The organism is Cryobacterium cryoconiti (assembly GCF_004403065.1).
Classification (GTDB): domain Bacteria; phylum Actinomycetota; class Actinomycetes; order Actinomycetales; family Microbacteriaceae; genus Cryobacterium; species Cryobacterium cryoconiti.
Genome location: NZ_SOHA01000038.1, coordinates 1 through 50,032, shown reverse-complemented (window position 1 = coordinate 50,032; position 50,032 = coordinate 1). Strand labels below are relative to the sequence as shown.

Below are 50,032 nucleotides of genomic sequence, written 5' to 3'. Positions count from 1 at the left end.
GTATGGGCCGATCGACCCGGACACGGCCCGGCAGATCGCGGCCGGGGCGCCGAGCTTCACCCGCATCCTGGTGCACCCGGAAACAGGCGCCGTGCTCTCCGTCGGGCGGGACCGCTACAAGGTGCCGAAAGACCTGAAACGGTTACTGCGGGTGCGGGACAAAACGTGTCGGTTCCCGGGCTGCAACAAATCGGCCGCGCACTGCGACTTAGACCATTCCGTGGATTGGCAGTTCGACGGTGTGACCGCGCACGACAATCTCGCGCACCTGTGCCGGGCGTGTCATGCGCTCAAGAGCGAGACCGGCTGGCGGGTGGTGCATCTCGGTGACGGGCTGCTGGAGTGGACGTCGCCGACCGGGCGCACGTTCGTGAGCGAGCCGGCCACGGTCATCCACTCGGCGTCGACGGCCGCGAAACCGGCCACGCCCCCTGCGGAGCCGGCACCGAACCCTGCGGAGCCGGAGCCCGAGCCGGGGTCCGACTCAGAGGAAATGCCCGAGCCTGCGCCATTCTGACCGATACAGTCTGAGTGGTTCACACGACCAGCGAGTCGGCTCCATCGATGACGGAACTTGCGACCGCGGCGTGTTCGTCGGGCTTCTGTCGAAGATCCGGGTGATCCTCAAGGTATGACGTACAGACGATGGATGACGGCGTGGGGGTCCGTCGTGCTGGTGGTTTCCCTCAGCGCGTGTTCCGTCATCTCGCCGGACTCCTGGCGCGTGGCACCGATCGAGTTCGACAATGCACTGGACGACGATGCGTTGGACGGAGGTATCGAAAACCTAATCGATGTCACCTATTCCATGGCGAACATCACCGCAGATACCGCAGGAGGGTTCTGGACCGAGTCCGGTGGTTCCTGGCTGCACCTGGATCAGAGCGGTGACACCCTGAGCCGATTCAACGACGATGACTTCAGCACCGTGCACGGGATCTCGGCCGTCTCCCCCACAGACCTCGTCGTCTCTCGAACCGATCGAACGGATGCCCTCGGCAGCGGCACCGGGATCTTCCGGTTCGATACGCAGGCGGGCACCTGGACACGGATCGGAGTCGATGCAACGGCGATCGGCGACGTCGCCGCTGGGGCAGACGGGCGAATCGTGTTCGTCGATTTTCTGGGCGAGACGGTGCCCGATGTCTATGCCGGTCCGTCCGGTAGCGTGCAGCCGAAGCCGTTCGCCGTCCGGGCCATCGACGCGACAGGGCGGGAAACCACGGTGCTGGGCGCAGACTCAGGTCTGACCGCAACGGCTGTCGCGATCGAGACCGATTCCACCGGCGCTGTCTACGTGAGCACGAACCGGGAGACGTTCGCGATCGACGTCGACGGAACAGTCACGTCTCTCGGCGCGCACTCGAATCGGATGCCGGTGTTGGCCGTGAGTCCCGCCGGGAACGTGCTGGCGGGGAACTCGACCGCGGATGAAGCCACTGACCTGGACTGGTCGCTGGTGCGCGGTTCGTCGAAGGCGCAGGACGTCATGGCGAACAAGGGGGACTGCTCGCGTTCAGCGACCGGGGGACTGGCCATCCTGCAGGCCGGGAAGCCGACGGGGTTGCCGTTCTCCTGCGGCGCGAAGGCGGCAGTCTGGGTTACCGACACCGCTTTTGTGCTCTCCATCGGGGACGAGGCTGGAACAATCCTCGTCCGGGTGACTCCGCCAGAATCCGACCCCGACCGCTAAGGCCGCACCAGCAACGCTGGCTCGAAATCAGCCACTTGGGCGCGGCCCGCGGGCGTGTCACGATTGGCCCAGCAGAACAGGAGCCCGCAATGATCGAGGCGTTCGGTAGTGCACTTCCCGTCGCTGTGGCGGTCGCATTGAGTCCGTTTCCGATCATCGCGGTGGTCCTCGTGCTTCTGTCGCCGACGGGCCGGTCCGCCGGTCTGGCATTCCTGGCCGGACGCGTCGTCGGTGTGGCCGCCATCGTCGGGGTGTTTGCCACGATGTCAGATCTCGTCGAGCAATCCGATGATGTTTCACTCCTGGGCGCGGTGGCGCGTGTTCTCGTGGGGGTGTCGCTCGTGGTGCTGGCGGTGTGGAAATGGCCGGGATGGCCGCGAGAGGAGAAGGAGCCGAAACTCCCCGGCTGGATGTCCGCGATCGAAGGCAGTTCACCCTGGCGGGCTGCGCGCACGGCTCTCCTGTTGTCGGTGGCCAACCCGAAGGAAGTGCTTCTCGGTGTGGGAGCGGGCATCATTATCGGCAGCGTCGGCCTTCCTCTGGGTCCGACGCTCGTCGTGGCGGCTGCGTATACGGTGATCGCCTGCCTGAGCGTTGCCGTGCCTGTGCTGGCGTTTGTCGTGGCCCCTGAACGGATGCGAGATCGCCTCGAACACGTACGGGTGATCCTGGTGCGCCACAACGCCGCGATCATGAGCGTGGTGCTGTTGGTGATCGGCGCGGCCCTCATCGGAGGGGGGCTGTCCGATCTGTGACGCGAACGATGTGGTCGGCCGTCACCGACCGGACTTCACACCAGTTCATCAACCGTCGCGCGGAGGCATCAGGACGTGGGGTCGGACACGGGGCCCGAGCGCAGATCGCTCGGCTGAGCCGTGGCAGGCTGACTCTTCGGCCACACGGTGTACCCGAGGGCCCACAAGACTTCTGCGCCGAAGATCACGGCAAGAATTCTGTACAGGTCGGTCAGCGCCTGAGTTTTTTCGGGGTCATCCACAACGAGGGTCAACAACCAGAGGGTTCCGGCAGCAATGAGCACGGCGAGTGCGGTGCGTGCCACGTCTTTCCAGCACTCGGCCGCGTACGCCCAGGCGTACCGTTTGACCGGCGCCGGACCGTCGGCGAAACGATGGGCGAATCGCGAGTCTGCCCAGGTGATCATCTTGTGCCCATAGGCGACGGAGAATCCCAGATAGATCGCCGCTATGCCGTGGAAAACCGTCGCCGTGGCCCCGTTCATCAGGTCTGCCGCAGTCGCCGTGAGAAGAACGATGTCCACAACCGGAGTCAGAGCCAGCAGCACCAGTCCCGTTCGCCTGAGCCGGAAGAGGTACCGAGCGCACAGGCCCAGCACGATCAGAACCCAGAATCCGACCTCGCAGCCGACAATGATGGCTAGAATCACGGGTTTCCTTTCCTCGAGGGGTGCTTTTCAGGGTGGCCCTGCCATTCACCTGCTCGTGGGGTCCCGCAAGCGACCCTAGCGGGGTGACAGCGGTCCCGGGTAAGACACTGAACTTCACGACACGAATCGACTCACGGCCACGCAGGCAACCGGTTCAGGGTTCGACGTCGACCCATTCGTGGCCGAGGGCTTCCAGTTCCGCGCTTCCGGCCGTGACGTGGGCAACGATTGCGGCGAGCCGCGCGGCGTCGTCATCGGCAATGTGCAGCACCGCGTCCTGCCCGTAGTCGGTACCCAGGATGAGCACTCCGCGCTGGCGCAACTCGGCCTCGATGCGACCGGCGTCCGCGTGGGACAGCGCAAGCGTGAACAGTTCACGGCGTTCGCGCGCCACGACCAGCCCCAGAGACTGGGCCTCGTCGATCGTGGTCAGCACGGCGTCTGAGTAGGCGCGCACGAGACCGCCGGCGCCGAGGAGTGTGCCACCGAAATATCGGCTGACGACGGCCACGCAGTCGACGAAACCGCGCCCGGACAGTGCCTCGAGCATCGGGCGGCCCGCGGTTCCTGACGGTTCACCGTCGTCGTTTGAGCGACGCACCTGGTCGGGGGCATCGCTCGGCCCGAGCACGAATGCCGAGCAGTGGTGGCGGGCACTCCAATGTTCCGTGCGTGCGCCCTCGATGGCTGCCCGTGCGGCATCCTCGGTCTCGGCTCTCACCAGACGGCAAAGGAATCTGGAGTGTTTCACTTCGATCTCGGCGTCAAGACGGCTGCCGACGCCGCCGTGCAGAGTGAGATCGGGCATACCCCCAGTCTCTCGCGCATTAGCCCGTTGCCAGCACACCTGCCGAGGCTTTCCGATGTTACGAGTGGTACGGCGCTCCGTCAGTCCGATGGGAAGAACCGCACCCGGCCCCAGAACTCATGGTGCGAAGACCAGCATCTTGTGAACGATGTGACGTTCGCCAGCATCAACGGCGCCGCTCAGCCCTTCCCCAGGGTCAGGGCGAGAACCGCTTGCTGGACAGGCAGTAGTGATGCTTTGAAGCCGTAGCCCACGAAGGCGGCGCTGTCGATAGCGTCCGCCGAAACCTCCCGGCCCCGCTGGAAGGGTGGGCACGGCGCGAGTTGCACGCCGTCCGGGGCTTGTTTGAGCAACGAGGCCGTGATTCGAAACGGTGCGAGCTCGTGCGCGTGGTCGCCAGGGGTATCCGTGATGATGACGTCGGCTGAGGCAACCGCCGCGTCGAGATCATCGGTCCATCGTGCACCCGGTGTCGCCAGCGTTTGGGGACAGCATTGAACCAGGTCCAAACCGAACGACCGGGCCGCCTCGCACCATGCCCTCGCGATGTTGCCGTCGGCACCGACGAAAAGGAAGCGGAGCTCGTGGGGCTCCCGGGTGCGAGAGATCGCGTAGAGGTCGGAGAGGACTTCGCAGGGATGGTTCTCTGCCGTCATGGCGTTGACGACCGGAAGGGCATTCGATGCGGCAAGCCCGTCGAGCACACCGATGTTCTGGTGCCTGACAACGAGCACATCGACCCACGACGCCAGGTGGCCGGCGACATCGTCGAGGGCCTCTGGCTTATCCAGCGTCTCGGGCGGAAACAGGATCGGCTGAAGCCCCATGAGCGTGGCGCCTCGTTCGAACGACACCCGCGTGCGGAGGCTCGAAGCAGGGAAGAAGAGCGCTGCGCAACCGGTGACGTGGGGTCCGTCTCCGGCGCTGTAGGCATCCGCCAGGCGGAAGACATCGCGAAGCTCGGCGGATGTCCAGTCGTCGAGTCGCAGGAGGTGGCGCATCCCTACACGATAGGGCTACCGCTGCACTTGGGCTGTCGCGCGGGTAGTCAGAGGTCGGCGAGCATGCTCACCGGGGACTCGATGCAGCGCGCGACATAGGTGAGGAATCCCGCGGCCGTGCCGCCGTCGCAGACCCGGTGGTCGAAGACCAGGGACAACTCCACGACCGTGCGCACTGCGAGGGCGTGGTTGACCACCCAGGGGCGTTCAATCATCCGTCCGATGCCCAGAATGGCGGCCTCCGGGTGATTGATGATGGCAGCGGACCCGTCGACGCCCAACGCTCCGAAGTTGTTCAGGGTGAAGGTGCCGCCGGTGAGTCGGGCCGGCGGGAACGAGCCGTCCGCGGCCTGGGCCACGACGCCGGCGATCGAATCCCGCAATTCGCGGGTGGTCATCGCGTGGGCTCCATGCACCACCGGCACCATCAACCCCCGTGGGGTCTGGGCGGCCAGCCCGAGGTTGATCGCTCCGCGCTGGAGGATCTCCTGGCTCGCCGTGTCCACCGAGGAGTTCAGCAGCGGGAACTTGCGCAGCCCGGCCACCGTGAACCGGGCGATCAGTGCGGTCACGCTGAACCGCTCACCGGTGGCGTCGAAGAGGCGGTCCCGGGCGGCGAAGAGTTCGGTTGCGTCGACGTCGAGCCAGACGGTCGCCTCGGGGATCTCCCGTCGCGAGGTGGTCATTCGCTCCGACACCACCTTGCGCAGGCCGGTGATCGGGATGCGGATGTCGGGGGTGGGTGCGGCCCGGGTCTCGACAGGCTCGACCACCGGTGCGGCCCGGGTCTCGACAGGCTCGACCACCGGTGCAGGCCGGGTCTCGACAGGCTCGACCACCGGTGCAGGCCGGGTCTCGACAGGCTCGACCACCGGTGCAGGCTGGGTCTCGACAGGCTCGACCACCGGTGCGGGCACGGCCACCGCTGCCCGCTGCCGGATCACTTCCTCGACGTCACGGCGCAGCACGAGCGCGTTGCTCCCGGTGCCGACGAGCAGGGTCGCGTCGAGGCCGTTCTCGCGCGCCAGACGCCGCACGAGCGGCGAGACCACGGGGGAACGGCCGGCCGGGCTGGCCGGAGTGGTGGAAGCCGCGACCGGCGCCACCGTGGCGACGGGTACGACGATTGGTGCGTCGACCGGCGCGGCGACCGGAGCCGCGGAACCGGGCCGCACGCCGAAGCGCGCGGCCGCCGGGCGCCGCACCGGACGCGTGCTCTCGGTCGTGCCGTAACCGATCAGCACGGCACCGGATGCCGACCCGCCGACCTCCGCATCGGGAAACGCTGCGGGCGCTGCGACAGGCAGGGCGGCGAGCGGTGCCGCGTCCTCGGCAGCCGGGGAAACCGGCCCATCCGCGGCATCCGTCACCGTCAACAGCACCTGGCCGGCGTGCACGATCTGGCCGGCGACCCCGTTGAGGGCCACGACCACGCCGCCGTAGGGCGAGGGCAGTTCCACAACCGATTTGGCCGATTCCACCTCGACCACGGGCTGGTCGATGGCGATGGTGTCTCCCACGGCAACCAGCCAGGAGACGATTTCGGCCTCGGTGAGTCCCTCGCCGAGGTCGGGCAGGATGAAGTTCTGTCCCATCAGTTCCACTCCCACGTTCCGAGAGCGGCGAGGATGCGATCGGGGGAGGGCAGGAAGTACTCCTCGAGCTTGGGGGAGGGATAGGGGATGTCGAAGCCCGTGATCCGCAGGATCGGTGCGGCCAGGTGGAAGAAGTTGCGCTCGGTGAGCCGGGCGGCCACCTCGGCTCCGTAGCCGCCGAACTGAGCCGCCTCGTGCAGCACGGCGGCACGGGAGGTCTTCCGCACGGATGCGCCCACGGTCTCGTCGTCGAACGGGGAGAGGCTGCGCAGGTCGATCACCTCGACGGAGAGGCCCTCGGCCACGGCGAGCTCCGCTGTGGCGAGCGCCGTTTTCACGGTCGGTCCGTAGGCGATCAGGGTGACGTCGGTGCCTTCCCGCAGCACGACCGCGGTGTTCATCGGCGCGGTGCGCACGGGCAGGCTGAGTTCGGCCTTGGACCAGTACCGGCTCTTGGGCTCGAGGAAGATGACCGGGTCGTCACTGTTGATGGCCTCACGGAGCATCGAGTAGGCATCCGCCGGGTTCGACGGCGAGACCACGGTGAGGCCGGGAGTCGCCGCCCAGTAGGCCTCGGAGGAGTCCGAGTGGTGTTCCACCCCGCCGATGTCACCGGCGTAGGGGATGCGGATCACGAGCGGCAGTTGCACGCGGCCGCGGGTGCGGTTGCGCATTTTGGCCACGTGCGACACGATCTGCTCGAACGCCGGGTAGCTGAACGCGTCGAACTGCATCTCCACGACCGGGCGCAGGCCGTACATCGCCATGCCGATCGCGGTGCCCACGATCCCGGACTCGGCCAGCGGCGAATCGCTCACCCGGCTTTCCCCGAATTCGGCGTACAACCCGTCGGTCACCCGGAAGACGCCGCCGAGCGGGCCGACATCCTCGCCGAACAGGACGACCGTCGGGTCGTCGCGCATCGCGTCCTGGATCGCCGCATTGAGCGCCGCCGCCATGGTCAGGGTGACCGGCGCGCGCGTCACGGTGGTGTCGTGGAGAGTCATCGGGTTCCCCCTGCTTCGGCGGTGCTGGATGTGGAGGAAGCGGATGCGGCGGCGTGCTCGGCGAGTTCGGCCGCCAGGAAGGCGCGCTGCTCCATCAGGGCGGCGCGCGGGGTCGCATAGACGTGGTCGAAGAGTTCAAGCGGATCCACCGGGGCGGACCGGGTCATGCATTCCCGGGTGTCCGTGGCCAGATCCTCGGCCTCGGCACGGATGTCCGCCCGCTCCGCGTCGCTCAACGCCCCGACCTCGCCGAGGTAGGTGTCCAGGCGGGTGATCGGGTCGCGGCGTCGCCAGATCTCCAGATCTCCGGCATCGCGGTAGCGGCTCGGGTCGTCGGAGTTCGTGTGTGCCTCCATCCGGTAGGTCAGACCCTCGATCAGGGTCGGTCCGTGGCCGGCGCGGGCGTTCTCCACCGCCGCCGAGGTCACCGCGTACATGGCGGCGACGTCGTTGCCGTCGACGAAATAGCCGGGCATCCCGTAGCCGATGGCCTTGTCGGCGATCGTGCGGCAGCGCATCTGCTTGTCGAGCGGCACACTGATCGCGAACTGGTTGTTCTGCACCACGAAGACGACCGGGGCCTGCCAGACGGCGGCGAAGTTGAAGGCCTCGTGCGCGTCGCCCTCGCTGGTGGCACCGTCGCCGAGCAGGGTCAGCGCCACAGTGCTGTCCCGTTTGAGCTTGGACGCGGTCGCCAGCCCCACGGCGTGCAGCGCCTGGGTGGCCAGCGGGGTGGCCTGCGCGGCGATCCGGTGGGCGTTCTGGTCGTAGCCGCTGTGCCAATCGCCGCGGAACGAGGCCAGGATCTGCTCGGGAGGCACGCCGCGGGTGAGCAGGGCGATGCTGTCGCGGTAGGTCGGAAAGAGCCAGTCCCCAGTGTCGAGGGCGGCGACCGCGGCAATCTCGCAGGCCTCCTGGCCGAGGGCCGACGGGTACGTCGCCAGGCGTCCCTGCCGGGTCAGGGCGGTGACCTGCACGTCGAACCGGCGGGCGACGACCATGCGCCGGTACAGGCTGAGGAGCGTCGCCGGGTCCGGCAGGACGAACCCGGCTGCGTCGTCCGGCGGCGCGGCGCGGCCGGTGTCATCGATCAGACGGAGGGGGCGCGGCGCGGTGAGGGGGCTCTCGACCAGGCTCTCGACATTGAGGCTCATGACGCAATGCTGCGGCATCTCCTCGCCGTCGACGATGCCGGGGAGACGGATGCGAACGATTGGCCCGAAGCTGCGTCGCGCCGAGCCATTCGTCCGTCAGAACAGCTCTGTCAGCTCCAGCTGTCCGTCGTGCGGGCCGGCGGCAGTCCGGTGATTTCCTCGAGAATGAGGTGGGATCGAGTGGAGATCACGCCGGGCATGCTGTGAATGTCGCGCAGGATGGCCTGGCTCAGCTGCTCGTGGTCCGGGGCGCTGACGGTGAGGATGATGTCGATGTCGCCGCTCACGGCCTGCGCCTTCTCGACGAAGGGCAGTTCGCTCAGCCGACGTGCCATCTCGGCCCAGGACACGTCGCCGATCTTCACGATCACCAGGGCGGAGACCCTCAGCCCGAGCGCTCTGCGGTCGATCTGGGCGCCGAACCCGGTCACCACACCCTGCCGCACAAGATTCTGCACGCGACTGTGCGCGGTCGTCCGGGAAATGTGCACGAGCGTGGCCAGCTGCCGCATCGAGAGCCGACCGTCGCGGCTGAGTTCGGCGACGAGCTTGCGGTCGATCGCATCGAGATCGTCGGGGGTGCCCGGAGCGGCGGGTGTCGAGTGTTGCGTCATTGGAATCCTCAGACTCTGGAAAGTCTCAGACTACTGCCAGCTCCCGCGACTGCCGCATCGCGCGCAGGTAATGGTTCTTGGGCCAATGGCGCAGCCGGCGCGGCAGCCGCGGGTACACGGCGGCGATCAGCCGGACCAGCCGGTCGAAGCGGCGCTGCTCGCCGGCCGACCAGGGCAGGCCGAACAGCGGCCGTACCGACGCCGGCAGAAGACCGATGGTGACGAACCGGCCGACCGGCATCATCAGCCGCAGCCAGAGCGGCCCGGTGCGCGGGTGCATCAGCTGCCGGGCCACGGCGCGCGTGGCGGCATCCGTCTGAAGCTCACTAAGTCGCCGATCCCAGTACGCGGCGAAGGCGGCCCGATCACGTGGCCACAGTTCCGGAGGCATCTGCAGGGCAGTGCCCAGGACCCCGTACTCCTGGTACAGCGCGTCGGCCGTGGCGTCGGCGAGGGGACCGTAGACCAGCTCCCGCATCGTGAGGGCAGAGTCGTACAGGGTTGCGGCGACCCAGAGCTGCAGCTCCGGAGTGAAGGCGTTGTAGGCGGGGCTCTGCGCCGTCGCCGGGCCCGAGACCGGGCCATGGGCGGCATTGACCCGGCGTCGCGCCTGGGCAATTTCCTCGGGTGATCCGAACACGACGGCGTACACATAGGTCAGGGTGCCGCGCAGCCGATCCAGCGGGCGGGAGGCGAAATCGCTGTGGTGTGCCACCCCGTGGCCGATCGCCGGGTCGGCGATCTGGAGCAGGATGGAACGCCCGCCGGCGGCGATCAGCACGGCCTCGCCGGCCATGTCTTTCATCAGCATGCGTGCCTCCCCGCTCGATTCCCGAGTGTAACGCTGCCACCCGGGAAGCCGGTGGGTGAGGAGCCACACGTACGGAAGCATCCCAGGACTGATCCGCGGGTCTACATTGAGCAGCGAGCAGCGAGCAGCGAGCAGCGAGCAGCGAGCCGCGAGCCGCATCTCCCCGCGGCCCGAAACGATGGGCACCTGATCTCGGGTCTGATCTCGGCGGATGCCGCCTGGGCGGTCAGCCCCCGGCCGTGCCCACGTAGTAGGCCGTGACGACTTCCTGGGTGCGCACAGGCTCGGTGCCCGAGATGGGGGCGATGTTCACAGTCCAGCGCGGAGCGGTCCGATCGATGCCGTCGCCGCTTCCGGCCCAGAGCGCTCGGTCGTCCGAGCACGAGTACGTGCCGTACCAACCGGGATGTTGGTCGAGGTCGTTCCAGACCCCACCGCTGCGGATCAGGCAGCGCTCGCCATCCCCGAGCAGCAGGCCGAGGGGGCGAGCCTCGGCGAAGGCAACGGATGCCGGAAGCTCGGCGGTCGTGGGCAGGCGCACCACCTCCGTGCTCCAGGGATCGCGGTAGCAGGCCGCGAAACCGGGCGTCGGGCCCGGCCAGCACGCCACGGTGAAGGCGCTCGAGGGAGAGCAGATCAGGATGTTGTCATCGACGGCGACGGGGGAGGGCCGTGCGTCGAGTGCTGTGGTGCCGCAGTCCAGGGTCACGGTCGTGTCGTCGGTCGCCGTGAAGCCCGCGGCGGGCAGGCCGCCCGCGGTGACGGGGCGCACCACCACGCGCTCGGTGGCCGGTGCCGAGGGCGTCGCGGTGGGAGCGGGCGAGGAGGCGCAGCCGGACAGGAGTGCGACCAGGCTCAGGATGATCAGGAGCCGTGGGTGCATCTCGGCCTCCGTTCCACAGTCGCACGCTGTACCGGCACTGTGCGTACCGAACCTGTGCGTACCGGACCTCTGCGCACCGGACCTCTGCGCAGGTGACGGTACGCGCCGCCCCGTGCACCGTCAAGGGAATCCGGCGGGTGCGGGGGTGGCGCCGCCCAAACAAATTCTCCGGTCCGGAATAAAGACGAGTCCTATGCGCTTGCATGAAACCGAGGGCGAGAATCCACCGTCCCGCGAATTGAGGAGAACCCATGACTGAGACCACCGCAGTGAGCATCCCCGGCTACAAGGCCGGAACCTGGACCATCGACCCGACCCACAGCGAGGTCGGTTTCAGCATCCGTCACATCATGATCAGCAAGGTCAAGGGCACGTTCGAGAAGTTCGATGCGACCTTCGTCACCGGCGAGAACCCGCTTGATTCCTCCGTCACCGCCTCGGCTCAGGTCGCTTCGATCAACACGAACCAGGCCGACCGCGACGGTCACCTGCGCACCGGCGACTTCTTCGACGCCGAGACGTACCCGACCATCGACTTCGTCTCCACCGGCGTACGCCAGGTCAAGGGCGACTTCCTCGTCGACGGCAACCTCACCATCAAGGGCGTCACGAAGCCCGCCACATTCGACTTTGAGTTCGGTGGCTTCGGCACGGACCCGTACGGCAACTACAAGGCCGGTGCCACCGCGAAGACCGAGGTCGCGCGCGCCGACTTCGGACTCACCTACAACGCGGCCCTCGAGACCGGTGGCATGCTGCTCGGCGACAAGGTCACCATCACCATCGAGCTGCAGGCCGCGCTCAACCAGGCGTAGCCGCCGGGCGCACGACCTGCGCCGGAGCACGAAACACGCATCCCCGAGACGAGGGCCCCACAGGTGTGGGGCCCTCGTTTGGTTCAAGTGAGAGTGCGGTTGTGGTTGCCGCTACCGGGGCGGCGAAGACGCGATGTCCCGGTCGTGCCACACACCTGGATGCGGCGACACCGCTCGCCGCGCTACGCGCCCTTGATCTCCTCGCGCACCCGACGCAGGTCCTCCATGAGCGATCCGATCAGGATCCAGTGCTGCGGATGCGGCGTGGCAATGGTCAGGGGAGCGGTCAGGGTAGGCGGTTCCAACGACAGGCTGACCTGCTGGGCACCCGGGTGGTCGACCTGTTCGGCGAGCAGCCGCAGATCGTGGGCGGCCCGGCTCAACTCCACCGTGATCGCGAGCACCGTGGGCTCGAGATGCAGCGAGTGGTCGTAGTGGTCGCGGAGGGACCGGGTCATGCCGATGGTGCGCGCTACGAGCGAGGTCAGCCTGACGAAGAGTTCCTCGTCGACATCGAGAAGGCGACGGTTGACCGCATGCCGGGGGTTGAGCGTGAGACTCTCCTCGGCCTGCTTGAGGGCCTGGTCCGCCTTGGCGAGCATGGGGCGCAACAGCCGCACCTTGATCATCATCTCTTCGATCTGGCTGGCTTTCTGTGGAAAGCGCAGGGCGTCGACGATGCGGTCCAGGGTGTCCGCGACCTCGTAGGCCAGTCGCACGACGGCCTCGTGGGCCGGAGCGAGCAGCACGGGCGGCACGATCAGCGCGTTGACAAGGAGCGCGGCGGCCGCTCCGATCATGGTCTCGACGATGCGATCCCGGGCGTATTCCGCCGTGGCCGTGCTGATCGTGAGCAGGAGCATGGCGCTGATCGGAATCTGGCTCGCTGAGCTGGGGGCCAGCCGGAGCGCCCAGGCCAGCATGATGCAGAACACGATGGCCAGGAGCACCACCCAGCTCGACTGCCCGAAGAAGACGCCGACGCCGTAGGCGATGATGACGCCGCCGATGACGCCCAGACTGCGCTCGACCGCGCGGCCAAGAGTCTGATTGATGTTCGGCTGCACGACGAGCAGAGCCGCGATCGCTGCGAAAACGGGCAACTGCTGAGTTTCCAGAAGAAGCTGCGACAGGGTCCAGCCCAGGGCGACCGCGGCGGATGTCTTCGCGGCCTGGAGCAGTGGAATCCGGCTCGCCGACCGCACACGGGTGTTGATTCTCACGTGTTCAGGGTAGTCGAACGGGGACTGGTGCCGGTGAACTCCCGCGGTTAGGGCAGGTCGTCGTCGGTGCGGGCGCCGAACACGATCTCGTCCCAGCTGGGCATCGAGGCGCGGCCACGCTTGCCGTGGTTGCTTGCCGGGCGCGGCGTCACGGACGGCGTCTGCGATGCGGCTGCCTGAGCGGACCAGGCATTGCGGGGTGTTTCCGACGTTGCCGCCGACACCTCGGCGCCGGGGGCGCCAGCAGGCTCGACGGCCGCCACGGGCTGGTCCACGAGACGGATGCCCGGTCCCTCCGAATGCAGGCCGGTGTTGCCGGTGAGGCCCGTTCGGTGACTCTCGGACTGATTGCTCTCGAACGCGGCCGCCTCGCGCTCCCCGCGGCGACGGCGGAGGGATGCGAGCAGGTCCGCGGTCTCGCTCAGGCTCTGCGGCGGTTCGTCGGCGCGCTTGATGGCTGCCCGGGACACCGCCTCCGTCGTGCCGGCCGAACGCGAGTACGGCACCGGGTCCAGGAGCGGAGCGGTGTCGTTCTGCAGGTCCTCCGCCAGGGATTCCCTGAACGTGAAGGCGCCGCTGTCGAATCTGGATACGTCGGCTGGGCTCGTCTCGGCGCCGACGGCGCGCAAGCGCGGGATCAGGGCACCCTTGAGCTCGCCCTGCTGGGAGAGCGCGATGGCTTCGCTGCCGACCGGCGTGAGGGAGTTCTTCTTCGGTTCGAAGCCCCAGCGGGCGTCGTGGTCGATGTCGTCAGCGGTGAAGGAGAGCTTGACGATCCACCCGGCGCCGGGTTCCTTCCAACTGGCCCAGCGCTCGTTGGTGGCGCCGAGGGACGCCAGACGCTCCCGGATGACGGTGCCGAAGTTGGCTCCGCCCTCAATCGGGTCAGGGTCGATGGCGGTGTGCACGGGCACGCTCAGCGCGCAGGACACCATGTAATCGCGTTCCGCGACGACCGGGCCTTCGAAACGACGCACGAAATCGATGGATGCGCCCGTGACGGCGGCCACGTCCTCGGCGGACATGCCGGCACGGATGTGGGCCTGCACTTCCTTGGGGCTGAGCTTCGGCCCCGACGTGGGATCCGCCTGGGTTTGGCGAAGCCGGGACTGGAGAACCTCATCGATGGGGATCCGGAACCGGTCACCCTCCTCTGACGCTGCGAGCAGCGCACCGTTCTCGACTCCAATAACTTTCAATTCCTGCATGTTGAAAGCCCTCTCGCGATCACTAGTGCAGCCAAGACTGCCATGTAAAAGCCGAATCGCTGGGGAATACGCCGGGCGTGCCGCAAGTTGATGACTGTGCCGAACAGATACGGCGACGTGTAGTTTGCTATTCCGCCCGGATTGTTGGAAACTATGGCCGCCGAAATCGTTTCTCGGCGTAACTGAATGGATGGGCATGGCAACCGATTACGACGCACCACGGAAGACCGAAGACGACTCGGAGTCGATTGAGGCCCTCAAGGAGCGCGTACCCGACAAGATGTCCGGTGTCGTAGATGTCGACGACTCGGACAACCCCGGTGGTTTCGACCTTCCCGGCGCCGATCTGTCCGACCTCGACCTCGATGTCGTCGTCCTGCCTCCGCAGGCCGACGAGTTCACCTGCGTGGAATGCTTCCTGGTGAAGCACCGTTCGCAGATGTCGCACGAGACCAAGCTCGGCCCGGTTTGCCTGGAGTGCGACTCCTAAACGCGCTTAATCATCTGACGCTGGCCGTCGCGATCCGTTGATCGCGGCGGCCAATTTCTGTGGGTGCCGCGTCGATATGAGCCAGTACGGCGCCGGGTCGGTCTCATCGTCGATCGGTATTTTCACGACCGGTCGGATCCACCCACGGATGAGCAGCCACGCCCTGGCGTCGAGCCGGCGCCCGCGCTCCAGTGCCGCCTCTTCCCCGTCGAAGGGCTGAACCTCGCCGACGAGGTCGGCCGAGATGCTCGCTCGCCCGGCGATGATCTCGCCGTTCCGCACGTGGATCAGTGGAGCCGACAGGATCAGCGTCAGAACGCACGCCGCATACAACCCCGCGGCGATCAGGATCCCGGCGAACATCGAGATCGGTGCGAACACGAGGATGCTGGCCGGGATGATCAGTGCGGTGGCGACATACGGTGCGGGTGAGGCCCAGAGTTTTTCGCGATATTCAGGCATGGCTCTATTCGATCAGACTTCTGCACTAGCCTCGACACGTGGCAGAAAGCGTCGAAGTCCTGATTACCGCGTCCATCCTCCCGAGCTACGCGCATCCGGGCGACGCGGGAGCGGATCTTCATTCCTCCCAGGATCTGGTCCTGGCCCCCGGCGAGCGCGCCCTGGTCGGCACCGGAGTCTCCATCGCCCTACCCGACGGGTTCGCAGCGTTCGTCGTTCCCCGCAGCGGGCTTGCCGTCAAGCACGGCATCACGATCGTGAACTCCCCGGGAACCGTTGACGCCGGGTACCGCGGCGAGATCAAGGTCGCCCTGCTGAACACCGACCAGAACGCGTCGTTCGCGATCGCGGTCGGCGACCGCATCGCCCAGATCATCATCATGCCGGTCGCTCGAGCGGCGTTCATTCCCGTCGACAGGTTGCCGGGCAGCCAGCGCGGTGAAGGCGGGTTCGGGTCAACGGGCCGAACCCAGCAGAGCAGCACGGGCACCGAAACGTCAGGAGACAACCAGTGAGCGACACCGCGAACACGGACGAGACCATGGACGTGTCGGCCAAATCCGCACCCGAGGACCGCGCAACCGAGGGACCCCTCGATGAAGTCGAGGCCAACCCGGTGCGACCCTACGTCGACCTCGGCGGGGTGAAGATCCTTCCCCGTGAAGGCCTGCACCTTCGGCTCGAAATCGAAGAAGGCAGCAAGCGGGTCGTCGCCATCGGGCTCGACTACGCCGGGTCGACCCTGCAGGTGCAGCCCTTCGCCGCGCCCCGATCCAGTGGTCTCTGGCACGAGATCCGCGCGCAGATCGCCGACCAGATCGGCAAGCAGGGTGGCACCACCACTCTGCGCGAGGGTCCGTTCGGCCCTGAACTCGTTGCCGAGATCCCCGTTGCGGCCGGCCAGGGTGCCGACGGATCCAGCCGGCTGGCTCGCTTCATCGGCGTCGACGGGCCGCGCTGGTTCCTCCGCGGTGTCATCGCCGGAGAGGGTGCCGTCAACCCCGATGCGGCGAGTGAGATCGAAGACCTGTTCCGCAGCATCGTGGTGGTGCGCGGTTCGGCGCCGATGCCGCCGCGTGACCTCATCCCGCTCCGGATGCCGGCCACCCCGGCCGCTGCGGCCGGACCGGGCCAGTCCTGAGGAACGCCGGATGACGGAAACCCCGCCGCCCGACGAGGCCCCCGGCCCCGGCGCATCACCGCATGAGCCTGGGTCATCCGGGCCCGCTGCCGAACCGGGAGCCGGCGCCTTCGCCGAGGGCATGGCCGCCGCAGCCCGGCGGGCAGGCTTCTCGTCGGCCGCCGAGGGCGAGCCGATCAGTGGACGCGCCCTGCTGGCGGCGATGGGCGGCATCCGGGGTCTGGTCGAGGCCGTCCTGCCCGGCCTGGTCTTTCTGATCACCTACACCTTCACCCGGCAGCTTCTGCCGGAGTACTCGCTCCTGGTCTCGCTGGTCGTACCGGTTCTGATCGGCGTCGTCTTCATCGGGCTGCGCCGGGTCAGCCGCCAGACGGTGACGCCGGCCGTCGGCGGGCTGGTGGCACTGGTCTTCAGCGCTGTGCTGGCGCTGTTCACCGGCCGGGCCGAGGACTTCTTCCTGCCTGGGTTCTGGACCAATGGGCTGTACGGCGGTGCACTTCTGATCTCGGCGGTGGTCGGCTGGCCGTTGATCGGCCTGGCCGTGGGGTTCCTGATGGGGGACGGAATCGACTGGCGGGCGGACCCGTCCAAACGACGTGTGTTGACCATCCTCACCCTGTGCTGGGCCGGACTGTTCGCGCTGCGGCTGGCCGTGCAACTGCCGCTGTACTACTCCGGCAACGTGGAGTGGCTGGGAGCTGTGAAGCTCCTGATGGGCATCCCGCTCTACGCGCCGCTCCTGGTGATCTCGTGGCTGATGGTCAGGACGGTCTACCGGGCGGCCGGCGACAACGCGGAGCGGCGGCCCGAGTAATCTCGCGACACCCTGATTTTTCGACACCCTGATTTCGCGACACTGACCGAAAAGGCGTGCGAATCGGCGGGGCACCGCTAGAGTTATCTCTACGTCAAGATAGTTTGACGAGGACATCGTCCGCACGTCGCATCCGCCGGTTAGGTAACCCTTGCTGGCAGGCGCAGGCGTCCGGTCGTCAGGATTGAGGATTGCGGACGGTTACCCGTCGGTTTCCACGAAGGAGAGGGCATCGTGTCGGCACTTAATAATGCGGTCGTAAACAGTTTTGGAGCCAAGGACACCCTGCGGGTCGGGTCGACGGACTATGAGGTCTTTCGTCTCGACGCCGTCAAGGGTTACGAGTTGCTCCCGTTCAGCCTGAAGGTGCTGCTGGAGAACCTCCTCCGCACCGAGGACGGCGCGAACATCACCGCGGCGCACATCCGCGCCCTGGGGGAGTGGGTTCCAACGGCGGAACCCGACACCGAGATCCAGTTCACGCCTGCGCGCGTGGTCATGCAGGACTTCACCGGTGTTCCTTGCATCGTCGACCTCGCGACCATGCGTGAGGCCGTCGCCGAACTCGGCGGAGACCCGAAGAAGATCAACCCGCTGGCACCGGCCGAACTCGTCATCGACCACTCCGTGATCGCCGACCTGTTCGGCACCGCGGACGCGCTCGAGCGCAACGTGGAGATCGAGTACGAGCGCAACGGCGAGCGCTACCAGTTCCTGCGCTGGGGCCAGACGGCGTTCAACGACTTCAAGGTGGTTCCGCCGGGAACCGGTATCGTGCACCAGGTCAACCTCGAGTACCTGGCTCGCGTCACGATGACGCGTGAGGTCAACGGTGTGCTCCAGGCGTACCCCGACACCTGCGTCGGAACCGACTCCCACACGACCATGGTCAACGGCCTCGGCGTGCTCGCCTGGGGCGTCGGCGGCATCGAAGCCGAAGCGGCCATGCTCGGCCAGTCCATTTCGATGCTCATCCCCAAGGTGGTCGGCTTCAAGCTCAACGGCTCCATCCCGGCCGGCGTCACCGCGACGGATGTGGTGCTCACCATCACCGAGATCCTCCGCAAGCACGGCGTGGTCGGCAAGTTCGTCGAGTTCTACGGTGCGGGCGTCGCCCAGGTGCCGCTGGCCAACCGCGCCACCATCGGCAACATGAGCCCCGAGTTCGGTTCGACGGCCGCCATGTTCCCCATCGATGACGTCACCCTGGGCTACCTGCGCCTCACCGGCCGCAGCGAAGAGCAGGTCGCACTCGTCGAGGCCTACGCCAAGCTGCAGGGCCTCTGGCACGACGCGGACAAGGAACCCGTCTTCAGCGAGTACCTCGAGCTCGACCTCGGCACGGTCGTCCCCTCGATCGCCGGCCCGAAGCGCCCGCAGGACCGCGTCATCCTCACGGAGGCGAAGTCCCAGTTCGAGCTGGACCTGCAGAGCTATGCGACGCAGGACCTCACCGTGGTCGACGCCGCCGTCGATGCCTCTTTCCCGGCATCGGACCCGCCCGGCTTCACCGCCGAAGACGAGAACCTCGACCACGTGATCTCGCACAGCCACGTGAGCCACGCCCCGATCAGCGTGTCCAGGCCCGTCGAGATCACCACGCAGGCCGGGGCGAACTACACCCTCGACCACGGAGCGGTCGCCGTCGCGGCCATCACGTCGTGCACGAACACGTCCAACCCGTCCGTCATGCTCGCCGCGGGCCTGCTGGCGCGTAACGCCGTGAAGAAGGGACTCACCAGCAAGCCCTGGGTCAAGACCACCCTGGCGCCGGGCTCGAAGGTCGTCACCGACTACTACGAGAAGGCCGGCCTCACCTCGGACCTGGAGGCCCTCGGCTTCTACACCGTCGGCTACGGCTGCACCGTCTGCATCGGCAACACCGGCCCGCTCATCGACGAGGTCACCGCCGCGATCAACGACAACGACCTGGCCGTCACCGCGGTGCTCTCGGGCAACCGCAACTTCGAGGGCCGGATCAGCCCCGACGTCAAGATGAACTACCTGGCCAGCCCGCCGCTGGTCATCGCCTACGCCCTCGCCGGGTCGATGAACTTCGACTTCGAGACGGATGCGCTCGGCATCGGCAGCGACGGCAACGAGGTGTTCCTGAAGGACATCTGGCCCGACTCCGCCGAGGTTCAGGCCACGATCGACAGCTCGATCGACACCGGCATGTTCACGAAGCAGTACGGCCACGTCTTCGAGGGCGACGAGCGCTGGCGCGGACTGCCGACGCCGGCCAGCGAGGTCTTCGAGTGGGATCCCGAGTCCACGTACGTGCGGAAGCCCCCGTACTTCGACGGCATGACCATGGAGACCACCCCGGTGGTCGACATCGTCGGTGCCCGGGTTCTGGCCAAGCTGGGTGACTCGGTCACGACCGACCACATCAGCCCCGCCGGTTCGATCAAGGCGGACAGCCCGGCCGGTGCCTACCTGCTCGAGCACGGCGTCGACCGCGCCGACTTCAACTCCTACGGCTCGCGTCGCGGCAACCACGAGATCATGATCCGCGGTACCTTCGCGAACATCCGTCTGCGCAACCAGCTGCTCGACGGAGTGGAAGGCGGCTACACCCGCGACTTCACCGTCGACGGTGCGCCCCAGGCGTTCATCTACGACGCGTCGCAGAACTACCAGGCGCAGGGCACTCCGCTGGTCATCTTCGGGGGCAAGGAGTACGGTTCGGGTTCCTCCCGCGACTGGGCGGCCAAGGGCACCAGCCTCCTCGGCGTCAAGGCTGTCATCACCGAGAGCTTCGAGCGCATCCACCGTTCCAACCTGATCGGGATGGGCGTTGTTCCGCTGCAGTTCCCGGCCGGTCAGAGCTGGGCGTCTCTCGGCCTGGACGGCACAGAGATCGTCACGATCACCGGGCTCGACGAGTTGAACAACGGAACCACCCCGAAGACGGTTCGCGTGACCGCCGCCCCGAGCCCGCAGTCGGCGGCCGGTAAGGAGACTGTCGAGTTCGACGCCGTCGTTCGCATCGACACCCCGGGCGAGGCGGACTACTACCGCAACGGCGGCATCCTGCAGTACGTCCTGCGTTCGCTGGTCGCGTAGCGGCACCCAGCCGCCTCTCGGCTAGCTTCCGAAACCGGCGCGTAGACTCGGCATGACCGAATCTATGCGCCGGTTTTGTGGTGGCGGATAGCGCAACGTGAAAGGTGTTATCGATGGCGCTACTGGACACGATCTCCGGGCCGAGAGATCTTGATCGCCTCTCGACGGAACAGCTCGTCCAGCTCGCAGCGGAGGTCCGGGCCTTCCTTGTGCGCGAGGTCTCCAAGACCGGGGGACATCTGGGGCCCAACCTCGGCGTCGTCGAGCTGACCATCGCCATGCACCGGGTGTTCGAGTCGCCGCGCGATGCGATCGTCTTCGACACCGGGCACCAGTCCTACGTGCACAAGCTGCTCACCGGCCGCCAGGACTTCGGTTTGCTGCGCCAGTCGGGTGGGCTCGCCGGCTACCCGCAACGCCGGGAGTCGGAGCACGACATCGTGGAGAGCTCCCACGCCTCCAGTTCGCTGTCCTGGGCCGACGGCATCTCCCGGGCCTTCGAGATGACCGGCCAGAGCGACCGTCACGTGATCGCTGTGGTCGGGGACGGCTCCCTGACCGGCGGCATGACCTGGGAAGCCCTCAACAACATCAGTGACGACAACACCCGTCGGCTGATCATCATCGTGAATGACAACGGCCGCTCCTACGCCCCCACCATCGGCGGCATGGCCCGTTTCCTCAACACCGTGCGCACCCGCCAGGCGTACCACAGCGCCTACCTGTCCAGCCGTGAGGCCTTCGAACGGATGGGCGCACCCGCGCGGGCGTTCTTCCGAGGCGTGCGCGGTGGCATGCATGGCTTCCTCTCCCGGTTCACCAACAACGAGGCGCTCTACTCGAACCTCGACATCAAGTACATCGGCCCCGTCGACGGCCACGACATGGCGGCGATGGTCGAGGCGCTCCGGCAGGCCAAGGGTTACGGCGCCCCGGTGATCGTGCATGCCATCACCCAGAAAGGCAAGGGCTACGACCCGGCCGTGCAGGACACCGCGGACCAGTTCCACGCCGTCGGCCAGATCGACCCGGAGACGGGGGAGTCCACGGAATCCGCCGGAGCGCCCTCCTGGACATCCGTCTTCGCCGACGAGCTGTTGCGCCTGGCCACGGTGCAGCCCACGATCGTCGGCATCACCGCGGCGATGCTGCGCCCCACCGGCCTGCACAAGATGGCCGAGAGATTCCCCGACCGGGTGCACGACGTGGGCATCGCCGAACAGCACGCCGTGACCAGCGCGGCCGGCCTTGCCTTCGGCGGCCTGCATCCGGTCGTCGCGCTGTACGCCACTTTCATCAACCGGGCGTTCGACCAGGTGCTGATGGACGTTGCGCTGCACAAAGCCGGCGTCACATTCGTGCTCGACCGGGCGGGCGTGACCGGGCCGGACGGTCCCAGCCACCACGGCATCTGGGACCTGGCCATTCTGCAGGTCGTCCCCGGGATCCGCCTGGCGGCGCCGCGGGACTCGGTGCGCCTGTGCGAGGAGCTCGAGGAGGCCGTGGCGGTCGACGACGCGCCCACCGTGCTGCGCTTCCCCAAGGGGAGCGTCAGTGCCCCGATCGAGGCGGTTCGCCGGATGGCGGACGGGGTCGACGTGCTGCTGGAATCGACCCAGAAGGACGTGCTCATCGTGACCGTCGGGCCGATGGCTGCGATGGGACTCGACGTGGCGGCGCGGCTCGCCGCCCAGGGTATCGGGGCAACCGTGGTCGACCCGCGCTGGGTCGTGCCCGTGCCGAAGAGCATCGTCTCCCTGGCTGCGGAGTACCGGATCGTCGTGAGCATCGAAGACGGCATCCGGGTGGGCGGTATCGGCACCCGCATCCGTCAGGACCTGCGTGAAGCAGGCGTCGACACGGCCGTCACCGAACTCGGTCTGCCCGACGAATTCCTCGACCACGGCACCCGGGCCGAGATCCTCGAACGCGTCGGGCTGACGCCGCAGCGGATCGCCCGCGACGTGGTGGACATGGTCCTCGGCAGCAAGATCCCCCACGCCAGGCCGCTTCCCGCCGACACCATCGACACCGGATCCATCCCGGCCAGCCGCCAGAACGACTAGTCAGGTTCTCAACCGGTTGGTCGCGCCGGTCCCGGAAGGTCGCGACTGACCCGCTGGCGCTGGCGGCCGCGCGATGAACCTGCCCAGCACAACGCCGAGCCGTGAGTTCGGCTCCCCCTTCTTCACGACAGGGAAGTCGAGCTCACGGCTCGGCGGAGTGGCTATCGTCAGTCGCCTACGGTCGTCGCCGTCGTGTGGGCGATGGACGCGGAGGCCGCGCCCACGCCGCGGATCGGCGGCGTGTGGAACGTGTCGTGGAAGACCCGCTCGCTCGCGCCGACGCGGTCCAGGTAGGGCGTGATCCCGCCCATCTGGAACGGCCAGTTGGCACCGAGGATCATGCACAGGTCGATGTCCTCGGCGGCGTGCACGACGCCGTCGTCCAGCATCCGCTTGATTTCGTCAGCGAGGCCGTCCTCGACGCGGCGCAGGATCTGCTCGCCGGTCATCGGGGCGGTACCGCCCGCGACGATCTTGACGGCACCCTTGTCGAAGCCCTTGATCTTGCCCTTGGCGTCGCGCTCCAGGATGGTGCCGTGCTCGGCGAGCCGGTGCAGGTTCGCACTCTCGAAGAAACGGTCCGGGAAGGCGGCGTGGTGAGTGTCCAGCACGTGCGCGCCGACCTTGAGACCCACGAGTTCGAGCAGCTCGAACGGGGTCATCGGCATCCCGAACTTGGCGAGCGAGCCGTCGACGACATCGAACGGAGTGCCCGTGTCCACAGCGTGCATGGCTTCGCCCAGCAGCTTCGCCAGCAGCCGGTTCACCACGAACCCGGGGGTGTCCCGGGTGATGACCGCGTTCTTGCGGAGCTTGGCGGCCACGACCATGGCCGTGGACAGGGTTACCTCGTTCGTCTCGGGGGTGTTCACGACCTCGATCAGTGGCATGATCGCCACCGGGTTGAAGAAGTGGAAACCGACCAGTCGTTCGGGGTGGGCCAGCTTGGCACCGATCTGCTCGACCGACAGCGACGAGGTGTTGGTGGCGAGGATGGCCTCCGGTGAGATGTGCTTCTCGATCTCGGCGAAGACATCCTGCTTCACGCCGAGCTCTTCGAAGACGGCCTCGATCACCCAGTCCGCGTCCGCGAACTGTGACTTATCGGTGGTCCCCGTGACCAGGGCACGGAGCCGGTTGGCCTCGTCGGGGGAGATGCGCTTCTTGGTCTCCAGGGCGAGGATCTCACCGTGGATGTACGCGACGCCTTTGTCGACGCGGGCCTGGTCGAGGTCGGTGATGACCACGGGCACGCGCAGGCGGCGCACGAACAGCAGGGCGAACTGGCTGGCCATCAGGCCGGCGCCGATGACGCCAACCTTCTTGATCGGGCGGGCGAGGGCCTTGTCCGGCGCTCCCGCCGGGCGCTTGGCCCGCTTCTGCACGAGGTTGAACGAGTAGATGCTTGCCTGCAGCTGGTCGCCGGAGATGAGCTCGGCCAGGCAGTCGTCCTCCCGCTCGAATCCTTCCTGCTTGTTCCCGCTCTTGGCCGCCTTGATCAGGTCCAGCGCGATGTACGGCGCCCGGGCGACGGTGCCGATGCGGCCTTCAAGCATCTTGCGGGCGATACCGACGGCGACGTCCCACTTCACGAGGCGTTCGACCTTGCCCGGCTGGTTCGGCCGGGCAACCTTGATCTTGCCGGTGATCACCCTGTCAGCCCACTCGATCGACTGTTCGAGGAACATCGCCGAGTCGAACTGCACATCGGCGATGCCGAGCTCGATGGCGTCGGCCGCTTTCAGCGTGCGGTGCTTGAGCGGGTTCTCGATGATCACCTTGAGGGCGTTCTCGATGCCGATCAGGTTGGGCAGCAGGTACGAGGCACCCCAGCCCGGAATCAGCCCGAGGGAGACCTCGGGCAGCGCGATCGCCGGTACGGATGCGTCGACCGTGCGGTAGTCGGCGTTCAGGGCGATTTCGAGCCCGCCACCGAGTGCGAGACCGTTGATGAACACGAAGGAGGGCACGCCGAGCTCGGCCTGCTTGCCGAGCGCGTAGTGGCCGAGCTGCGCGAGTAGTTTGCCCGTCTCGAGCGAGGGGATCTGGCTGACCTTGCTCAGGTCGGCGCCGGCGGCGAGGATGAACGGCTTGCCGGTGACGGCGACTCCGTGGATGTCGCCGAGGGCGGCACGCTCCCGGAGGAGGTCCATCGTCATGCCGAACTCGAGCAGGGTGATGGGCCCGAGCGTGTTCGGGCGGGTGTGGTCCCGGCCGTTGTCGAGCGTGACGAGCGCCAGGGTTCGGCCTCCGGACAACGGCACGTCGCGCACATAGGAGTGCGTGACGACCTCGTCGGCCGACAGGTCGACCAGCGGAGTGAAATCGAGTGCGGAGTAGTCGGTCATCGCTTGCTTGCCTTCCGGTTGAAGTGCGGGTTCTCCCAAATTACGGTGCCACCCTGGCCGAGGCCGATGCACATGGCGGTGAGGCCGTAGCGCACCTCGGGGTGCTCGCTGAACTGGCGTGCGAGCTGGTTCATCAGTCGCACACCGGATGAGGCGAGCGGATGTCCGATGGCGATCGCGCCGCCGTACTCGTTCACGCGGGGGTCGTCGTCGTCGATGCCGAAGTGATCCAGGAAGGAGATCACCTGCACAGCGAACGCCTCGTTGAGTTCGAACAGCCCGATATCGGTGATGCTCAGGCCCGCCTTGCGCAGGGCCTTCTCCGTGGAGGGGACCGGGCCGAGACCCATGACCTCCGGTTCGACGCCGGCGAAGGCGAAGCTGACCATCTTCATCTTGACGGTCAGTCCCAGTTCCTTGGCTGCCGTGCTGCTGGCCAGGAGGCAGGCGCTGGCGCCGTCGTTGAGTCCGGACGCGTTGCCGGCCGTGACCCGCCCAAAGGGGCGGAACGGGGTCTTGAGAGAGGCGAGTCCCTCCATCGTGGTCTCCGGTCGCGGTGCCTCGTCGCGGGTCGCGAGTCCCCAGCCGGATTCACTGCGGATCGCCACCGAAACCAGGTCGGGCTGGATCTTCTCGGCCGCGTAGGCTGCGGCGACCTTCTCCTGGCTGCGCAGGGCGAACCGGTCGGAGCGCTCCTTGGTGTACGAGGGGAAGCGGTCGTGGATGCGTTCGGCGGTGGCACCCATGTTGAGGGCGTCCTCGCTGACGAGGCGCTCGGACAGGAAGCGCGGGTTCGGGTCGACGCCCGATCCCATCGGGTGGCGGCCCATGTGCTCGACCCCGCCGGCAATGGCCAGGTCGTACGCGCCGAAGCCGATTCCCGCACCCAGCGTGGTGACGGCGGTCATCGCGCCGGCGCACATCCGGTCAATGGCGAATCCGGGCACCGATTTCGGCAGGCCGGAGAGCAGCGCTGCCGTGCGACCGAGGGTGAGACCCTGGTCGCCGGTCTGGGTCGTGGCGGCGATCGCCACCTCATCGATCCGTTCCCCGGGAACCGAAGGGTTGCGTTCCAGCAAGCCGATCATGGCCTTGACCACCAGATCATCCGCCCGGGTGTTCCAGTACATTCCCTTTTCGCCAGCGCGTCCGAACGGGGTGCGAACCCCGTCCACAAACACGACTTCTGCTCTATCGGCCACTTTGCCTCCATCAATCGATCAGGTGTCGGTCGATCCTAAAGGGGCACCCGAGGAGGGTCGAATCGTTGGACGGTTCCTACGAATCTGCTTCCGTTGAGACCTTGGTCGTTTGAAGAACATCCACAAAGGCATCGGCAATACGTTGTGCGGTCACTTCAATCTGCCAGGTGCGAGCGCCCAGATGTGCGAGCGCATCACCGACGGATGCGGGGTCGACGGTCTCCGGCGGCGTCCACGCGACCCGGCGCACGTAATCGGGTGTGACGAGGTTCTCCAGAGGGATGGACAGTTGCTCAGAGACCTCAGTCAGCGCGGCGCGAGCGGCCTTGTAACGCAGATCGGCCTCCGGATTGCGATCGGACCAGGCGCGCGGGGGAGGGAGCAGGTCGCCGTTGCCGCGCAGCGAGGGCAGGTCGGTCGCTGCCAGGCCCGTCTGAATGGCGCCCCACCAGCGGTCGAGCTCGGTGCGGCTGGCCCGCCCGCTGAACTCCCGCAGGTCGGCCAGCGCCTGCCGGGTCGCGGGCATGGCCCGTGCGGCCGCGGTGAGCGACGCGTCGGGAACGAGACGGCCGGGGGAGACGTCCAGATCCTGGGCCAGACGATCGCGGGCCAGCCAGAGCTCTCGGGCGACGGCCAGGCCACGCTGGCTGCGGATGGAGTGCACGCCGGAGAGGCGTCGCCAGGGCTCGGGCCCGACAGGCTTGGCCTCCCGGGCCAGCACCGCAGCGAATTCCTGGGCGGCGATGTCGGTCTTGGAGTCGGCGGCGAGCATGTCGACCATCCGGTCCCGCAGGTCGGGGAGCAGCTCGACGTCGAGGGCGCCGTACACGAGCCAGGCCTCCGGGAGAGGTCGGGTCGACCAGTTCGCGGCGGAGTGTTCCTTGGCCAGGTGGATGCCCAGAAGCTCTTCCACGACCGTGCCGAGGCCAACCCGGGGAATGCCGAGCAGGCGGGCAGCCAGTTCCGTGTCGAAGATTTGCTTGGGGTCGAGGCCCACCTCACGCAGGCAGGCCAGGTCCTGGCTGGCGGCGTGGAAGATCCACTCGTCGTCGAGAAGCGCCTCATTGAGTTCGTGGAACTCTCCGATCGCGGGCGGGTCGAACAGGAATGTGCCCGCGCCCCGCCGGTAGATCTGGATCAGATACGCCCGCTGGGAGTAGGTGAAGCCGGACGCCCGTTCCGCGTCGATACCGATCGGCCCCGTGCCGGCGCTGATGGCAGCCGTTGCTGCCAGGTAGGCATCCCGGGTGTCGATTACCTGGTGATCAAGCACGACCGTTGCGGCGTGTGGACAACATGCTGACTCCTTCGCCAGTGGGTGGAAGGCCTGCGAGCATGCAGAGCAGCTCGCCCCATCCTTCGACGTGGGCGGCGAGATTTTCGTCCAGCGGCGTCCACGAGGCACGCAGTTCTATTTGCGCGCCATCGCCCTGCCTGGCAAGTTCGCCGAAGCCTGACGAGATGATCTTAGTCGCCGTGCCTGAGGCCGCGGTGTATCGGGCCCCATGGGCGTCGAGGGCGTCCACCAGCCACGACCAGGCCACGTCGGCGACGAAGGGGTCCAATCCGATGTCGGTTTCGAGCGGAGCCTGCGCGAAACAGACGACGCGAAACGCCCCGCCCCATTCCTCGGGTTCTTCCGGGTCGTGCAACAGGATGAAGCGCCCCGTGCCCAAATCGGAGTTGCCCCCGTGACGAGCCGGGTTGATATCGGCGGAGTAGGCGACGGCATGCGGGGCGATGTTCGCCGGGGCGGAAATCTCGTTCACCACGAGCTCCGCACGGATGCGTGCACGCTCGATGGATGCGCGGGCAGCGGTGAACTCCGGAGGGAGCGGTTCTCGTGTTTCGGGCACGTCTGCAGACTAGAGTTTTTTCCGTGCAGTGTCGGTCAGGCACGCCGGACAGGGGAGGTAGTCATGCGTGACGGAATGGGTTCAGGGCGGCAGCCAGGACGGATTGTGGCCGTGACCGGGATCGCCGTTGCTGGTGCGGCGGTGATGCTCGGAATCGCGAGCGGCGTTCTCTCGGCCGTGATGGCTCGCCGGATCGTCACGCCCGGGGCCCGGCGCACGGATGATGTGCGAGTCAAGACCGTCGACCTGGCGGCGGGAACGATCACACTGGCGTCCACGGCGGACTCGGTTCTGCAGGGTGACTACAGCTTCTGGTTCTCGAACGACCGAGGCCATGCGCACCTGGGCGAGGTCCTGCGCCTGACGCCGACCCAGGTGACCCGGCGCATCCTTCGCGTGGACCATGGCGATCTGGCGCGGGCGGAACGCGGCCGGTTCGGCGGGTACTCCTTCCTGGGTCCCTGGGACCTCGGTCTCGACTTCGAGGACGTCGACGTCCCGACCGAGATCGGCGACGCACCGGCCTGGCTGGTCCCCGCGGAGGAACCCGACGGACGCTGGGTGATCCAGGTGCACGGGCGCGGTGTGGCGCGGCAGGAGACCCTGCGCGCGACGCCGGTCTTCCGAGAGGCGGGATTCACGTCCCTGCTGGTGTCCTACCGCAACGACGGGGAAGCCCCCCGGAGCGGCGACGGCCGGTATTCCCTCGGAGACGCGGAATGGCGGGACGTCGATGCGGCCATCGCCTTCGCCGTCGCTCGCGGGGCGACCGAGATCGTGCTGATGGGCTGGTCCATGGGCGGGGCCATCGTGCTGCAGACGGCGACGCGGTCCACGCTCCGCGACCACATCGTCGGTGTTGTTCTCGACTCGCCCGTGATCGACTGGGCGGATGTCGCGCGGTTCCACGGCGGACTGCTCGGACTCCCGGCGGTCGTCTCGAGTGGCGCCCTGGAGGTGCTGGGGCGACGGTGGGGCGGGATCTTCACCGGGCAGACCGAACCGATCGACTTCCGCCGCCTCGACTTCGTCACGCGCGCGGCCGAGCTGGAACTGCCGGTGTTGCTCATGCACAGCGACGACGACGGGTTCGTGCCCGCCGACGGCTCCCGCAGCCTGGCCGGGCGCCGCCCCGACATCGTGACGTTTCTGCCGTTCGCGGTGGCGCGGCACACGAAGCTGTGGAACTACGACCGTGACGGCTGGAATCAGGCCATCACGAACTGGCTGGCCGAGATCGCTCCCACCGGGCGTACAGCGCGCCCTGATCATCCAGCAGGAGCTGTCGCAGACTGAACCCCGTGGCGACGGGCCGCGCCGACTCGAGGAGACCGCGGGCGCCGAGCACGATCTGGGGACTCGTGGACAGGCAGAGTTCGTCCACCAGGTCCGCTGCGAAGAACTGCCCGGCCAGCAGGGGGCCGCCCTCGCAGACGATCCGGGTGAGGCCGAGGCTGTGAAGGGCCGCGACGACGGCGGCGGGAGTGAGCGTGCCGACCTGGTCCTCGAGCGGCACGATCACCGCTCCGGACCCGGCCGTCGTGGCCTGCGCGCGGGCGACAGCGGCCCGCGGACAGAGCACGTAGACGCGCCGACTGCGGTCAGCTTCGGTGCCGGCCCGTGGCGCGAGTCGGTGCCCGGCGAGGTCTCCGCTGGCCGTGACGACGGCCAGGGAAGCGCGTGCCGGGATGACGTAGCCCTCCGCACGGACGCTGCCGGCGCCGATCAGGACCACGTCGGCGAGTTGCCGGATCACGCCCAGGATGCGACGGTCCAGCCGGCTCGACAACGAATCCGAGGTGTTGTCGGAGCCGGTGACGCTGCCGTTCAGGCTGGCAATCATGTTGACCCTCAGGTAGGGGCCGGGTTTCGGGGCGTAGCGGAGGAGAAGCCAGTCCCGACTGGCTGGATCGAGCCCGTCGATCGTCCGAGAGAGGCCGGCTGCGTCATCGCCGCCGGCCTGTCCCTCCGACTGCGGAAAGACCCAGGTCAGGGTCACGCAGTGCCCTCGCGCAGGCGGCGTTTGGTGCGCGCGAGCATGGCGGTCATGCCGCGGATGCGCAGGGGCGACACGGCCTTCGTCAACCCGATCGTGTTCGGGTAGTCGTCTGGCACGTCGAGCACCTCCTGGCGGCTGAGACCGTCCAGCCCCTGGGCGAGGATCGAGGCGAAGCCCCGGGTCGTCGGTGATTCCCGCGGAGCGGTCGCGTGGAGATGAACGGCGGAATCGTCGTCGACCTCCACGAATATGAAGACCGGGGATTGGCATTCCACGACCCGTTCCAGCAGGTCCGGGTGATCCGCGTAGCGGGGCGGAAGAGCTGGCAGCTCGTCCGCGAACTCGAGCAACAGAAGCAGCCGGTCCGGTTCCTCGAGTTCGAGGAATTCGTCACGGATCTCGGCCAGTTTCGCGGGCAATTCGGTGGCAGTCATCGAGACTCATTCTGCCATGCGCCGGATCAGGGGTGACGGCACGGAACAGTGACGATGGTGCGCGGCTCGGCCACCTCCGGCCCGTCGAGGTAGGACTCCCAGGGTGGCCCGGCCGCCTCCCAACCGTGATCGGCGAGCCAGGCATCCGCAGCCCTGTAGGCACCGACGACACCCTGGTACGGGCCGATGTGCACGACCTGCACGGCGGTGCCGACGGGAAGGGATGAGGGGACCACCCGTCCGGACGGCTCCACCGGCACGCTGGTCGGGAAACCCGCTTCGATCTGAAGGCCCTCCGGCGTGGGAACATAGCAGCCGAACGGCATCCCGGTCGGTTTGAGTCCCCGGGTGCCCAGCACAGTCAGGACCTCGCCGAAGGCCGCGCCCAGGAACACGGGGACGTCTTTCTCCGGCACCAGCCCTCGAACGACCGCCGTGTGCTGCTCACGCAAATCGACCTGTTCGATGGTGTAGTCCATGAGCGCCATAGTGCCTGCGGAGGGTGCCCACGTCCAGTCTGCGACGGGGCGCAGGTGCGGCTCAGCGGCGGCTCAGCGCGGGGCGGGCGCCGCACCCGGTTCGGTGCCCAGCACGATCGGAACGTGCACGGCGTTGCCCCATTCGGTCCAGGACCCGTCGTAGTTGCGCACGCCCTCGAATCCGAGCAGGTGCGTCAGGACGAACCAGGTGTGGCTGGAACGCTCACCGATCCGGCAGTACGCGATCACGCTGTCACCGTCGGACAGCCCTGCTTCGTCCCGGTAGATGGCGTCGAGCTCCTGGCGGGTGCGGAACGTGGCATCCGGTGCCGCGGCGCGGGCCCACGGCACAGATGCTGCCGACGGGATGTGGCCGCCGCGCAAAGCACCTTCCTCCGGATAGGCGGGCATATGGGTGCGTTCGCCGGTGTACTCCTCAGTGGAGCGCACGTCGATCAACGGGTTGCCGAAGTGGGCGAGGACATCCTCCCGGAAGGCCCGGATGGGGGCATCGTTGCGTTCGACGACGGGGTACTCCGCCGGTGTGATCACGGGCTTGTCCCGGGTGAGCTCGCGTTCCTCGGCCACCCACTTCTCTCGGCCGCCGTCGAGCAGGCGCACATCCTCGTGGCCGAACAGCGTGAACACCCACAGGGCGTAGGCTGCCCACCAGTTGTTTTTGTCACCGTAGATGACCACGGTCGTGTCGCGGGAGATGCCCTTGGCGCCGAGCATGGCGGCGAAGGCTGCGCTGCCGATGAAGTCCCGTTCCACCGGGTCGTTGAGGTCGGTGTGCCAGTCGATCTTGACGGCTCCCGGGATGTGGCCGGTTTCGTAGAGCAGCACGTCCTCGTCCGATTCCACCACCGCGAGGCCGGGGGTGCCGAGGTGCTGCTGCAACCACTCGGTCGTCACCAAGCGCTCGGGGTGCGCGTAGGCGGTGAACTTCTCTGCCTGATCGAGATCAACGGGCATGGGGGAAACCTCCTGGGAGCGTCCGATGGACATCGGATCAAATGTGCGCGGTTTAGGCTGTTTACCGGCCCGCTTTTCGAATCTACGCGGTATGGGTCCTGATCGCATCCGCGGTCGAGCTTCAACGATGATGCGCCGAGTGCGGCCAGCGTCCGACACAGAGAACCGGGTATTCCAGCATGGCTCCACAGGCCCTCAGCCAGGTGCAACGATTGGCCGACCGTTCCCCGAGCATCACCGGGCCGGAGATCGTGGCCGAGCTGGTTCCGCCGCCCCAGTTCGAGCACGCCTCCTTCGAGTCCTATCGACCCGACCTGAACTTCCCCTCGCAGCTCGAGGCCGTGGAACGACTGAACACCTTCGCCGGCGCCTGGTCGCCCCAGCGTCCCAGCGGCTTCTTCTCCCGCACCCGCAAGCCCAAGGCGGAGCTGCCGGGCATCTACCTGGACGGCGGCTTCGGCGTGGGCAAGACCCATCTGCTGGCCGCCCTCTGGCATGCTGCTCCGGGGCCGAAGTACTTCGGCACCTTCATCGAGTACACCGCGCTCGTCGGCGCGCTCGGCTATGCGGCCACCGTCAAGCAGCTCTCCGGCGCCCGTCTGATCTGCATCGACGAGTTCGAACTCGACGACCCGGGCGACACCATGCTGATGACCCGGCTGCTGGGTGAGCTGGTGGCCTCGGGCACCCGGGTCGCAGCCACCTCCAACACGCCGCCGAACTCGCTCGGCGAGGGCCGTTTCGCCGCGATCGACTTCCTCCGGGAAATCCAGGCCATGTCCGCCAACTTCGAGATCGTGCGCATCGACGGTCTCGACTACCGGCGACGGGACATCGAGGGCCACGCCATCGCCGTGCCTCGGGACGAACTCGATCAGATGGTGCCCGCACTGCTCGAGCGCGGCTCCATGGTGACCCGGGATGATTTCGGCAGCCTGATCCGTCATCTGAGCACGGTGCATCCGTCGAAGTACATCAAGATGATCCAGGGAATCGACGTCATTGCCCTGACGGACGTGTACCTGCTGACCGACCAGACGGATGCGCTCCGGCTGGTGGCCTTCATCGACCGGGTCTACGACGCGGAGATTCCGATCATCGCCAACGGGCAGCCCCTGAACGAGGTTTTCGACGCGGAGATGCTCTCCGGCGGTTACCGCAAGAAGTACCAGCGGTCCCAGTCCCGGCTCGTGGCGCTGACCACGGGCGAGCTGCCGCCGCACGACTGAACGGCCGTGCCCGTGTGGTCCGCCCGCAGGAAACGCGATGTTAACACCGGCGCGGAGCGCGTAACGCGGTCGAAACCTCCGTGCGCACTCGCCGAAACCTGACAACTCCAAACTAACTCTGTACCCGCCGAGACACGATCTACTGCTCACCCTGTGCACGTCGACGGCACTCACTGTTAGTTAGAGAGAGGTAACCATACCCATGGTTGAACTGTCAGTCCTGTTGGACGCCACAACTGATGAAATAGCTCTGAATCTCAATTCCCTGTGGCTTCTCGTCGCGGCAGCCCTCGTGCTCCTGATGACTCCCGGTGTCGCGTTCTTCTACGGCGGCATGGTCAAGGCCAAGAGCGTTATCAGCATGATGATGATGAGCTTTGGCGCGATGGGCGTCGTCGGGGTGCTCTGGGTGCTCTACGGCTACGGTCTCGTCTTCGGTCCGCCGCTGATCCCCGGCTTCCTCGGCAACCCGTCCGAACTGCTCGGTCTCTCGGGACTCCTCGGTGCCGGCGAAGACGGCTCCCTCTCGCCCGACCTGAACGGCCTGGCGTTCGCCGGCTTCCAGGCCACGTTCGCCATCATCACCGTCGCCCTGATCTCCGGAGCCATCGCCGACCGCGCGAAGTTCGGCGCCTGGCTGATTTTCGCCGCCGTCTGGTCGACGCTGGTCTACTTCCCGGTCGCGTACTGGGTCTTCAACCTTGCCGACGGCTGGGCTCCCGCAGCCCTCGGAGTCAACGACTTCGCCGGTGGCACCGCCGTGCACATCAACGCCGGTGCAGCCGGTCTGGCTCTCGCCCTGGTCCTCGGCAAGCGGGTGGGCTTCAAGAAGGGCATCTCCAAGCCGCACAACGTGCCGCTCACCCTGCTCGGCGCGTCGCTGCTCTGGTTCGGCTGGTTCGGCTTCAACGCCGGTTCCGAAGCCGCCGTCGACGGCATCGCCGCCCTCGCCTGGATCAACACGCTCGTCGCTCCCGCCGCCGGTATTCTCGGCTGGCTCATCGTCGAGAAGATCAAGGACGGCAAGCCCACGTCGATCGGTGCCGCATCGGGTGCCGTCGCCGGACTCGTCGCCGTCACCCCGGCCTGTAACATCCTCACCCCGTTCTGGGCCATCGTCCTCGGTGTTCTCGTCGGCGCGGTGTGTGCGGTTGCCATCGACCTGAAGTTCAAGTGGGGCTTCGACGACTCGCTCGACGTGGTGGGCATCCACCTCATCGGCGGCATGATCGGAACGCTCTACATCGGCATCTTCGGTTCGGGGATCGGCCTGCTCGACACCGGCAGCCTCAACCAGCTGTGGGTGCAGTTCGTCGCCGCTTTCGGTATCGCGATCTTCTCCTTCGTGATGGCGTACGGCATCGGCTGGGTCATCCAGAAGACGATCGGTTTCCGCATCAACAACGAGGACGAGGTGGCCGGAGTGGACACCATCGTCCACGGTGAAGAGGGCTACGCGCTCGACGCCGTCTAACGACACACCATCCGGGCCGGTCCAGCCGGACCGGCCCAGGCGCAGGCGGTGGGCGCATCCGGTCGAATCGGATGCGTCCACCGCCTGTGTGCGTGCCGGGGCCACGTCGGGCCGAGGGAGGTGCTTCGGAGCCGAACCTTGACGCGTTCTGGGCGGCAGGCCACACTGACACAACTTGTCGGGGACCCGAAGCCCGCAAGGAGAACCCTGCCAGGCCCTCGGTGGCTGAGAGCCTGGCAGGGTTCTGTTCTCCCGGTGCGCTCCGTTCCTGACTGCCGCGAGCGACCACCCGTCGGGGTGTGCCTACTCGGTATAGGACGAGCTCGACAACGCTTTCGCCTTCAGAGACTCGAATTCGGCCGGCGAGATCGTCCCGGCATCGAGAAGGGCCTTCGCCCGGCTGATCTCCTCGCTGGCACCGGAACCGGTTCGAGCGACACTGCGGATGTAATCGTCGGTCTCGGCCTGGTACTGCCTGGACTCCCGGGAACTGCGTTCCGCCATGCCCTGGCCGCGGGCGATCACGTAGATCAGCACCGTGAGGAAGGGAACGAAGAACAGGAAGAGGAACCAGGCCGCCTTCGCCCAGCCGTTGAGCTGCCGATCACGGAACAGATCGAACACAACGGCGAAGAGGGCGAAGAAATAGGAAATGATCGCGAAGGTCCAGAAGAAGAACCAGATCGTTCCCCACAGGTTTTCCCAGAAGTCCATGGCACTTTCTCCTCATCTGCGGGCCTTGCTGTTTTCGAGCGCCGAGCGCCGAGCACGCCAGCGGGTGGCGTGTGCCACCGTCATACGTCCGAGGGGCAGAGCCACCGTCACCCGAACCGGGTGAATTCGGCGTGCTCTATCCGCCGATAGTGCAGAGAGCTAGGGTGACCCTGCCGACCGACCACCCAGGGCCGCGAACGGAGGACGTGTCTCGATGACTGTGCATCGGGTACCAGCCAGCTTCGCGCCGGGAACGACCCGGGTGTTCGGAACCCAGCCGTTCGGAACCCAGCCGCTGGGAATCGAATCGCAGATTCCGGCACCCGCCCCGACGGAGGTGGATCGGCCCCGGCTCGACGGAGCATTCCATCGTCTCTGCGCCGGCGAGGTGCGGTGCGTCGGTGTGTGGGCGCCGGCCGGTGCCGGCAAGACGACCCTGGTGGCGGCGTGGGCCCGTCGACTCCGCCGAGCAGGGGAGTCGGTGACGTGGTTGCGCGCCCCGGATCCGGCGGACCTCCGTCCCGCGGATGTCTGGCAGCGGGCCGAGCAGGGTGCGCCGACCCCGTCGGTGTCAGGCGACGGGGGGAACGCGTACGTGTTCGTCGATGACTTCGGCCTGCGCAGCGCCGAACAGCCGGGGCTGCTGGGAGAGTGGGTCGCCTCGGTGCAGGACGGCACCCGGGTCGTGGTCGCCGGACGCTCCCGGCCGGGTGCGGGAATGACCCCCCTGCGTGCCTGCGGCGCGATGGTCGACCTGGCGCCCGGGCAGCTGGCATTCGACCGGAGAGAGTTGCTGGCGCTCGCGGCCGGGCATCGGATGGTGCTGACCCAGCAGGAGGCAGACATCCTGATGCACCGAACCGCAGGATGGGCCACCGGTCTGGCGGTGATAGTTCCGAGTCTCGGGGTCGGCGCAGACTCCGCCCGGAGGATACGGGGTTTCGACGGTGACGACCCCGGGGTGGCCGGGTTCCTGCGCGAGGAGATCGTCGCCGGGTGGACCGACACTGATCGGGACACGGTGCTGGGTGCCGCCGTTCGGGACCTGGTCACGGTCGATCTGGCCGTCCACGTGACACATCGAACGGATGCCGGAGCGGTGCTGGATCGGCTGGCCGGGCAGGGGGCCCTGATCACCAGGGAGGACACGGTCGGGTATCGCATCCACCCGATCCTGCTGGCCTACCTGCAAGCCGAGGCGCGGAGGCACGATGCCGGGGCTGCCGCGGGGGCGCACGAGCGTGCCTCCCGCTGGTTCGCGCGCCGCGGCGAGGGAGGCGACGCCCTCGAACAGGCTCTGGAGTCCCGGCTGCCCCGCCTCATCGCCGAAATGCTCGACACCTTCGGTCTCGACCTCGTGCTCCGGGGAACGCCTGACCTCGTGGTCAGGGCGCTGGAAGGGCAGGCTGCGCTCGCCGAGGGCGAGGCGGAGCCCGCGGCGTCGACCCTGCGGCTGCTCCTGGAGGCACCGTACTTTCCCGACCGAGCGCAGGCCCGGCACCTGCTGACGGGGCTCGAGTCGGTCCGGCCCGGCTCGCCGGCGTGGCCGAGCGGCAACCGGGCGCAGACCTGGACCGCCGTGATCGCTGCGCTGACCGCGTTCCGCGCCGACAGCGACGACGAGATCCGGACCGGTCTGTCCGCGCTGCGCGCTGCCCGTGACGGTCCGGGGTGTCTGCCCCACCTCGGCGTCGACCTGCTGGTCACCACCGCCGAGGCCTGGTGTCACGCCGGTCTGGGCGCGGCGGAGCAGGCCGAGACTGGGCTCCGGGAGGTGGCCGTGAGTGCCCGGAATGCCGGCTACCAGTGGTTGTTCCTGCTGGCCGGTGACCTCGGCGCCACATCGGCGGCCCGCCGGGGTGACTGGAGGCGTGCCGGCCGGATCGACGAGCAGGTGGCCCGGGCCACGGCGGCCTCGACGCGACTCATGATGGGTGCCGGAGCAGCCGAGCCGGGGGAACCGTTCGACCGGGCGGCGGCCCGCGCCTGGGTCTCCCACCAGCAGCGTCGGTATGAGCGGTGCGACCCGCTGGACACGAGCATGCTCGCGAGGATCGTGGCGGCGGACCCGCTGATGGCCGATCACGGGCTCATCGTGCCCGCGCAGGCTCTGCTCACACTGGCGGAGATGGAGGAAGGCCCGAGGCCGCGCTCGGCGCTCGAGAGCATGAATGGGCTCCTGCGGGAAGCCGCCGACGCCCAACCGCGCGTGCTCAGCCTGTGCTGCCTTCCCTGGTTTGATCTGACCTGTCTGCTTGACGGCCGGACGGAGGCCGCACGCGTGGCCATGCTGGTGGACACCGTGCTGGGGACGGATTCGCTGGAGGCCGTGCTGCTCCGTTCTCTCGCGAATCCGCCCGCGCGGGACGACCGCGGCGGCGGCAGCCGGCTCGCGGCAGCCGCCACCCCGGCCGGCCGGTGCTGGCGCGGATCCACGCTCGTGAGTGCCTGGATCGTGCTCGCCGGGATCGCCGCGGAGAGGGACCGCCCGGCCGAAGCGGATGCCCGCCTGGTACGGGCGCTGCGCCTGGCCGAACGGCTGCGCGTCGAGCGGGCCTTCCTGGGGGTCGGCAGGCTCGGGGTGGCCCTCCTCGAGGCGAGGATCGGGCGGCTGGGAGACCTGGACGGCTTCGCCCGCCGGATTCTCAGCCGTTCGGCGCCGGCGCCGGGGACGTCCCACCCGGGGCACACCGCGATGCGCACTGTGGGTCACACCCAGGTGCTCACCGAACGAGAACGGGAGCTGTTGCGGGAGTTGCCGTTCCACCAGACCATCGCGGACATCGCCCGCAAACACAGTGTCAGCGCCAACACCGTCAAGACCCATCTGCGCAACATCTACCGGAAGCTCGAGGCCACGGACCGGGCGCGGGCCTGCGCCATCGCGCAGGAACGCGGTCTCCTCTGACCAACCAGTAGGATTCGAGGGTCTCGTGACCCGCGCGTCGCGGCACGAGGCCACGCGCATGATCGTCGTGTGCCGGCGGAACGGAAGGACCCCATGTTCGAATTCCTGCTCAGCCCCATCCCCGGCCTCATCACGCTGGGAATCGTCGTCTTCCTGATCGGCCTGATCTACGCCAAGAGCGTCTACAAGAACGCGGGGCCGGACGAGGCCCTGGTGATCACCGGCAAGAAGTCGAAGAAGACCATCGTCGACGGCGCCACCCTCGAGGAATCCGGGCAGCGCGTCGTGCATGGCCAGGGCGTGTTCATCACCCCGTTCTTCCAGAAGGCGTTCAAGATCAGCCTCCGCAGTCGCGCGATTGAGATCACGGCCGTCGCCCAGGACCAGAACGGCGTCACCCTGACCGTGGAAGCCGTCGCGATCGTGAAGGTCGGCGACGACCCGGCGGCCATCCGGGCCGCGGCGCAGCGGTTCCTCGGCCAGGACAAGAACATCGACGGCTTCGCGCAGGAAGTGCTGTCGGGATCCCTGCGGTCGTCGATCGGTGGTACGAACGTGATGACCATCATCCAGAAGCGCGATGAGCTCGGCTCCTCCGTGCTGGCCACCGCTCGGGAGTCTCTGGCCAACCAGGGCGTCGACGTGGACTCATTCGAGATCAAGGGCATCACCGACGAGAACGACTACATCCGCGACCTCGGCCGCGCCGAGCAGGCCAAGGTGCGGCGTCAGGCCGAGGTTGCCGAGCACGCAGCCAACCGGGAAGCCCAGGAGGCCGCCATCCTCGCCGAGCAGGCCATCGCCGAGGCGCAGAACACGCTCGCGCTGCGCAAGGCCGCCCTGCAGCTGGACACCGACAAGGCGGCTGCCGAAGCCGCCGCGGCCAAGCCGCTGGCCGAGGCGAAGGCCCAGCAGGCCATCGTGCAGGAGCAGGAGCTGACCGCTCAGCGCCGTGCGTCGCTGCGCAAGGCGGAGCTGGAGTCCGAGGTCAACGCCATCGCCGACGCCGACGCGTACCGCATCCGGGTGACGGCGATCGCTGCGGCCGAGGCCGCTGTGGCCGGCGCGAACGCCGACCGCGACAGCCGGATCGCCAACGCCGAGGCCCTCCGGGCGGAGGGTCAGGCCGAGGCCGATGCGATCCTCGCCCGGGGTACCGCGGAGGCGACCGCCACCCGGCTGTCCGCCGAGGCCGTCGCCGAGCAGAGCGAGGCGCTGATCCAGCTGCGCATGGTGGAGATGTTGCCCGAGATCGCCCGCGAGCTGGCCGCCCCGATGTCGAACATCGACAACCTGACGGTCATCTCCACGGATGGCGCCAGCCAGCTGACCAAGAACGTCGCCTCGGGCTTCACCGAGGTCGACGGGGTGCTCAAGTCCACCATGGGAATCGGCATCCGCGAGATGCTCGGCAACCTCGTCGGCGGCGCCGCCGCCGGTGCCGCCGCGGCGAAGGTCGCCAACCCGGTGCCCTCGCTCACGACCGCCCAGCAGGCCGACGTCGACCACGCCCTGGCCGCTCCGGCCGTCGAGGCGTAGCGCGGCCCGGTATCGGTCCGGGCCGCGCAGGAGCTAGACGGAGACGGCCGCTCGGGCCGCCTTCACCAGGTCGGCGCAGCGTTCTCCGATCATCATGGTGGTGATGTTCGGGTTCACCGTGACCAGCTCCGGCATCACCGAGGCGTCGGCCACCCGCAGCCCGGTCACGCCCTTGACCCGCAACTGCGGGTCGAGGGGCGAACCGGCGTCGGCCTCCGCACCCATGCGCACGGTTCCGGCGGGGTGGTACACGGTGTTGTGGGTCTTCCGGATGTAGTCGGTGATCTCGGCATCCGTCTGCACCGCGTCACCGGGGTAGAGCTCGGCGCCTGCCCACTCGGCCATGGCCGGCTGCGCCACGATCTCGCGGGCCTTGCGGATGCCGGCCACCATGACCCGCATGTCGTGCGGGTCGGTGAAGTAGCGCGGGTCCACCAGCGGCTTGTCGCGGTAGTCGCTGCTGCGCAGCCGGATCGTGCCGCGGGACCGGGCGTGGGTGACGTTCGGGGTCAGGCAGAAGCCGTTCTCCGTGGTCGGGTAGCCGTGGCGGGCCGTGTGCATGTCGAAGGGCACGGAACCGTAGTGGAACATCAGGTCCGGGCGGTCGAGGCCCTCTTCGGTGGTCGTGAAGATGCCGATCTCCCACCACTGGGTGGACGTCTCCGTCATGGGCTTCTTCGCTTCCCACTGGATGACGCCTTCGGGGTGGTCCTGCAGGTTCTCACCGACGCCGGGCGAGTCCACGAGCACCGGGATGCCGTGCTCCCGGAGGTGCGCGTCCGGGCCGATCCCGGAGAGCATCAGCAGCTTGGGCGAGTCGATCGCGCCGGCCGAGAGGATGACCTCGTGCCGGGCGGTCAGCCGGTGCGTCTTGCCGAACGCGGCATCCACGACGTCGACGCCGGTGCAGCGCCGGTTCTCGTCGAAGACCAGCTTGCGCGCCCGCAGGTCGGTCAGCAGGGTGAAGTTGCCCCGCTGCATGATCGGATGGATGTAGGACACCGACGACGACGCCCGGGTGCCGTCCGCCTGGCGGTTGATCTGGAAGAAGTTGGCGCCGTTGACGACCGTGCTGCCGTCGTTGAATCGGGCCCGCGGGATGCCGGCCTGCTCGCAGGCGTCGAGGAGCGCGATCCCGGCCGGGTCGGTCGCGGGCACGTTCATCAGATGCACGGGGCCGTCATGGCCGTGGTGGGCGTCCGTGTCCTCGTTGGTCTCCAGCCGGGTGAACAGCGGCAGGATGCTGTCGGCCTCCCACCCGGCGGCGCCGTGCGTGCCGGCCCACTCGTCCAGGTCTTCGCGGGGTGCCCAGAAGGCGATGCAGGAGTTGTGGCTGGAGCAGCCGCCCAGCACCTTGGCGCGGGCGTGGCGCATGAAGGAGTTGCCGTTCTGCTGCGGTTCGATCGGGTAGTCCCAGTCGTAGCCGGATTCCAGCAGTTCCATCCACCGGTCCAGCTGCAGGATGGCGTCGACGCCGCGGTCGTCCGGGCCGGCCTCCACCAGCGCGACCTGCACCTCCGGATCCTCGCTCAGCCGGGCGGCGACGGCGGCTCCCGCGGAGCCGCCGCCGATCACGATGTAGTCGAATTCCGTGTTCGTCAGTTCAGTCGTCATGAGAGTGTTCCCTTTCTCGCCGGGGGTTACCGGGCCGCGAACCAGCCGGTGACCTGGGGGGCCGTGTTCTGGTAGATGTGCTTGGTCTCCTGGTACTCGGCCAGGCCGGAGGGGCCGAGCTCCCGGCCCGTGCCGGACTGGCCGTATCCGCCCCACTCCGCCTGCGGCAGGTACGGGTGGAAATCATTGATCCAGACGGTGCCGTGGCGCAGGAGCTTCGCGACGCGCTGCGCCCGGCCGGCATCCTGGGTCCAGACCGCACCGGCGAGGCCGTAAACGGTGTCATTGGCGATATTCACGGCGTCGGCCTCGGTGCGGAAGGTCTCCACGGTGACGACGGGGCCGAACGCCTCGTCGACGACCACGGACATCCCTCGGCGCACCTGATCGAGCACGGTCGGGGTGTAGTAGAAGCCCTTCTCCAGGTCACCCGTGCCCCAGGTGCCGCCGCAGCGCAGCCGGGCACCCTCGGCGAGGCCCTTGTCGACGTAGGCGGTGACCTTGTCGCGGTGTGCGGCGGAGATCAGCGGGCCGGTTTCGGCGTCGGGGTCGAACGGACCGCCCAAGCGGATCTGATCGGCACGGCGCACGAGTTCGTCGACGAACCGCTCCGCGATTGATTCCTCCACAACGAGGCGCGACCCGGCCGAGCAGACCTGGCCCGAGTGCACGAAGGCGCCGTTGAGGGCGTTGTCCACGGCGGCGTCGAAGTCCGCGTCCGCGAAGATGACGTTCGGGTTCTTGCCGCCGAGCTCGAGGGCGACCTTCTTGACCGTGCCGGCGGCCGCGGCCGCGATCAGCTTGCCCGTGGCCAGGCCACCGGTGAAGGAGACCAGGTCGACGTCGGGATGGCTGGACAGCGGTGCCCCGGCGACCGGCCCGGCGCCGAGCACCAGGTTGGCGACGCCGTGCGGCAGCCCGAGATCGTCGAGCAGCCGCATCATCAGGATGGAGGTGTGCGGGGTGAGCTCGCTGGGCTTGAGGATGAAGGTGTTGCCGGCGGCGAGGGCCGGGGCGATCTTCCAGGCGGCCTGCAACAGCGGGTAGTTCCAGGGCGCGATCAGACCGCAGACCCCCACCGGCTCGTGCACGATGCGGCTGAGCACGCTCTCGTCCCCGGCGTCCACGATCCGGCCGGCGTCCTGTCCGGCGAGCTTGCCGAAGTAGGTGAAGCAGTTCGCGATGTCGTCGATGTCGATCTCGCTCTCGACCAGGCGCTTGCCGGTGTCCAGCGTTTCGGCCCGGGCGAAGGCGGCCTTCCGGTCCCGGAGGCCGGCGGCCACGCGGAGTAGGAAATCACCGCGCTCGGGTGCGGGCGTGGTGGGCCAGGTTCCCGTGTCGAAGGCGGTGCGGGCCGCGCGGATGGCGGTCTCGACATCCGTCGTCGTCGCCTCGGACACGGTGCCGACGGGCGCGCCGTCCGCGGGGCAGGTGATCTGCCGGGTGCCTCCGTCGGAGGCGGCTACCCAGGCTCCGTCGATGAAAAGTGTCGTGGTGCTCACTGTGTTACCTCTTCCGACTCGAAGTCGGCTTCCCAATTGTCTTTGGCCAGGTGATCGTCTGCCACCAGGGTGTTGCCGCCGGGGTTTTCCCGGTTCAGATGCAGGAAGTCCAGGTGCGTCTCGTAGTGGTCGAGAACGTCCGTGATGACCTGCTCCTTGTTGTAACCCATCAGGTCGTAGCCGTGGCTGCCCTCCAGGGAGAACACCTCCATGCGGTAGTACTTGGCACCCGAGGACGCCGAGCGGACGGCATACGTCGGGGTGTCGTACTGCACGGGGTAGATCTGATACTTGAATCCGCGCTCATCGCCCATTCCGACGAGCAGGTCGAGGTGCGGAATCCGCAGCCCCTCCACCACACCCTGGCTGAGGGAGACGTCGGCACCCTGGGTGACCAGTTCGTCGTGCACGTCCTGCAAGGCGGGCTGGGCCACCTCGGCCGCGAATCGTTCGGCCTGGCGCTGGCCGGGATAGGTCATGGCACGGGAGAGACGGTGCCGCCAGTTGCGGCCGCGGGCCGTGTCCGCCGACCGGCCCGACAGCAGTCCGGGCAGGCTCTGCCGGTAGCTGTCGGTGAGCGACTGTTCGACCCGGAGAGCTTTGTACAGGCCCAGCATGATGAACAGAAGCACGGCCGAGAACGGCAGCCCCATGATGATGGTCGCGTTCTGCAGGGTCGGGATGCCGCCCACCAGCAGCATGGACAGCGTCAGCACGCCCGTGGTGACCGCCCAGAACAGGCGCAGCCACTTCGGGCCGTCGGAATCGGCATCCTTCAAGTGCGAGGTGAAGTTCGCCATCACCAGGGCACCGGAATCGGCGGAGGTGACGTAGAACAGCAGCCCGGTGAAGGTGGCGACCGCGGCGCTGAACGGCGCTGCGGGGAACTCGGCCAGCAACGAGTAGAACCCCCGCTCGGGCGAATTCATGGCGACGTCGCCGAAGCCGGCGTCGCCGCCGATGACGACGGCGAGGGCGCTGTTCCCGAAGACGGAGATCCAGATCAGGATGAATGCGAAGGGGATGATCATCGTGCCGGCGACGAACTCGCGGATGGTCCGTCCGCGTGAGATGCGGGCCAGGAACAGCCCGACGAACGGCGCCCAGGCGATCCACCAGGCCCAGAAGAAGAGCGTCCAGCCGTTCATCCAGGCATCCGGGCGATCGTAGGCGAAGGTGTCCAGGGTCATGCCCGGGAACCGGCTCAGTGTGTCGCCGATGTTCTGCACGATGGCGTCGAGCAGAAAACTGGTATTGCCCACGATCAGCACGAACAGCATCAGGCCCACGGCCAGGATGACGTTCAGCTCGGACAGTCGACGGATTCCCTTCTCCACGCCGGAGAGCACGGAGATCGCGGCCATGGCGACCGATAGCAGGATCAGGGAACCCTGCACCCAGACGTTCTCGGGCATGTCGAACATGAAGGTCAGACCGTAGTTCAACTGCACCACGCCGATTCCGAGCGACGTGGCGATGCCGAAGATGGTGCCGAGAACCGCGGCGATGTCGACCGCGTGGCCGATCGGCCCGTGGATTCGCTTGCCGAAGATCGGGTACAGGGCCGAACGGATACTCAGGGGCAGGTTGTGCCGGTAGGCGAAATACCCGAGGGCAAGCCCCATCAGGGCGTAGAGCGCCCAGCCGGTGATCCCGTAGTGGAACAGGGTCCAGACCATGGCCTGGCGTGCCGCTTCCACGGTGCTGCCGTCACCGGTGGGTGGCGCCAGGTACTGGCTGACGGGTTCGGACACCGAGAAGAACATCAGGTCGATGCCGATTCCGGCCGCGAACAGCATGGCCGACCAGGTGAACAGGCTGAATTGGGGTCGGGAATGGTCGGGGCCGAGCCTTGTTTTGCCGACGCGGGAGATGGCCGCGCCAAGCACGAAGATCACCACGAGGGTGACGATCAGGAAGTAGTACCAGCCCAGATTCGTGGAGACCCAGGTCACGACGGAGCCGATGACCTGGTCGGCGTTCTCGGGCAGGAGGATGGCCCACAGGGCGATGATGATGACGCCGGCGGCGGAGCCGGAGAAGACGGTCTTGTTCACCCGGGTGGCGGCGGGTACCGGGGGGAGGCCAGTGGTGCTGGTGGTGTCGGTTCCTGTGATGCCGGTTCCTGTGGCGCCTGTCGGGCTTGGGCCGGGATCGGACCGGCCCGGGGCAGGGGGAATGGAAGGGGGCAGTTCGGCCATGGTTTCGCGCGTCCTTATCGGGTGACGGGTAGTCCGGGGCGGGGGTGTGCGCAGTCGTGCGCGGGGGATGAGCAGCAATCCACAGGGCTCAAGGAACTGTCGCCTCCATCGTGGATAGCGGGTCCTGGCCGTCCTCATCCGAGGAAGGTGACAATTGGCTGACCCTCCATAATGGGGGGTATGACGGCGGAACCCCGCATCCGCTGCCAGCAAAAACGCAGGTTCAGCGGTATTTCCGGTCCAGGAACGGCTTCGCGTCAGTGGGGTGGAACCGGTTCCCGGGCGAGTAGCATTAACCCGCACGGAGTTCCTCAGGGTGCTCGGTGCAGCACGCTGAGCAAGGGAGAGTTCCAGATGACGGATGCCGCGATGGACCCGATCTCGGCGGTCGCGCCCCGGCTCGCGGGGCGGGCCTCCTCCAGCCAACGCTGGTCGAATCTGATGTTCCTGCACTGGCGCGTGGACGCAGACCTCGTGGCACCCCTGTTGCCGGAGGGTCTCGTTCCGGACGAATTCGACGGAACCAGCTGGGTCGGGTTGATTCCGTTCGTGCTCGACCGCGCCACCGTCTTCGGTAGCCCGCCCATCCCGTATTTCGGCACCTTCGTCGAGGTGAACGTGCGCCTGTACGCGGTCGACGCGAATGGTCACCGCGGCGTTGTCTTCGTCTCCCTGGAAGCTTCCCGCCTCGCGGCCGTGCTGGCCGCCCGGGCGCTCTTCTCGATCCCGTACATGTGGTCGCGCACCCGGCTCGAGGTCGTGTCGGGGGAGTACCACTACACCTCCCGTCGCCACCTCGCTGCAGGGGCGCACACCGAGATCGTGGTGCGGCCGACCATGCGCCCGGTGGTCGGAGACCCGCTCGCCGACTTCCTCACCGCGCGCTGGGCTCTCTTCACTCGCACGCGGGGGCGCACGGTGCACCTGCGTAACCACCACGAGCCGTGGGATCTTTTCGAGGCCGAGCTGGTGAGTCTTGACGACACCCTGCTCGCCGTGGCCGGTTTCCCCGGGCTGGCCGCCCGCGCGCCGGATTCCGTGCTCTATTCACCCGGTGTCACGACCTGGTTCGGCGCTGCCGGCTGAGCTGCAGCCGGGGCTGGGTCCGTAGCCGGGGCTGTAGCCGGGGCTGTCGAGCTTCGGTCGATTCCTCCACAATGTCGCCCTGATCGGGTTATCCACAGGGCGTTCGGGGCCGGGCGGATGCCGCCGGGAATGTCGGTGGGTGCCCGTAACGTGTGTCTCATGAAGCCGTCATTCATCGCCGAGCAGGAGGCTCTCGCGGCGCATTTCGAAGCGATCGCGGAGGCCGAACGGGCCATCGCGCAGGCCTTTGCGCGTCGGGCGGAGCTGGTCGAGGCAGGCCGGCGGTTCGGGCAGGCGCGGGCGAACGCGGCCGTGCGGCTGCCGGGGTCCCGGTGGGACGCGGCCGAGGTCGCGGAGCGGGAGTTCGTGAGCGAGTTGGCGTGCACGATCCGCATTCCGCGGCGCACGGCGGAGAACCTGATCGCGGAGAGCCGGGCCCTGGCCGTCGAGCTCCCCGCGACCCGGGTCGCGTTGGCGGCCGGGGAGATCAGTTATCAGCATGCGCGGGCGGTGATCAATCAGGCCTGGTCGGTGCCCGAGGAGGCGAAGCCGGCGTTCGAGGCGGCGGTGCTGCGTGCGGCGGGCACGGTGACGGCGTCGAAGCTGAAGTACCGGGCGCGGTTGCTGCGGGAACGCCTGCACCCGGAGACGATCAGGGCCCGGCACCAGAAGTCGGTGCGGGACCGGGCGGTGTTCTTCGAGCCCGAACCCGACGGCATGGCGTCGCTGACGCTCTATGACAGTGCGGAGAAGGTCGCCGGGGCGTTCGAGCGGGTCACGCTGGCCGCGTTGAGCCTGCAGGGTTCGGGCGAGGAACGCACGCTGACGCAGTTGACGGCGGATGTGTTCGCCGACGTGATCCTCGACGGGGTCACCCCGTCCGGGGTCGGCAAGGGCATCCGGGGTGCGGTGAATGTGACCGTTCCGGTGCTCACGTTGATGGGGCTCAGTGAGGAGCCGGGGTTCCTGGAGGGGTACGGGCCGATCGACCCGGACACGGCCCGGAGAATCGCGGCCGGGGCGCCGAGCTTCACCCGCATCCTGGTGCACCCGGAAACAGGCGCCGTGCTCTCCGTCGGGCGGGACCGATACAAGGTGCCAAAAGACCTGAAACGGTTACTGCGGGTGCGCGACAAAACCTGCCGGTTCCCGGGCTGCAACAAATCGGCCGCGCACTGCGACCTCGACCATTCCGTGGATTGGCAGTTCGACGGTGTGACCGCGCACGACAACCTCGCGCACCTGTGCCGGGCGTGTCATGCGCTCAAGAGCGAGACCGGGTGGCGGGTGGTGCATCTCGGTGACGGGCTGCTGGAGTGGACATCGCCGACCGGCCGCACGTTCGTGAGCGAGCCGGCCACGATCATCCACTCGGCATCGACGGCCGCGAAACCGGCCACGCCCCCTGCGGAACCGGAGCCGGAGCCGGAGCCCGAGCCGGGGTCCGACTCAGGCGAAACGCCCGAACCCGCACCCTTCTAGTCGGAGGTTCGGCCGCCGTGGACCCAGTACTGCGCCCAGGGTGACTCGCTCCGCACGACCAGGGGAGCGCACACGGGCTGCGGCCAGAGCTGAAGCAGGTAGAGCTGAAGCAGGTAGAGCTCAGACGGCAGTGCCCAGGTCCCAGGGGGCGATCGTGGCCCCAGATCCGGCTGTCACGGGGAATTCGACAACGCGGCGACCACGCCTCGAACACTGACCATCGTGAGCCTGCTCGGGCGACTAACACGATCTGCGAGAGCGGAGGGCCACGCCCCCGACGGGGAGTGCAACCAGCCCTGACGCGCAGAGAAGGGCGATCCACTCTCCGGTGGCCAGGCTCAGCCACAGGCCGAGCGCAAGAATCGTCACGCTGAAGACGATTCCGAAAACCCACATCCAACGTCGTGTCGAGTCGATCTCCGCAGTTGACATGGCCTCAGGCTAGCGGGCGCGGGCGCGGGCGGCAGGTCAAGGCAGCGCCGACGAAAGCCCATACCGCGTGTCTGACATAGTCGGTGGATGGACGACGTCACCCTTACCCTTCCCTCCGGTTCTGCGATCCTTCGGCGTGCTGCGCTGCGGGACCTGACTGCCATCGTGGGGCTTCTCGCGGATGATTCCATCAGCGCGTCCCGAGGCGACACGGGCAAGACGGAAGACCGGCCCGCCTACGAGCGGGCCTTCGCCGCAATCGACGCCGATCCGGCGCAGCAGCTGCTGGTCGCGACGTCGCTCCAGGGCGATGTGGTCGCCACCATGCAGCTCACCGTCATCCCCGGGCTCTCCCGCGTCGGGTCCTCCCGGTTGCAGATCGAGGCCGTTCGGGTGCGATCAGATCAGAGGAGCCGAGGGCTCGGCGGGGCGATGATCGAGTGGGCGACGTGCAATGCCCCGGCCTTCGGCGCACACCTCGTGCAACTCACCTCGGACGCCGCCCGCGGCGATGCGCACCGGTTCTATGAACGGTTGGGTTTCACGCCGTCCCACGTCGGCTTCAAATACGCTGTGCCGGCGATCGACTGAGGCTGAGGCCCCTCGACCGTCCGGTTCAGGCCAGCAGGCCGAGGAACCGGGCGGCGAACCCGGCGCACGCCACGGTCGCGGCGAAGAACACGGCCACCCAGACCACGCCCGGCAGGTGGGTCAGACGTGCCAGCTGGTCGGCGTCCGATGCGCCGCCGCGGCTTCTGGACCGTGAACGTTGCAGCTCGACAACCGTGCGCACGGCTCCGAAGAGCAGGAACGCCGTGAGCAGCAGGGCGAAGACGCTCTGCACCGGGGGAGACCCGAACCACGTGATTCCGAAGACCAGGCCGGCTGTGACGAGCACAGACCAGAGCCCGAACCAGTTGCGGATCTGTATCAACAGCAGCGCGAGGGCGGCCAGCAGCAACCACAGCAGGCCGATGTCGTAGCCGTGGCTGAGCATCCCGGCCGCGCCGAGCCCCAGCAGGGCTGGTGCCGTGTAACCGGCCAGCAGGGTCAGCACCATGCCGAGGCCGCGCGGGCGCCCGCTGCTCACGGTCAGCCCCGACGTGTCGGAGTGCAGACGGATGCCGCCCAGCCGGCGTCCGCTCAACGTCGCCACGACAGCGTGGCCGCCCTCGTGCACGATCGTGATGACGTGGCGGCTGACCCGCCACACGGCCGGAACCAGGACAAGCGCGGCGGCGGCCACGATGGTCAGCCATGCCGTGAGCGCGGGAAGAGGGGCATTTCGGGCGGAGAGTTGCCCCCAGAGTCCGATCAGCCCGTCCATGCCTGTCAGCCTAGATGACCGTGGCCGGGAGTTTTATACTGACGACACAACACCGGGTACGAGCGAAAGGACCCACTCCATGAGCGCGTCGGACAAGATCAAGAACACCGCCGAGGAAGCCGTCGGCAAAGCCAAGGAAGCCGCCGGAAAACTGACCGACAATGAGCGTCTGGAAGCGGAAGGCAAAGCCGACCAGGCCAAGGCGAACCTCAAGCAGGCCGGAGAGAACGTGAAGGATGCCCTCAAGGACTGACCGGCAGGCACAAGCATCACTGAACAGACCGTTCTTCACTGAGAGTCCAACCAATGAAAGGTGGGGGAGAACCATGAATGTCCTCCTCGTCATCGTCGCTATTGTCGCCATCGTTCTACTGCTCACGGGAGGATTCGTTGAGTCGCTCAACTTCCTCATCTGGGTCGGCATCGTTCTCGCCGTGATCGCCCTGATCGTCTGGCTCGCTCGCGTGATCTCGGGAAACCGAGCCTGATCACGCTGCTCGCCGAATGACGGAGTAAGCGGACAAATGAAAAAGCCCCGGAAATCCGGGGCTTTTTCTCGTGTGGGCGATACCGGACTCGAACCGATGACCTCTTCCGTGTGAAGGAAGCGCGCTACCAACTGCGCCAATCGCCCATGTGGCCAGAGCTGCAACCACGAGTTCTAACACTAGCCCAGAGCGGACGACTGGCGCACATCGAGAGCAGGCAACACGCCGGTGCGGCTCGGTTTGAATATGCACGGGCCTATCCGCTAGAGTTTTCAAGCGCGCAGAAATGTGTGCAGTTGCGGATGTGGCGCAGTGGTAGCGCATCACCTTGCCAAGGTGAGGGTCGCGAGTTCGAATCTCGTCATCCGCTCGAATGGAATCGGCTGAAAGGCCGGTTCTTTTTGATACGAATCCCAAGTGGTGGGTTGGCCGAGAGGCGAGGCAACGGCCTGCAAAGCCGTGTACACGGGTTCGAATCCCGTAT

The 50,032-nt window shown here is 67.6% G+C and carries 46 protein-coding genes and 3 tRNA genes; 22 read left to right on the top strand and 27 right to left on the bottom strand.

Annotation, left to right across the window (positions count from 1 at the left end; all coding sequences use genetic code 11):
• The 3 genes from E3T49_RS16215 to E3T49_RS12700 form a co-directional block, all read left to right on the top strand.
• The coding region (locus tag E3T49_RS16215) for an HNH endonuclease signature motif containing protein (RefSeq protein ID WP_166785544.1) at positions 1-517 on the top strand (517 nt) is incomplete at its 5' end.
• 114 nt (positions 518-631) lie between these two features.
• Positions 632-1,693 (top strand): hypothetical protein, encoded by a 1,062-nt coding sequence (locus tag E3T49_RS12705; RefSeq protein WP_134425274.1) that lies wholly within the window; start codon positions 632-634, stop codon positions 1,691-1,693.
• An 89-nt stretch (positions 1,694-1,782) separates the two neighbouring features.
• Complete coding sequence (locus tag E3T49_RS12700) at positions 1,783-2,448, top strand: GAP family protein (RefSeq protein WP_134425273.1); 666 nt, start codon at positions 1,783-1,785, stop codon at positions 2,446-2,448.
• Positions 2,449-2,516: 68 nt separating this feature from the next.
• Here the strand turns inward: E3T49_RS12700 and E3T49_RS12695 are convergent, their stop codons facing one another.
• The 9 genes from E3T49_RS12695 to E3T49_RS12655 form a co-directional block, all read right to left on the bottom strand.
• Positions 2,517-3,098, bottom strand: coding sequence for a hypothetical protein (locus tag E3T49_RS12695; protein WP_134425272.1), 582 nt, complete (start codon positions 3,096-3,098; stop codon positions 2,517-2,519).
• Between the two features lie 154 nt (positions 3,099-3,252).
• On the bottom strand, positions 3,253-3,906 hold the full coding sequence (locus E3T49_RS12690) for an IMPACT family protein (RefSeq protein ID WP_134425271.1): 654 nt from the start codon (positions 3,904-3,906) through the stop codon (positions 3,253-3,255).
• Between the two features lie 179 nt (positions 3,907-4,085).
• Positions 4,086-4,907 carry an ornithine carbamoyltransferase gene (locus E3T49_RS12685; RefSeq protein WP_134425270.1) on the bottom strand — a complete coding sequence of 274 codons (822 nt, stop codon included), beginning with the start codon at positions 4,905-4,907 and terminating at the stop codon, positions 4,086-4,088.
• Positions 4,908-4,954: 47 nt separating this feature from the next.
• Positions 4,955-6,502: a dihydrolipoamide acetyltransferase family protein gene (locus tag E3T49_RS12680; RefSeq protein ID WP_134425269.1), complete on the bottom strand. Its 1,548-nt coding sequence runs from the start codon at positions 6,500-6,502 to the stop codon at positions 4,955-4,957.
• Complete coding sequence (locus tag E3T49_RS12675) at positions 6,502-7,509, bottom strand: alpha-ketoacid dehydrogenase subunit beta (protein WP_134425268.1); 1,008 nt, start codon at positions 7,507-7,509, stop codon at positions 6,502-6,504. Before E3T49_RS12675 ends, E3T49_RS12680 begins: the two co-directional genes overlap by 1 nt.
• The gene (gene pdhA / locus E3T49_RS12670; protein WP_134425267.1) at positions 7,506-8,663 is read right to left on the bottom strand and encodes a pyruvate dehydrogenase (acetyl-transferring) E1 component subunit alpha; all 1,158 of its coding nucleotides are present in this window, start codon (positions 8,661-8,663) and stop codon (positions 7,506-7,508) included. Before pdhA ends, E3T49_RS12675 begins: the two co-directional genes overlap by 4 nt.
• 110 nt (positions 8,664-8,773) lie before the next feature.
• A complete protein-coding gene (locus tag E3T49_RS12665) occupies positions 8,774-9,277 on the bottom strand; it encodes an Lrp/AsnC family transcriptional regulator (protein WP_134425266.1) in 504 nt (167 codons plus the stop codon).
• A 25-nt stretch (positions 9,278-9,302) separates the two neighbouring features.
• Complete coding sequence (locus E3T49_RS12660) at positions 9,303-10,088, bottom strand: oxygenase MpaB family protein (RefSeq protein ID WP_134425265.1); 786 nt, start codon at positions 10,086-10,088, stop codon at positions 9,303-9,305.
• Positions 10,089-10,314: 226 nt separating this feature from the next.
• Positions 10,315-10,971: a hypothetical protein gene (locus E3T49_RS12655; protein WP_134425264.1), complete on the bottom strand. Its 657-nt coding sequence runs from the start codon at positions 10,969-10,971 to the stop codon at positions 10,315-10,317.
• Between the two features lie 251 nt (positions 10,972-11,222).
• On the opposite strand from E3T49_RS12655, the gene E3T49_RS12650 reads away from it, so the two are divergent.
• Complete coding sequence (locus E3T49_RS12650) at positions 11,223-11,786, top strand: YceI family protein (RefSeq protein ID WP_134425263.1); 564 nt, start codon at positions 11,223-11,225, stop codon at positions 11,784-11,786.
• 182 nt (positions 11,787-11,968) lie between these two features.
• On the opposite strand, the gene E3T49_RS12645 is transcribed toward E3T49_RS12650, so the two are convergent.
• On the bottom strand, positions 11,969-13,009 hold the full coding sequence (locus E3T49_RS12645; RefSeq protein ID WP_134425262.1) for an FUSC family protein: 1,041 nt from the start codon (positions 13,007-13,009) through the stop codon (positions 11,969-11,971).
• Positions 13,010-13,056: 47 nt separating this feature from the next.
• Positions 13,057-14,217, bottom strand: a complete 1,161-nt coding sequence (sepH, locus tag E3T49_RS12640; RefSeq protein ID WP_134425261.1) for a septation protein SepH — start codon at positions 14,215-14,217, stop codon at positions 13,057-13,059.
• Between the two features lie 196 nt (positions 14,218-14,413).
• Between sepH and E3T49_RS12635 the strand changes: the two genes are divergently transcribed.
• Positions 14,414-14,707: a DUF4193 domain-containing protein gene (locus tag E3T49_RS12635; RefSeq protein ID WP_134363594.1), complete on the top strand. Its 294-nt coding sequence runs from the start codon at positions 14,414-14,416 to the stop codon at positions 14,705-14,707.
• A 6-nt stretch (positions 14,708-14,713) separates the two neighbouring features.
• Here E3T49_RS12635 and E3T49_RS12630 read toward each other — a convergent pair whose 3' ends face one another.
• Complete coding sequence (locus E3T49_RS12630) at positions 14,714-15,169, bottom strand: DUF3093 domain-containing protein (RefSeq protein WP_134425260.1); 456 nt, start codon at positions 15,167-15,169, stop codon at positions 14,714-14,716.
• A gap of 38 nt (positions 15,170-15,207) precedes the next feature.
• Between E3T49_RS12630 and dut the strand changes: the two genes are divergently transcribed.
• The 5 genes from dut to dxs all read left to right on the top strand — a co-directional run bounded on the left by dut (position 15,208) and on the right by dxs (position 22,259).
• Positions 15,208-15,684: a dUTP diphosphatase gene (gene dut / locus E3T49_RS12625; RefSeq protein ID WP_134425259.1), complete on the top strand. Its 477-nt coding sequence runs from the start codon at positions 15,208-15,210 to the stop codon at positions 15,682-15,684.
• A 26-nt stretch (positions 15,685-15,710) separates the two neighbouring features.
• Positions 15,711-16,310: a DUF3710 domain-containing protein gene (locus tag E3T49_RS12620; RefSeq protein WP_134425276.1), complete on the top strand. Its 600-nt coding sequence runs from the start codon at positions 15,711-15,713 to the stop codon at positions 16,308-16,310.
• 10 nt (positions 16,311-16,320) lie between these two features.
• Positions 16,321-17,124: a DUF3159 domain-containing protein gene (locus E3T49_RS12615; RefSeq protein WP_134425258.1), complete on the top strand. Its 804-nt coding sequence runs from the start codon at positions 16,321-16,323 to the stop codon at positions 17,122-17,124.
• A gap of 234 nt (positions 17,125-17,358) precedes the next feature.
• Positions 17,359-20,193: an aconitate hydratase gene (locus E3T49_RS12610; protein ID WP_134425257.1), complete on the top strand. Its 2,835-nt coding sequence runs from the start codon at positions 17,359-17,361 to the stop codon at positions 20,191-20,193.
• A 113-nt stretch (positions 20,194-20,306) separates the two neighbouring features.
• Positions 20,307-22,259: a 1-deoxy-D-xylulose-5-phosphate synthase gene (gene dxs / locus E3T49_RS12605; RefSeq protein WP_134425256.1), complete on the top strand. Its 1,953-nt coding sequence runs from the start codon at positions 20,307-20,309 to the stop codon at positions 22,257-22,259.
• A 167-nt stretch (positions 22,260-22,426) separates the two neighbouring features.
• Here dxs and E3T49_RS12600 read toward each other — a convergent pair whose 3' ends face one another.
• The 4 genes from E3T49_RS12600 to E3T49_RS12585 all read right to left on the bottom strand — a co-directional run bounded on the left by E3T49_RS12600 (position 22,427) and on the right by E3T49_RS12585 (position 27,665).
• The gene (locus E3T49_RS12600) at positions 22,427-24,607 is read right to left on the bottom strand and encodes a 3-hydroxyacyl-CoA dehydrogenase NAD-binding domain-containing protein (protein ID WP_134425255.1); all 2,181 of its coding nucleotides are present in this window, start codon (positions 24,605-24,607) and stop codon (positions 22,427-22,429) included.
• Positions 24,604-25,809 (bottom strand): thiolase family protein, encoded by a 1,206-nt coding sequence (locus E3T49_RS12595; protein ID WP_134425254.1) that lies wholly within the window; start codon positions 25,807-25,809, stop codon positions 24,604-24,606. Before E3T49_RS12595 ends, E3T49_RS12600 begins: the two co-directional genes overlap by 4 nt.
• Before the next feature lie 76 nt (positions 25,810-25,885).
• Positions 25,886-27,082 carry an HRDC domain-containing protein gene (locus E3T49_RS12590; protein ID WP_134425253.1) on the bottom strand — a complete coding sequence of 399 codons (1,197 nt, stop codon included), beginning with the start codon at positions 27,080-27,082 and terminating at the stop codon, positions 25,886-25,888.
• Entirely contained in the window at positions 27,075-27,665 is a 591-nt protein-coding gene (locus E3T49_RS12585) for a DUF3000 domain-containing protein (protein ID WP_134425252.1), read from the bottom strand. Before E3T49_RS12585 ends, E3T49_RS12590 begins: the two co-directional genes overlap by 8 nt.
• A gap of 111 nt (positions 27,666-27,776) precedes the next feature.
• Between E3T49_RS12585 and E3T49_RS12580 the strand changes: the two genes are divergently transcribed.
• Positions 27,777-28,961, top strand: coding sequence for an alpha/beta hydrolase family protein (locus E3T49_RS12580; RefSeq protein ID WP_241972814.1), 1,185 nt, complete (start codon positions 27,777-27,779; stop codon positions 28,959-28,961).
• On the opposite strand, the gene E3T49_RS12575 is transcribed toward E3T49_RS12580, so the two are convergent.
• The 4 genes from E3T49_RS12575 to E3T49_RS12560 all read right to left on the bottom strand — a co-directional run bounded on the left by E3T49_RS12575 (position 28,882) and on the right by E3T49_RS12560 (position 31,552).
• Complete coding sequence (locus tag E3T49_RS12575; RefSeq protein ID WP_134425251.1) at positions 28,882-29,664, bottom strand: dihydrofolate reductase family protein; 783 nt, start codon at positions 29,662-29,664, stop codon at positions 28,882-28,884. The two genes, E3T49_RS12580 and E3T49_RS12575, sit on opposite strands and share 80 nt — an antisense overlap.
• Positions 29,661-30,098: a SufE family protein gene (locus E3T49_RS12570; protein WP_134425250.1), complete on the bottom strand. Its 438-nt coding sequence runs from the start codon at positions 30,096-30,098 to the stop codon at positions 29,661-29,663. The genes E3T49_RS12575 and E3T49_RS12570 overlap by 4 nt, the downstream gene beginning before the upstream one ends.
• A gap of 26 nt (positions 30,099-30,124) precedes the next feature.
• On the bottom strand, positions 30,125-30,577 hold the full coding sequence (locus E3T49_RS12565) for a GyrI-like domain-containing protein (protein ID WP_166785543.1): 453 nt from the start codon (positions 30,575-30,577) through the stop codon (positions 30,125-30,127).
• A gap of 72 nt (positions 30,578-30,649) precedes the next feature.
• Positions 30,650-31,552: a sulfurtransferase gene (locus tag E3T49_RS12560; protein ID WP_134425248.1), complete on the bottom strand. Its 903-nt coding sequence runs from the start codon at positions 31,550-31,552 to the stop codon at positions 30,650-30,652.
• Positions 31,553-31,731: 179 nt separating this feature from the next.
• On the opposite strand from E3T49_RS12560, the gene zapE reads away from it, so the two are divergent.
• Both zapE and E3T49_RS12550 read left to right on the top strand, forming a co-directional pair.
• Entirely contained in the window at positions 31,732-32,781 is a 1,050-nt protein-coding gene (gene zapE, locus E3T49_RS12555) for a cell division protein ZapE (RefSeq protein ID WP_134425247.1), read from the top strand.
• 202 nt (positions 32,782-32,983) lie between these two features.
• Positions 32,984-34,255, top strand: a complete 1,272-nt coding sequence (locus tag E3T49_RS12550) for an ammonium transporter (protein ID WP_134425246.1) — start codon at positions 32,984-32,986, stop codon at positions 34,253-34,255.
• A 303-nt stretch (positions 34,256-34,558) separates the two neighbouring features.
• Here E3T49_RS12550 and E3T49_RS12545 read toward each other — a convergent pair whose 3' ends face one another.
• Positions 34,559-34,969 (bottom strand): SHOCT domain-containing protein, encoded by a 411-nt coding sequence (locus tag E3T49_RS12545; RefSeq protein WP_134425245.1) that lies wholly within the window; start codon positions 34,967-34,969, stop codon positions 34,559-34,561.
• A gap of 214 nt (positions 34,970-35,183) precedes the next feature.
• Between E3T49_RS12545 and E3T49_RS12540 the strand changes: the two genes are divergently transcribed.
• The gene (locus E3T49_RS12540) at positions 35,184-37,877 is read left to right on the top strand and encodes a LuxR C-terminal-related transcriptional regulator (protein WP_134425244.1); all 2,694 of its coding nucleotides are present in this window, start codon (positions 35,184-35,186) and stop codon (positions 37,875-37,877) included.
• Between the two features lie 93 nt (positions 37,878-37,970).
• Entirely contained in the window at positions 37,971-39,416 is a 1,446-nt protein-coding gene (locus tag E3T49_RS12535; RefSeq protein ID WP_134425243.1) for a flotillin family protein, read from the top strand.
• 33 nt (positions 39,417-39,449) lie between these two features.
• On the opposite strand, the gene E3T49_RS12530 is transcribed toward E3T49_RS12535, so the two are convergent.
• Genes E3T49_RS12530 through betT form a run of 3 tightly spaced genes read right to left on the bottom strand, consistent with a single transcriptional unit; the run spans position 39,450 to position 44,733 of the window.
• Positions 39,450-41,030 (bottom strand): GMC family oxidoreductase, encoded by a 1,581-nt coding sequence (locus tag E3T49_RS12530; protein ID WP_134425242.1) that lies wholly within the window; start codon positions 41,028-41,030, stop codon positions 39,450-39,452.
• A 26-nt stretch (positions 41,031-41,056) separates the two neighbouring features.
• Complete coding sequence (locus tag E3T49_RS12525; RefSeq protein WP_134425241.1) at positions 41,057-42,532, bottom strand: aldehyde dehydrogenase family protein; 1,476 nt, start codon at positions 42,530-42,532, stop codon at positions 41,057-41,059.
• Positions 42,529-44,733, bottom strand: a complete 2,205-nt coding sequence (betT, locus tag E3T49_RS12520; RefSeq protein ID WP_134425240.1) for a choline BCCT transporter BetT — start codon at positions 44,731-44,733, stop codon at positions 42,529-42,531. Before betT ends, E3T49_RS12525 begins: the two co-directional genes overlap by 4 nt.
• A 354-nt stretch (positions 44,734-45,087) precedes the next feature.
• Here betT and E3T49_RS12515 point away from each other — a divergent pair, with 354 nt between their 5' ends.
• Positions 45,088-45,819, top strand: coding sequence for a YqjF family protein (locus tag E3T49_RS12515; protein ID WP_134425239.1), 732 nt, complete (start codon positions 45,088-45,090; stop codon positions 45,817-45,819).
• A gap of 159 nt (positions 45,820-45,978) precedes the next feature.
• Complete coding sequence (locus E3T49_RS12510) at positions 45,979-47,301, top strand: HNH endonuclease signature motif containing protein (RefSeq protein ID WP_166785542.1); 1,323 nt, start codon at positions 45,979-45,981, stop codon at positions 47,299-47,301.
• Positions 47,302-47,541: 240 nt separating this feature from the next.
• Here E3T49_RS12510 and E3T49_RS12505 read toward each other — a convergent pair whose 3' ends face one another.
• Complete coding sequence (locus tag E3T49_RS12505) at positions 47,542-47,733, bottom strand: hypothetical protein (RefSeq protein WP_134425237.1); 192 nt, start codon at positions 47,731-47,733, stop codon at positions 47,542-47,544.
• 87 nt (positions 47,734-47,820) lie between these two features.
• On the opposite strand from E3T49_RS12505, the gene E3T49_RS12500 reads away from it, so the two are divergent.
• Complete coding sequence (locus tag E3T49_RS12500) at positions 47,821-48,324, top strand: GNAT family N-acetyltransferase (RefSeq protein ID WP_134425236.1); 504 nt, start codon at positions 47,821-47,823, stop codon at positions 48,322-48,324.
• Between the two features lie 25 nt (positions 48,325-48,349).
• Here the strand turns inward: E3T49_RS12500 and E3T49_RS12495 are convergent, their stop codons facing one another.
• Positions 48,350-49,060: a M50 family metallopeptidase gene (locus E3T49_RS12495; RefSeq protein WP_134425235.1), complete on the bottom strand. Its 711-nt coding sequence runs from the start codon at positions 49,058-49,060 to the stop codon at positions 48,350-48,352.
• A 79-nt stretch (positions 49,061-49,139) separates the two neighbouring features.
• Between E3T49_RS12495 and E3T49_RS12490 the strand changes: the two genes are divergently transcribed.
• Both E3T49_RS12490 and E3T49_RS16210 read left to right on the top strand, forming a co-directional pair.
• Entirely contained in the window at positions 49,140-49,313 is a 174-nt protein-coding gene (locus E3T49_RS12490) for a CsbD family protein (protein ID WP_134425234.1), read from the top strand.
• 73 nt (positions 49,314-49,386) lie between these two features.
• Entirely contained in the window at positions 49,387-49,548 is a 162-nt protein-coding gene (locus tag E3T49_RS16210) for a hypothetical protein (protein WP_166785541.1), read from the top strand.
• 73 nt (positions 49,549-49,621) lie between these two features.
• Here the strand turns inward: E3T49_RS16210 and E3T49_RS12485 are convergent.
• A tRNA-Val gene (locus tag E3T49_RS12485) sits at positions 49,622-49,694 on the bottom strand.
• A 152-nt stretch (positions 49,695-49,846) separates the two neighbouring features.
• On the opposite strand from E3T49_RS12485, the gene E3T49_RS12480 reads away from it, so the two are divergent.
• A tRNA-Gly gene (locus E3T49_RS12480) sits at positions 49,847-49,918 on the top strand.
• A gap of 57 nt (positions 49,919-49,975) precedes the next feature.
• Positions 49,976-50,031: transfer RNA gene (locus tag E3T49_RS16205), tRNA-Cys, on the top strand.
• Position 50,032 lies beyond the last annotated feature (1 nt).

What these genes read in the sequence shown, in the direction of transcription:
- E3T49_RS12705 (WP_134425274.1), top strand. Translation starts at nt 632, where the DNA reads ATGACGTACAGACGATGGATGACGGCGTGGGGGTCCGTCGTGCTGGTG.
- E3T49_RS12700 (WP_134425273.1), top strand. Translation starts at nt 1,783, where the DNA reads ATGATCGAGGCGTTCGGTAGTGCACTTCCCGTCGCTGTGGCGGTCGCA.
- E3T49_RS12690 (WP_134425271.1), bottom strand. Translation starts at nt 3,906, where the DNA reads ATGCCCGATCTCACTCTGCACGGCGGCGTCGGCAGCCGTCTTGACGCC.
- E3T49_RS12685 (WP_134425270.1), bottom strand. Translation starts at nt 4,907, where the DNA reads ATGCGCCACCTCCTGCGACTCGACGACTGGACATCCGCCGAGCTTCGC.
- E3T49_RS12680 (WP_134425269.1), bottom strand. Translation starts at nt 6,502, where the DNA reads ATGGGACAGAACTTCATCCTGCCCGACCTCGGCGAGGGACTCACCGAG.
- E3T49_RS12675 (WP_134425268.1), bottom strand. Translation starts at nt 7,509, where the DNA reads ATGACTCTCCACGACACCACCGTGACGCGCGCGCCGGTCACCCTGACC.
- pdhA (WP_134425267.1), bottom strand. Translation starts at nt 8,663, where the DNA reads ATGAGCCTCAATGTCGAGAGCCTGGTCGAGAGCCCCCTCACCGCGCCG.
- E3T49_RS12665 (WP_134425266.1), bottom strand. Translation starts at nt 9,277, where the DNA reads ATGACGCAACACTCGACACCCGCCGCTCCGGGCACCCCCGACGATCTC.
- E3T49_RS12660 (WP_134425265.1), bottom strand. Translation starts at nt 10,088, where the DNA reads ATGCTGATGAAAGACATGGCCGGCGAGGCCGTGCTGATCGCCGCCGGC.
- E3T49_RS12655 (WP_134425264.1), bottom strand. Translation starts at nt 10,971, where the DNA reads ATGCACCCACGGCTCCTGATCATCCTGAGCCTGGTCGCACTCCTGTCC.
- E3T49_RS12650 (WP_134425263.1), top strand. Translation starts at nt 11,223, where the DNA reads ATGACTGAGACCACCGCAGTGAGCATCCCCGGCTACAAGGCCGGAACC.
- sepH (WP_134425261.1), bottom strand. Translation starts at nt 14,217, where the DNA reads ATGCAGGAATTGAAAGTTATTGGAGTCGAGAACGGTGCGCTGCTCGCA.
- E3T49_RS12635 (WP_134363594.1), top strand. Translation starts at nt 14,414, where the DNA reads ATGGCAACCGATTACGACGCACCACGGAAGACCGAAGACGACTCGGAG.
- E3T49_RS12630 (WP_134425260.1), bottom strand. Translation starts at nt 15,169, where the DNA reads ATGCCTGAATATCGCGAAAAACTCTGGGCCTCACCCGCACCGTATGTC.
- E3T49_RS12620 (WP_134425276.1), top strand. Translation starts at nt 15,711, where the DNA reads ATGGACGTGTCGGCCAAATCCGCACCCGAGGACCGCGCAACCGAGGGA.
- E3T49_RS12615 (WP_134425258.1), top strand. Translation starts at nt 16,321, where the DNA reads ATGACGGAAACCCCGCCGCCCGACGAGGCCCCCGGCCCCGGCGCATCA.
- dxs (WP_134425256.1), top strand. Translation starts at nt 20,307, where the DNA reads ATGGCGCTACTGGACACGATCTCCGGGCCGAGAGATCTTGATCGCCTC.
- E3T49_RS12600 (WP_134425255.1), bottom strand. Translation starts at nt 24,607, where the DNA reads ATGACCGACTACTCCGCACTCGATTTCACTCCGCTGGTCGACCTGTCG.
- E3T49_RS12570 (WP_134425250.1), bottom strand. Translation starts at nt 30,098, where the DNA reads ATGACTGCCACCGAATTGCCCGCGAAACTGGCCGAGATCCGTGACGAA.
- E3T49_RS12565 (WP_166785543.1), bottom strand. Translation starts at nt 30,577, where the DNA reads ATGGACTACACCATCGAACAGGTCGATTTGCGTGAGCAGCACACGGCG.
- E3T49_RS12560 (WP_134425248.1), bottom strand. Translation starts at nt 31,552, where the DNA reads ATGCCCGTTGATCTCGATCAGGCAGAGAAGTTCACCGCCTACGCGCAC.
- zapE (WP_134425247.1), top strand. Translation starts at nt 31,732, where the DNA reads ATGGCTCCACAGGCCCTCAGCCAGGTGCAACGATTGGCCGACCGTTCC.
- E3T49_RS12550 (WP_134425246.1), top strand. Translation starts at nt 32,984, where the DNA reads ATGGTTGAACTGTCAGTCCTGTTGGACGCCACAACTGATGAAATAGCT.
- E3T49_RS12545 (WP_134425245.1), bottom strand. Translation starts at nt 34,969, where the DNA reads ATGGACTTCTGGGAAAACCTGTGGGGAACGATCTGGTTCTTCTTCTGG.
- E3T49_RS12540 (WP_134425244.1), top strand. Translation starts at nt 35,184, where the DNA reads ATGACTGTGCATCGGGTACCAGCCAGCTTCGCGCCGGGAACGACCCGG.
- E3T49_RS12535 (WP_134425243.1), top strand. Translation starts at nt 37,971, where the DNA reads ATGTTCGAATTCCTGCTCAGCCCCATCCCCGGCCTCATCACGCTGGGA.
- E3T49_RS12530 (WP_134425242.1), bottom strand. Translation starts at nt 41,030, where the DNA reads ATGACGACTGAACTGACGAACACGGAATTCGACTACATCGTGATCGGC.
- betT (WP_134425240.1), bottom strand. Translation starts at nt 44,733, where the DNA reads ATGGCCGAACTGCCCCCTTCCATTCCCCCTGCCCCGGGCCGGTCCGAT.
- E3T49_RS12515 (WP_134425239.1), top strand. Translation starts at nt 45,088, where the DNA reads ATGACGGATGCCGCGATGGACCCGATCTCGGCGGTCGCGCCCCGGCTC.
- E3T49_RS12510 (WP_166785542.1), top strand. Translation starts at nt 45,979, where the DNA reads ATGAAGCCGTCATTCATCGCCGAGCAGGAGGCTCTCGCGGCGCATTTC.
- E3T49_RS12505 (WP_134425237.1), bottom strand. Translation starts at nt 47,733, where the DNA reads ATGTCAACTGCGGAGATCGACTCGACACGACGTTGGATGTGGGTTTTC.
- E3T49_RS12500 (WP_134425236.1), top strand. Translation starts at nt 47,821, where the DNA reads ATGGACGACGTCACCCTTACCCTTCCCTCCGGTTCTGCGATCCTTCGG.
- E3T49_RS12495 (WP_134425235.1), bottom strand. Translation starts at nt 49,060, where the DNA reads ATGGACGGGCTGATCGGACTCTGGGGGCAACTCTCCGCCCGAAATGCC.
- E3T49_RS12490 (WP_134425234.1), top strand. Translation starts at nt 49,140, where the DNA reads ATGAGCGCGTCGGACAAGATCAAGAACACCGCCGAGGAAGCCGTCGGC.
- E3T49_RS16210 (WP_166785541.1), top strand. Translation starts at nt 49,387, where the DNA reads ATGAATGTCCTCCTCGTCATCGTCGCTATTGTCGCCATCGTTCTACTG.